The sequence below is a fragment of the Microbacterium sp. B35-04 genome (genome assembly GCF_010634885.1).
In the GTDB taxonomy this organism is placed as follows: Bacteria; Actinomycetota; Actinomycetes; order Actinomycetales; family Microbacteriaceae; genus Microbacterium.
Map to the genome: position 1 here is coordinate 1 of NZ_MWLP01000003.1, position 57,671 is coordinate 57,671.

A 57,671-nucleotide genomic window follows, 5' to 3' on the forward strand; every position below is an offset into this window, starting at 1 on the left:
CGGCAGCAGGTCGGGCGTGAACTGGATGCGGCTGCTGGTGCCCTGCACCGTCGCCGCGAGCGCCTTGGCGAGGCTCGTCTTGCCCGTGCCGGGAGCATCCTCCAGCAGCACATGGCCTTCCGCGAGCATCGCCGACAGCACCAGCGCCACGACCTCGCGCTTGCCCATGAGGGCCTGGTCGACGTTGTCGACCAGTCGTGCGAAGGTGCCCTGGAACCAGGCCGCCTGTTCGGGGGTCATCGTCATCGTGATTCGTTCCTTTTCATGAGTCGTCTTCGCAGCTCTCGCTACTGCCAGGTTCGCCGCTCGCTGTCGCCATAGCCGCCGATCGAGACCCAGACCTGCTCGCCGTCGTCACCGAAGTAGCAGCCCAGCTGCACCGTCCCGTTCGCGGGCAGGTGCCGCGTCGCGCCGCCGGCGAAGGGCGTACCGCCCCACGGACCGGTCGCGTTGCAGGTGACGGAGTAGTCGCCCGCGGGGAAGTTCTCGGTATGCACCAGGAAGTACGCGCACTGCGAGGTGCTGCAGTTGTCCTGTCCCTGTGCGGAGCTTCCCTTCGTGACCCACACCCTGGGCTTCGGTGCGTCCACCGTGGTGGCGGCGTCCGAGGCGATCCCGCTCCACTGGCCGGCGGCATCCTGCGCCCGCGCCTCGATCGTGTGGCGTTCGCTGTAGCCGTAGTTGTTGGTGCGCGAATTGTTCAGCGCCACGTCCTGCCACGCGCCGCCGTCGATGCGGATCTGCATCGCGGTGATGGCGCGACCGTTCTCGGCGGGCGGGCTCCAGCGGAAGGTGATGCTCGTTCCGCTCGCGGTCGCGCTCACGTTCGGGTTGCGGACCGGCCCGTAGGGCTTCACAGTGTTGGAGGGCGCGGACTCGGCGCCCGGTTCGCTGACGCCGTTCACCGTGGCGACGGCCCGGACCCGCACCGAGTAGTTCGTCCCGTTCGTCAGTCCACCGATGACGCCGTTGCCGGCCAGAGCCTGCCAGCCGCCGTTGTTCACGGACGCCTGATAGCTCAGCTCTCCGGGGTTCGCCCCGTTGGACGCTCCAGGCTGGAAGGCCACGGTGAGCGAACTGTCGCCCTCACGTGCGGTCACGTTCGTCGGAGCCCCGGGCGGCGTGAACGCGCGCTGCGGCGCCGAGGTGGCACTGAACTGGCCCCAGCCGGCCTTGTTCTGCGCGCGCACCCGGAACGTGTAGTCGGTGGTCGAGGTGTCCACGACGACGGCCTGGCTCGTCTGCCCCGACGCGACGGGGATGGAGTTGACCAGCGACGATCCGCGGAGGACGTCGAGCTGGTAGCCCGAGACGGCATCACCGTTGTCGGCGGGTGCGTTCCACGTCACCTGCATCTGCGCCTGCGACCCCACGGGCTGGAGGCGCGCGGTCCTCGGTGCGGCCGGCGCGTCGGGCGCCCGGGCCGGGATCTCGCTGACCGACCACGGGCTCCAGCTGGACGGCTCGGGCGCGCGGTTGAGGGCCTGCACGCGCACCTGGTACGCGACGCCGTTCTGCAGGCCGTCCCACACCGTCGAGTTGCCCGTGACATCGGCCTTCTGGCTGACGCCCGACGGAGGCGCCGGCGAGATCTCGAGGTTGTACTTCTCGACCGGGGAGCCGGGCGTCGTCGGGGTGACCCACGATACGGAGAGGCTCCGGTCGCCGAAGACCAGCGACGGTGCGGCCGGTGTGTCCGGACGCGCGTCAGGACGCGCGGTCTCGGACGGCGCCGACGGGTCGGACGGGCCGACGCGGTTCTCGGCCACGACCGTGAAGTTGTACTCGACGTTGTTCGTCAGACCGTCGAGCGTGCACGTCGTCGCAAGGCATTCCTTCTCGTAGTTTCCCGCGGTCGACGAGACGAGGTAGCGCTCGATCTCGGCGCCGTTGTTCGCCGGCGGCGTCCACGACAGCACGACCGTGCGGTCCTGCACGCTCGAGACGGTCGGTGTCCCCGGCGCGTCGGGCTTGCCCTGCACCGTGAGCCGGATGCGGCCCTCCACCTCCCGGTCGGGGTCACCGGTGGCATCCTGCACGCGATAGCGCACGACCATCGTGCCGAAGAACTTGGCGTCGGGAGTGACCTGCACCTGGTCGCCCGCCACGTCGACGTCGCCCTGACCGGTCTCGAGGACCGCGGTGGTCACCTTCAACGGCTCGTCGGGGAACGGGTTCACGTCGTTGCTCAGCACGGGGACCGTGATCGTCTTGCCCTGGTGGGCCTCGTCGATCACGTCGTCGTTGGCCGTGGGCAGTTCGCGTGTCGACGCGATCACGCGGATCGTCACGGTGCCCTCGATGGGCTCGGTGGTCCCGTCGGTGATGCGCACGCGGAGCGTCGCGGCGGTGCCCTTCTTCGTCTCCGCGGCGGCGCTGACGCGCAGCTCGTCGTCGTCGATCGACGCCGTCATCCCGTCCGGCGATCCGCCGATGATCTCGAACTCGAGACGGTCGGCGTCCTCGGGGTCGGGGTCGGTGGTGAGACCGCCCAGGTCGAGAGTGGCCGGGTCCTCGCCGGGTGCGACATCCATCTGCCCGTTGACGAAGGTCGGCTGCTGGTTCTCGGGCGGCAGCACCGTGATCGGCAGGGTCAGCGTCGCCTTGCGGCCTTCGGGATCGTCGGGGCCCGTGCCGTCGGTGACCTCGAACGTGATCGCGTCGGGGCCGAAGAACCCGGGGGCCGAGGTGTAGACGAGGGTGGTCTGGTCCTTGATCAACGAGGACCCGTCGTTGTGCGCGGCCGTGACCTTGGCGGCCTCGGTGATGACGACCTTGCCACCGTCAGCAGACCGGACGTGATCGGCGAGCGGCAGCTCGACGGTCTCGCCGCTCTTCACCTCGACCGGCTCGGTGGAGACGAGCGTCGGCGGCAGCGACGAGAGCGCGGGGATGTGGATGAACGCGGATGCCGCGTTGCCGTCGCGGTCGGTGATCGTGTAGGTGGCGAGGCGGTCGGCGTCGCCGAGGGTGACGCGCACCCTGCCGTCCGAGAGCACTCGCGAGTCGGAGTCGGCGACCGACAGCTCGAGGTCGTCGACGGTGCCGTCCGGGTCCTCGTCGTTGGCGAGCACCTCGAGGTCGACGACGCCCTCTTCGACATCCGCCGCGCGGACGTAGTCGTCGCGTGCGATCGGCTTCTGCAGCGGCACGTCGTCGGCGACCGTGATCTGCAGCACGGCCTTCGCCTCGGCGCCGCGGGCGTCACGGATCGTGTACTGCAGCGACGTCTCGACCGGCTCCGACGGAGAGGTCACGACGACGCGGTTGCCTTCGACCTTCGCCTCGAGGCCTGCGACATCAGGCAGGATGAGCCCGTTCTTGACGATGCCGAACTCATCGCCGTCGGGGTCGGAGTCATTGGCGAGCACGGGCACGGCGACCGAGCGGTCGGGCCGCATGATGACGGAGTCCTTGACCGCGTAGGGCGCCTGGTTCACGCCTTCGGCCGGGGCGATGCCGATGCGGATCGTCGCCGTGGCCTCCGCGCCGAGCCTGTCGCGCACGCGATAGGTGAAGGTGTCGACGCCGGCGGTGTCGTCGAAGGCCTCGTAGACGAGATAGTCGGAGCCGGTCTCGGTGATGCGGCCCTTGCTCGGCGAGGACGCCAGGCCGACCAGCTCGACCGAGTCGCCGTCGGCGTCGATGCCGTCCAGCGGCACAGCGATGCGCACCCGCGTGCCGCCGAGAACGCGGGCGGTGAGGTCGCGCGGGCGGGGAGCGGCGTTGGTCTCTTCGTTGACCGGCAGCACTTGGATGGTGATGTAGCCGGCGTCCTTCTGCCCGGTGCTGTCGACGACCTCGTAGGTGGCGTAGACGGTGCCGGGCTCGTCCGATGCCCGGAAGCGCACCGTGTCCTGCGAGACGAAGACCTCGCCGTCCTCGGGCTCGACCAGCGGAGGAACGAGGTCGGGGGCGACGTGGATGGCGTCGCCGTTGGGGTGGTAGTCGTTGTCGAGCACGGGGATCGTCACGACGTCGCCGGCGCGCACGACCACCTGGTCGTCGTTCGCGACCGGAGGCCGCAGCTGCGCGGGAGCGGGGATCGGGATGACGATGACATCGCCTTCGACCGACTGCGAGCCGTTGGAGATGCGGTACGTGATGCGCACCTGCTCCGAGAGCGCGGCCTGGTCGCTGATGCGGAGCGTCTCATGGTTCAGCACCGCGACCGCGATGCCGGAGTTGGGCTCCACTGTGACGGACTGCACCACCAGGATGCCGCCGGACGGATCCGAGTCGTTGGTCAGAGCATTGACCAGCACCTCGCCGCCGCTCGGCAGCAGCGCCACGTCGCGCACCGCCACCGGCGGCAGGTCCGTCTCCCCCTCGGGGATCACGTCGACCCGCACGATGCCCGGCACACCTGCGGCGCCCGCGGCCACCATGTACTGCACGTAGTACGTAGCCGGCGTCGCGGAGCGGAAGGTGAACGTCTTGTTGGCGTAGTCCGGAACGATGTCGGCGCCCGAGACGGGATCGACGCGGGCGAGGCGCAGCGGCTCGCGACCGGCGCCCACATCGTTGACGAGCGGTGACACGGTCGCCGTCTGCCCGGTCCGGACCGCGATGTAGTCCGCGTTGGTCACGGGGTCGATCGAGCCGACGGGCCGCACGTCGAAGCGGATCGAGCCGACCGTGACGTCGGTGCCGTCGGAGACCGAGATCTCGACATCCTTGCGGCCCTGCGTCCCGCCCACCGCGCGGTAGGTGATGCGCCCGTCCGAGGTGTAGTCGGCCTCGTCGCCCTCCGCGGGTGTCACCGCGCCGAGGAAGACGTCGTCGCCGTCCGGGTCGATCCAGTCGGGCAGCACGTTGTAGGTGATGGTGCCGCCGGCTTCGATGGCGACGGTCGTCACACGTTTCTGGGTCGGCGGCGCGTTGACGTCCCAGCCGTGCACCGAGAGCGAGACGCGCGCGGTGTCGGTGCCACCGCGGCCGTCGGACACCTCATAACTGAAGGATGCCGACCCCGAGGCGTCCTCGGGGACCGCGATCTGCAGCGCACGGCCATTGTCGATCGACTGGACCTCGCCGATCGACGGCCCACCCTCGAGCACCCGCGTCGTCAGCACGTCCCCGTCGGGATCGCTGTCGTTGTCGAGCAGAGGGAGGATCGTGGTGCGACCCGGACGGACGCCGAGGTCGTCGTCATTGGCGTCGGGCGGCGTGTTGATCTCGGAGCGCTCCGGGAGGACCGTCTCGGTCGTCTCCTCGGTGGTCTTCTCGTCCTCTTCGGTCTCACCCTCGGGAGGGGTCAGCTCGTCCCAGTTGTCGACGCGCTGCAGATCTTCGGCCGCCATCCACGTGGCGCCGCCGACGATGTCGTTGAGCACCACGACGTCGCGGTTGACGCGGAATTGCAACAGCGAGGTCGGCTCGACGCCGTCGATGTCGGCATCCAGATCGCCGGCGTCGCCCGCACAGTCGCGCACGAAGCGGCCGGAACCGCTCCAGGCGGCGTAGGCGCAGCCGTCGAGCCACACCGGATACGCCGGCGCGCCATCGCCGCCGGCCTTCACCGTCGTGGGCTCGGAGCCGTCGAAGGGCACACGCACGAGTGCGGACGCCGTCGACACCGAGACGGCGTCGGCGGCAGCGGAGGGCTGCTGCAGCACGGCATCGCGCCCGCCGTCGATCTCGGTCTCCCGACCGTCCGCGATGACGGTGCCGTCGGAGGTGTCGAGCACCACGGCCTTGTCGCCGACCGAGGTGATCGACAGCTTGGACTTCTCGTCGACACCGGGCAAGGCGGCGCGCGCCGCCTCTTCGGGGGCGTCGTCGACGCCCATCCGGATCGTGACCGATTCCGCGGTCTCGACGGACGCGCCGTGGACGATGCCGTCGACGCCGATCGCGACATCCGCCCCCTCGCCGAGGTTCGTCGTCGGATCGGCGCCCTCGATCTGGAACGATCCGATGCTCTCGGCGGCCAGCACCCACAGATCGCCCGACGCGCGGTCGAGGATGGCGGCGGTCGTGCCACCCAGCACGACCTTCGCGTCGCCGGGCAGGCTGGCAGCCCCCGACAACGCGACCATCCCCGGGTCGATCGCGCTCACCGCGGAGCCGGCGTTGTCGACGAGGAGGACCGTGGCCCCCGACTGGAGGATGTCGTAGTCGTCGCTCGTCGTGCGCAGACCGCCGTCGAGCACCTGCGATTCGTGGTTGAAGTGGCCGACCATGAGGCTCGAGCGCTTCGTCACCCAGACACCGCCGTCATGGAGGTCGACCTCGGTGGTGGGGACACCCTGATAGACGAACGCGAGCGTCGTGAGCGTGACCGCAGCCGCCGTCACCGCACCCGCCGAAGCGAGCGCACGCGGACGAGCGCGCAGCCATGCGGAAGACCTCATCGAACCTCGGCCTCCTCCGGGGTGTCGTGCGTCTCTACGTGGCGCCGAGACCGGACGTGGGGCGTCCGGCGCTCACCGAAGACATCAGGGAACGGTCCAGCCTAACCCGACACAGGGAACGCGATTGGACGGGAAGTGTCAACTACGACGATGGTAATCCGCCTGATCAGAGCCGATCGATGGGGACAAACACCCATCGACCGGCGCTCCGGGAATCCGACGGCATCGTACGTGCGCAGCGCGCTACCACGTCGTGGCTTCGGCATTGCCGGAGCCGCCCGGTCCGCTGTAGCTGACCCACTTCGAGCCCGCGTAGCCCGAGTAGCAGCTCAGCCGCACGCTGTCGTTCGCGCCGACCTGGTACTGGTTGCTGCTCCATCGCCCCTCGGAGTCGTTGCAGCTCAGCGTGTAGGTACCCGGCACCCAGTTCTCGACGTTGAAGACGAAGTACGAGCACGAGGCCGAACCGCAGCCCTCCATACCCTGCGCGCTGGAGCCTCGGCTCGTCCACGCGCGCGGCTGCGGCGGATCCACCGTCCGCGCCGAGTCGGAAACGACGGCACTCCACTGATTGGCGGCATCCTGCGCGCGCGCCTCGACGCGGTGCGTCTCGGCGTACCCGTAGGTGGCCGACGTCGAGCCGTTGTTCGCGACGTTCTGCCAGTTTCCACCGTCGATGCGGATCTGCATCTGGGTGATGGCGCGACCGTTCGCGCTGGGAGCGTTCCACTGGTACGTGATGCTCCGGCCGCTTGCCGTGGCCGAGACCGTCGGGTTGCGCACCGGCCCGTACGGGATCACGGCGTTCGACGGAGCCGACGCCGCACCCGGCTCCTGGACGCCCCCGACGGTGGCGACGGCGCGCACGCGCACCGTGTAGCTCGTGCCGTTCGACAGGTTGCCGATGACGTTGTTGCCCGGCATCGCCGCCCAGCCGGCGTTGTTGAGCGAGTACTGGTAGCTCAGTTCGCCCGCGCTCGCGCCATTGCCGGCCGCTGCCCCGTACGACACCGTGATCGAGCTGTTGCCGTTCGGTGTCGAGGCCGACACGTTCGGCGGCGCTCCGGGAGGCGTGAACCCGCGCTGCGGGGCCGATGCGGCGCTGAACGCCCCCCAGCCCGCCTTGTTCTGCGCCATCACCCGGAACGTGTAGTCCGTCGTCGAGGTGTTGACGACGACCGCCTGGCTGGTATCGCTCGCCGAGACGGGGATCGTGCGCACGACGCTGGACCCCTGCATCACATCGAGCTGGTAGCCGTCGATCGCGTCGCCGTTGTCGGCCGGCTTGTTCCACGAGACGCGGATCTGCGCCTGCGCGCCGACCGGTTCGAGGCGAGCGGTCGTCGGGGTACCCGGCGCATCGGGCGCACGGGCCGGGATCTCGGTGACCGACCACGGGCTCGGGCTCGACGGGTCGGGTGCGAGGTTGTGCGCCTGCACGCGCACCTGGTACGCGACGCCGTTCTGCAGGCCGTCCCACACGATCGAGTTGCCGACGACCTCGGTCTTCTGCGAGATGCCCGACGGCGGTGCCGGCGAGATCTCGAGCGTGTAGTGCTGGACGGGCGAACCGGGCGTCGACGGCGTGACCCATGCGACGTTCAGGCTCTTGTCGCCGAAGGTCAGCGTCGGTGCAGCCGGGGTGTCGGGCCGCGCGTCGGGGCGCGCCTCTTCCGACGGTGCCGACGGGTCGGACGGACCCACGCGGTTCTCGGCCACGACCGTGAAGTTGTACTTCACGTTGTTCGTCAGGCCGTCGAGCGTGCACGTCGTCGCCAGGCATTCCTTCTCGTAGTTGCCCGCGGTCGACGAGACGAGGTAGCGCTCGATCTCGGCGCCGTTGTTGGCCGGCGGCGTCCACGACAGCACGACCGTGCGGTCCTGCACGCTCGAGACGGTCGGCGTGCCGGGTGCGTCGGGCTTGCCCTGCACCGTGAGGCGGATGCGGCCGTCGACCTCGCGGTCGGGGTCGCCCGTGGCATCCTGCACGCGATAGCGCACGACCATCGTGCCGAAGAACTTGGCGTCGGGGGTGACCCTGACCTCGTCACCCGCGACCTCCACGTCGCCCTGCCCCGTCTCGAGGATCGCCGTGGTGACCTTCAGCGCCTTGTCGGGGAACGGGTTCACGTCGTTGCCGAGCACCGGCACCGCGACGGTCTTGCCCTGGTGCGCCTCGGGGACGATGTCGTCGTTGGCCATGGGGAGGTCGCGCGTGGAGGCGATCACGCGGACGGTGACGGCCCCCTCGATGGGCTCGGTCGTGCCGTCGTGGATGCGCAGGCGGATCGTCGCGGCGGTGCCCTTTTCCGTCTCCGTCGCCGCCCGCACGCGCAGCTCGTCGCCCTCGATCGACGCCGTCATGCCGTCGGGCGATCCGCCGACGATCGTGTACTCGATGCCGTCGGCGTCCTCAGGATCGGGATCGGTGGTGAGCCCGCCGAGGTCGAGTGCCGTGGCATCCTCGCCGGGCGCGACATCCATCTGCCCGTTGACGAAGGTCGGCTGCTGGTTCTCGGGCGGCAGCACCGTGATCGGCAGGGTCAGCGTGGCTTTGCGCCCTTCGGGATCGTCGGGGCCGGTGCCGTCGGTGACCTCGAAGGTGATGGCATCGGGGCCGAAGTACCCGGCGGCCGACGTGTACACCAGCGTCGTCTGGTCCTTGATGAGCGACGAGCCGTCGTTGTGCGCGGCCGTGACCTTGGCGGCCTCGGTGATGACGACCTTGCCGCCGCCCGCCGCGCGGACGTGATCGGCGAGCGGCAGCTCGACGGTCTCGCCGCTCTTCACCTCGACCGGCTCGGTCGACAGCAGGGTCGGCGGCAGCGACGACAGCGCCGGAACGTGGATGAAGGCGGATGCCTCGTTCCCGTCGCGGTCGGTGAGCGTGTAGGTCAGGAGGCGGTCGGTGTCGTCGAGCGTGATCCGCACCGTGCCGTCCGCGAGCACGCGCGACGTCGGGTCGGCCACGGTGAGGTCGAGGTCTTCGACCGTGCCGTCGGGATCCTCGTCGTTGGCGAGCACCTCGAGGTCGACGACGCCCTCTTCGACATCGGCGGCGCGGACGTAGTCGTCACGCGCGATCGGCTTCTGCAGCGGCACGTCGTCGGCGACCGTGATCTGCAGCACGGCCTTCGCCTCGGCACCGCGGGCGTCGCGGATGGTGTAGCGCAGCGACGTCTCGACGGGCTCGGAGGGCGACGTCACGACGACGCGGTTGCCCTGGACCTTCGCCGTCAGGCCGGCGACATCGGGCAGGATCAGCCCGTTCTTGACGATGCCGTACTCGTCGCCGTCGGGGTCGGAGTCGTTCGCGAGCACCGGCACGGCGACCGAGCGGTCGGGTCGCATGATGACGGAGTCCTTGACCGCATAGGGCGCCTGGTTCACGCCCTCGGGCGGCGCGATGCCGATCCGGATCGTCGCGGTCGCCTCAGCACCGAGGCGGTCGCGCACGCGATACGTGAACGTGTCCACGCCGGCGGTGTCGTCGAAGGCCTCGTAGACGAGGGAGTCCGAACCCGTCTCGACGACGCGGCCCTTGCCGGGCGACGACGCGATTCCGACGAGCTCCACGGAGTCGCCGTCGTCGTCGATGCCGTCCAGCGGCACCGCGATGTTCACACGGCTGCCGGCGAGCACCCGGGCGGTGAGGTCGCGCGGTCGCGGAGCCGCATTGGTCTCGGCGTTCACCGGGATCACCTGAATGGTGATGTAGCCGGCATCCTTCTGCCCGGTGCTGTCGACGGCCTCATAGGTCGCGTAGACGGTGCCGGGCTCGTCGGAGGCCCGGAAGCGCACGGTGTCCTGCGAGACGAAGACCTCGCCGTCCTCGGGATCGGTGAGCGGCGGCACGAGGTCGGGGGCGACGTGGATCGTGTCGCCGTTGGGGTGGTAGTCGTTGTCGAGCACGGGGATCGTCACGACGTCGCCGGCGCGCACGACCACCTGGTCGTCGTTCGCGACCGGCGGCCGCAACTGCGCGGGCGCCGGAATGGGGATGACGATGACATCGCCCTCGGCCGACTGCGAGCCGTTGGAGATGCGGTACGAGATGCGCACCTGCTCCGAGAGCGCGCCCTGGTCGCTGATGCGCAGCGTCTCGTGGTTGAGCACGGCGACCGCGATCCCGGAGTTCGGCTCGACGGTCACTGACTGCACGACGAGGATGCCGCCGGAGGGGTCGGAGTCGTTCGTCAGCACGTTGACGAGCACTTCGCCGCCGCTCGGCAGGAGCGCGACGTCGCGCACGGCGACCGGCGGCAGATCGGTCTCGCCCTCGGGGATCACGTCGACGCGCACGATGCCGGGGATGCCGGCGGCACCTGCGGCCACCATGTACTGGACGTAGTAGGTGCCGGGCGTCGCGGAGCGGAACGAGAAGGTCTTGCTGGAGTAGTCGGGGACGATGTCGGCCCCGGACACCGGGTCGACGCGTGCCAGGCGCAGCGGCTCGCGGCCCGCACCGACGTCGTTGGCCAGCGGCGAGACGGTCGCGGTCTGACCGGTGCGCACTGCGATGTAATCCGCGTTCGTGACCGGGTCGATCGAGCCGACGGGTCGCACGTCGAACCGCACGGCGCCGACGGTCACGTCCGAGCCGTCCGAGACCGTGATCTCGACGTCCTTGCGACCCTGGGTGCCGCCGACCGCCCGATAGGTGATGCGCCCGTCCGACGTGAAGTCGGCCTCGTCGCCCTCGGCCGGCACGACGGAGCTGAGGAACACGTCGTCGCCGTCGGGGTCGATCCAGTCGGGCAGGACGTTGTACGTGATCGTGCCGCCGGCCTCGACGGCCACCGTCGTGACGCGCGTCTGCGTCGGCGGCGCGTTCACATCCCAGCCGCGCACCGAGAGCGACACCTTCGCGGTGTCGGTGCCACCGCGGCCATCGGCGACCTCATAGCTGAACGACGTCGTGCCCTGCGCGTCCTCGGGCACCGCGATCTGCAGCGCACGGCCGTTCTCGATCGACTGCACGTCGCCGACCGACGGACCACCGTCGAGCACCCGCGTCGTCAGCACGTCGCCGTCGGGATCGCTGTCGTTGTCGAGCAGGGGAAGGATGGTGGTGCGGCCCGGGCGGACGCCGAGGTCGTCGTCGTTGGCGTCGGGCGGGGTGTTGATCTCGGAGCGCTCGGGCAGGACCGTCTCGGTCGTCTCCTCCGTGGTCTGCTCGTCGTCCTCGGTCTCGCCCTCGGGAGGAGTGATCTCGTCCCAGTTGTCGACCCGCTGCAGATCTTCTGCAGCCATCCAGGTGGCCCCGCCGATGATGTCGTTGAGCACCACGACGTCACGGTTCACGCGGAACTTCAGCAGCGACGTCGGCTCGATGCCGTCGATGTCGACGGCGAGGTCGTCGCGCTCGCCCGCGCAGTCCCGCACGAACCGGCCCGAGCCGGTCCACGCGGCGTAGCCGCAGCCGTCGAGCCAGACGGGCTCGGCGGGTGCGCCCTCGGACCCGGCCTTCACCGTCGTCGGCTCGGAGCTGTCGAACGGCAGGCGCACGAACGCCGACTCCGTCGAGAGCGAGACCGCGTCGGACGCGGCGGAGGGCTGCTGCAGTGCGGCGTTGCGACCGCCGTCGACAACCGTCGCGCGGCCGTCGACGATGACGGTGCCGGTGGCGGCGTCGAGCACGACCGGCTTGTCGCCGACCGCCGTGATCGACAGCTCCGCCTTGTCATCCACGTCGGGCAGGCCGCTGCGGGCCGGGTCCTCGGGGGTACCGTCGGCGCCGGTGCGGACCGTGACCAGCTCGGCGCTCTCAGACGAGACCGCGTAGACGACGCCGTCGACGCCGACCGCGACATCCGCGCCCTTTCCGACATTCACGACCGGGTCGGCGCCCTCGATCTGAAACGTCCCCACGCTCTGGCTCTGGACGACCCACAGGTCGCCCGACGCGCGATCGAGGATGGCGACGGTCTCGCCGCCGAGGGCCACATCGGCGTCGCCCGGCAGGGCCGCGGCGCCCGACATCGCGACCATTCCCGGGTCGATGACGCCCACCGTGGAGCCGGCATCGTCGACCATGAGCACCGTCGACCCCGACTGGAGGATGTCGTAATCGTCGCTGGTGGTGCGCAGGCCCCCGTCGAGCACCTGCGACTCGTGGTTGAAGTGGCCAACGAGGAGGCTCGACTGCTTGGTGACCCAGACACCGCCGTCGTGCAGGTCGACCTCGGTGGTGGGCACGCCCTGATAGACGAACGCGAGCGTCGTGATGGTGACGGCGGCAGCCGTGACGGCGCCGGCCGATGCGAGGGTGCGAGGGCGCGCGCGAAGCCAGGTGAAAGACCTCATCGAACCTCGGCCACCTCCGGGGTGTCGTGCGTCTGTACGTGGCGTCGGGACCTGACGTGGGGCGTCGGGCGCTCACAAAAGACATTGGGGGACGGTTCAGCCTAACCCGCCGCAGGGAGTGCTATTGGACGGGGAGTGCCAACATCCGAATCGTAATCGGCCTGATCAGAGCGCAGCGATGGGGACAAACACCCATCCACGGGCGAGTCCGCACGAGCGAGCGCTTCGGGCGCGGCCGGGCGTACCCGGCCGCGCGCGATCACGCGCCGGTCGCGGCGACCGCCGACGCGCCGACGTACTCACGCAGGTGCTGGGCAGTGAGCGTGTCGGCGCTCGCGACGAGGTCCGCCGGAGTCCCCTCGAACACGATCGCGCCGCCGTCGTGGCCGGCACCCGGCCCGATGTCGATGATCCAGTCGGCGTGGGCCATGACGGCCTGGTGGTGCTCGATCACGATCACGCTGTTGCCCGCCTCCACGAGGCGGTCCAGCATCCCGAGCATGTTCTCGACGTCGGCGAGGTGCAGGCCGGTGGTCGGCTCGTCGAGCACGTAGATCGCGCCCTTCTTCGACATGGAGATCGCCAGCTTGAGGCGCTGGCGCTCACCTCCCGACAGGGTGTTCAGCGCCTGACCGAGCGTGAGATACCCGAGGCCCACGTCGATCATGCGCACCAGGATCGTGTGGGCGGGCCCCTTGGCGAAGAACGCCGCCGCCTCGGACGCCGACATCGCGAGCACCTCCGCGATGTTCTTGCCCTCCAGCGTGTACTCGAGCACCTCGTCGCTGAAGCCCGACCCCTCGCACAGCTCGCACAGCGTCTCGACGGTCTGCGTGAAGCCGAGGTTCGTGATGATCACGCCGAGGCCGCGGCACGCCGGGCACGCACCCTCGGAGTTGGCGCTGAACAGCGCCGGCTTCACGCCGTTGGCCTTCGCGAAGGCCGATCGGACGGTGTCGAGGATGCCGGTGTACGTGGCGGGACTCGAGCGCCGGTTGCCCTTGATCGGCGACTGGTCGACCTCCACCACGTCGTCGAAGGCCGGGACGTTGCCGTGGATGAGCGAGGACTTGCCGGATCCCGCCACGCCGGTGACGACGGTCAGGATGCCGAGGGGCACATCCACGTCGACGTTCTTCAGGTTGTGCTGGGTGGCGCCGCGGATCCCGAGCGCGCCCTTCGGAGCGCGGGTCGACGGCTTCAGCCGCGCGCGGTCGTCGAGGTGGCGGCCCGTGATGGTGCCCGACGCGCGCAGGCCCGCGACATCCCCCTCGTACTGCACCTCGCCGCCCGCGCGACCGGCACCCGGCCCGAGGTCGACGACGTGGTCGGCGATCTCGATCACCTCGGGCTTGTGCTCGACCACGAGCACGGTGTTGCCCTTGTCGCGCAGCAGCTTCAGCAGCCGGTTCATGCGCTCGATGTCGTGCGGATGCAGTCCGGCCGTCGGCTCGTCGAAGACATAGCTGATGTCGGTGAGCGGCGAACCGAGGTGGCGGATCATCTTGGTGCGCTGCGCCTCGCCGCCCGAGAGCGTGCCCGACGAACGGTCCAGCGACAGGTAGCCGAGACCGATGTCGATGAACGACGCGATCGCCTGCCGCAGCCCGCTCATCAGCGGCGCGACGGACGGGTCGTCCACCGTGTGGAGCCAGGCCGCGAGATCCGTGATCTGCATGGCCGCGGCATCCGCGATGCTGATCCCCTTGATCTTGGACGACCGGGCGCCCTCGTTCAGCCGCGAGCCGCCGCAGTCGGGGCACGGCATGAACTTCACCGCCCGGTCGACGAACGCGCGGACATGCGGCTGCAGCGAGTCGCGGTCCTTCTGGAGGAACGACTTGGTGATCTTCGGCACGAGACCCTCGTAGGTCATGTTGATGCCGTTGATCTTGACCTTCGTCGGCTCCTTGTAGAGGAAGTCCTCGCGCTCCTGGTCGGTGTAGTCCTGGATGGGCTTGGCCGGGTCGACGAATCCGGACTCGGTGAACCCCTTCACCATCCAGCCGTCGACGTTGTAGCCCGGCACCGTCATCGCACCCTCGGCGAGCGACTTCGTCTTGTCGTACAGCTCGTCGAGGTCGACGTCGCTCACCTCGCCGAGGCCCTCGCAGCGCGGGCACATGCCGCCGGTGATCTCGAACGAGCGGCGCTCCTTGACCTTCTTGCCGCCCTTCTCCATCGTCACGGCCCCCGCGCCCGACACCGACGGGATGTTGAACGAGAAAGCCTGCGGCGAGCCGACGTGCGGCTGCCCGATGCGGCTGAACAGCAGGCGCAGCATCGCGTGGGCGTCCGTCGCGGTGCCGACAGTCGAGCGCGCGTTGGAGCCCATGCGCTCCTGGTCGACGATGATCGCAGGGCTGACGTTCTCGAGCGCATCGACGTCGGGACGACTCAGTTGCCCCATGAACTGCTGCACGAACGTCGGGTACGTCTCATTGATGAGCCGCTGCGACTCGTTCGCGATGGTACCGAACACCAGCGACGACTTGCCCGAGCCGCTTACCCCCGTGAAGACCGTGAGCCGGCGCTTCGGGATCTCGACCGACACGTTCTTCAGGTTGTTCTGACGCGCGCCGACAACGCGGATGACCTCGTGCGAATCGGCGACGTGCGAAGGGGGGTTCTCTGCCATGCCCACAGTCTGCCCGGCGATGCGGACACCGCGCTTCCTGAATCCTGCTCGGTCCCGGTTGGGACCCCGGCCGGCCCCGGCCCCGGCATTCCCGGCTCCGACACGCCGGGGCCCGCCGGAGCATGTCCCACTTTCGCGCGTGTGCAGCACGTTTTGCGGTCCGAACTGGGACACGACGGGCGGAAAGTGGGACGCGCAACGCCGTCATCGCCCGCGCGACGGGTCAGGCGGGGCGTCAGGCCGCGCTTGCGGCGGGCTCGGGCCGAGCATGTCCCACTTTCGCGCGTATGCGGCCTGTCTTGCGCACTTAAGTGGGACACGACGGGCGGAAAGTGGGACGCGCAACGCCGTCGTGGCCGGTGCGACGGGTCCGGCGGGGCGTCAGGCCGCGCTCGCGGCGGGCTCGGGCCGAGCATGTCCCACTTTCGCGCGTGTGCAGCACGTTTTGCGGTCCGAACTGGGACACGACGGACGAAAAGCGGGACGCGCAAAGCCGTCATCGCCCGCGCGACGGGTCAGGCGGCGTCTGCCTCGGCGGGCGCGGTCGGCGCGGCGGGCTCGACCGCGAAGTTGTCGCGGAAGACGCTGCTCGGGTCGTACGCCGCCTTGATCGCCTGCAGCCGGGCGAGCGTCGCGGGCGGGAAGGCCTCGGCGATCCGCTCCGGCCGCTCCGACGAATCGAAGCTGAGATACGACCCCCGGACGTGCGCAGCCAGCGTCCGCCACTGGGCGTCGAGGCGGTCCGGGTGGGAGCCGAGGGCCGCCACGGAGAAGTTCGCCGACCGGTTGGCGTACGCCGTCGCGTCTTCGGCGACGTCGGCCACCGCCCCGCCGACCGCGCGCAGCTGGAAGAAGGGCACGGCGCCGGATTCCAGCATACGTGCCGCCGCCGCGGCGAAGTCCGGCGTGACGTGCTCGATGAGACCCGAGCGTGAGTGCGGCTCGCCGGCGCCGTGCTGCGGACCGAGATCGGCGTTCGCCATGATCTGCGCGTACGTCGTCAGCTGCACCGACTGCTGCACGAGCGGCGCGAGCTCGGCGAACGGCTGCAGGCGGGCGATGATCGTGTCGGGGTCGTCGGAATCGACGACGCCATACAGCTGCACGACCCACTCCAGCGGCTGCCGGCGGCCAGGTTGCGGCTGGCCGGGCCGGGGGCCGCCAGTCAGCAGAAAGAGGGTGAGGTCGCGGGGCGACGCCTCGACGATGCGGCCGTAGCCCTCGAGGAACGCCGCCACGTCGTCGACCTGGAACGCGAGCTGCGCGTAGCCCACCTGGCCCACCTCGTCGACCTCGAACTCGAACGCCGTGACGACGCCCACGTTGGCGCCGGCCCCGCGGACCGCCCAGAACAGGTCGGGGTGGGTCGAGGCATCCGTCCGGACGATCGAGCCGTCGGCGAGCACCACCTCGGCCGCGCGCAGGTGGTCGATGGTGAGGCCGTGCTCCCGCGCCAGCAGGCCGATGCCGCCCGCCGTAGCGAGCCCGCCGACGCCCACGCCGCCGTAGTCGCCGGAGGTGAGCGCCCAGCCGTGCTCGCCGAGCACGGCGGCGACCCGCGCCCAGCGGGCGCCGGGGCCGATCCGCACGAGCCGGCGATCGGCGTCGAGCACCTCGATCTCGTCGAGGCTGCGGAGGTCGATCACGATGCCGCCGTCGTTGGTGCTGCGGCCGCTGATGCCGTGGCCACCGCTGCGGACCGAGAGCGGGAGCTCGGGATGCCGCCGCGCGAAGCCGATGGCCTCTGCGACCTGCTCGGCCGACGCGGGCTGCAGCACGATCCCCGGCGCGCCGCCGCGCATGTAGGTCGCGCGCACGTCGCCGTACTCGAAGTCGCCGGGCTCGATCGCACGCAGGCCGGCCGGCACGTCGTCGTAGGCGATGCCGTCGCGGCGCGCGGCGAGCGCCGCGGACGTGCGGGCCGGTGCGGAGGAGACGCCGCGGGTGCCCCGTTCGGCCTCGACGAGGTCGCGGACCGCGGGCGCGACCTCTTCGCCGAAGCGCTGCAGGAGGTTCGGGTCGTCGCCGGCGAGGATGAACGTGCCGATGCCGTCCTCGAGCGCGAGCTGCGCGAGGCGCTCGGCGAACTCGCCCGGGTCGGCGGCGAGCTGCCCGACGTTGAGCAGGCGGCGGATCTCGCGCGGGTCGCGGCCGACGGACTGCGCCGCCTCGTCGATCGCCGCGTTGCCCTTGGCGAGGTCGCCCGGCTGCATGTAGCCGAGCGACGGCAGCCAGCCGTCGCCCTTGCGGCCGGTGAGCGAGAGCATGCGCGGCTTGTACGCGCCGATGTGGATCGGGACCTCGTGCGCGGGCCGCGGACCCCGCTTCGCACCGTGCGCCCGGTGGTACCGGCCGTCGGTGAACACGCCGCCGCGCTGGTCGGTGCGCCACAGCTCGCGGATGAGGTCGATCGCCTCTTCGAGCGCCGTGACCGCCTGGCCGGGCGTCAGGCGCGTGCCGCCCATGGCCTCGATCGCGTCCCAGAACCCTCCGGCGCCGAGCGCGAGGTCGAAACGGCCGCCCGAGAGCAGGTCGATGCTGGCCGCGGCCCGCGCCACGACCGCGGGCGGGCGCAGCGGCACGTTGAGCACGTTCGGTGCGATCCGGATGGAGTCGGTGCGCGCCGCGACGAACGACATGAGTGTCCACGTGTCGAGGAACGCGGGCTGATAAGGGTGGTCCTGGAAGGTGACGAGATCGAGACCGGATGCCTCGGCCACCTGCGCCAGCAGCACCGGGGCCTCCGGGGTCGCGGCCGCCGGGGTGATGAATGCGCCGAATTCGAGCGGGTGTCCGTAGTCCACGGTCTATGCGAACGCATACGCGCGGCCGATTGTTCCTCGCACTGCCGGCACCTCGGAGTCATGGTCGCGGTGCGCGCGGGCGCGGCTCTCCGCCAGCCCCGTGCTCGACGGCCCGGTGCTCCACGGCTTAGTCTTCGCCCGCCCGGCGCTCCGTCCGGCGGTGCACGGTGCCCGCGCTGCCGTCGATCGTGACGATCTCGCCGTCGCGCAGGGTGCCGGTGGCGCCGACGGCTGCGACGACCGCCGGGACCCCGTACTCCCGCGCGATGATCGCGGGGTGCGACAGGGCTCCCCCGGCGTCGGCCACGAGGCCTCCGATCATCGGGAAGATCACCGACCACGACGGCCGCGTGCCCGGGCAGACGACGATGTCGCCCGGCTCGATGCGGTGGAAGTCGGCCTCGGCGTGCACGACGCGCACCGGCCCGGTCACGTGCCCCGGCGACGCGGGCACGCCGCGCAGCACGCCGTCGTCGCCCTCGGAGAGCGCGGTGATGCCGGGCATGATGAGCTCGCCCATGAGCATCTCGGCCTCGGTCGGAGTGCGCTCCGCCCGCGTGAGCCACGTGAACCTCGGCGCCGGCCCCGGATCCTCGCCGTAGCTGATCGGTCCGGGGTGCGCGATGGCCCACGCGCGTTCGCCGCGGGCACGCCGCGCCTGCGCGCGCACGTCGTCGAGAGGATGCTTCGAGCCGAGCGCCGCCGCGGCTTCTTCGGCCGTGAGATGGAAGACGTCGTCGGGGGCATCGAGGGTTTCCCGCGCGGCGAGACGGCGGCCGGCCTCGAGCGCGGCATACCGCACGAGTGCGAGCGGCGCGTCGGCCGTGAGGAACACGTTGTCGTCGCGCAGCCCGTAGACCCGCTCGGCGCCGGCGAGCAGCCGGTCGAACTCGGCGAGCCGCGAACGCCCACCTGGGGAGCCGGACAGCTGAGTGCGCGCGCGGTCGGCGACCTCGCGACGCGCGTCCGCCCGCGCGATGTCACCGTCGACCGAGCCCGCCTCCGCGGCAGCGGCCAGCAGCGCGTTCAGCAGGTGCGGGGACTCGGCGAGGGTGGGCTCGCCCACCTCGATGTCGAGCGCGCGGCAGCCGTAGTAGCGGAGGAACCGCTCGTACGCGTCGGCGCGATCCGGGCTGTCCGGGGGCATCGCCGCGATCGCCGCGAGCGCGCGCCCGGGGTCGGATGCGACGGCGGCCAGCCCCGACAGCATGTCGAGCGTCTGCTCCGGCGCCCAGCCGAGGCGGGCGCGGCAGAACTCGACGAGATGGAAGATCCCCAGCCCGTAGGGCATCGCAACGCGGAAGTGCAGTTGGATGCTGCGGCGCATGGTCTCCGCCCGGGCACGCAGCTCCGCAGCGAGAGCGTCATCGTCCAGACCGCCGAGGTCCACATCTTGCGACGCCAGGATGCCGGTCCGCAGGTCGTCGCGCAGGTGATCCTCCCACTCGGCCAGCAGGCGGGAGGCGGCATCCGACCTCATCGCGTGCCGCGCCACCCGCAACCGGGCCCTGCCCTCGCGCGATGTGCGGACGAGCGTGGAGACGAGCCACCCCGGCAGTGTCGGCGGAGCCTTGCCCGGTGCGGGCGGCGGAGCGCCGACGGGGACGATGGTGAGGTAGTGCCAGCCGCCGATACGCGCGCCCGCGAACGTCGCGAGCAGACCCCACTCCAGGTTCAGCGGACCCACCGCCGCGCCTTCGTCGACGACGCTCGACGTCATCCGCGTACGGGGAAGGCGGCCGTGCGTGGGGTCACGCACCCAATACCCGGGCGGCACGACGATCTCCACCGGAATCTGCTCCGCGAGCGCCGTCACGGGGCGCGACTGCACGAGCCACACCGCGCCGTCCTCGACGGCCCACTCGACGTCCTGGGGACCGCCGCGGGCCTGCTCGGCGAGGAGTGACAGCCGGATCACCTCGCGGAGCGGGGTGGCGTCGAGAGGTGCGCCGTCGAGGTCGAGCGTGTCGGTGGACACCGCGCCCTCGTCGCCACGGTCGAACCGCTGCACCCAGGGCGTCGTAGCCCCCGCCACCAGTGCGGCGCCCAGCCCCGCGACCGCGTTCACGACGACCGCGGGCGCACCGGTCAGAGGGTCGACGGTGAACGTGACGCCCGCGGCATCCGCCATCACCATCTGCTGCACGATCACCGCACCGGACTCGCCGATCGAGCCGAGCACCGTGTCGACGGCGGCGGTCATGGCGTCGACGTCGCCGGCGGGAACGCTCAGCACCGTCTCGTACGCGCCCGCCCCCGACGAGACGGCACCGTCCTCTCCTTCAGCGGACGACCGCACCGCGACCGTGTCCCACGCGTGCACCCGGGCGATGGCGACCGCAGCGCTCGCGATCGAGGGAGCGGCCGCGCGGGGTGCCGCGTCGAAGACGACGCCGGGGGGCACGGGCAAGCCGGCGGCGAGCAGCGCGGCCAGGCCCTCCGCCTTGCCGCCGTGGCGCGGGAGTGCGGCCGTGAGAGGGATCGCTTCGATGGTTCTCATATCGCCATGCTCCGCTCGAGGACCGGCAGCCGGCATCCGTTGCGGTACGTACTTTTCACGACGCAGCCCCCCTTCACGACGCGGCCTGGCCATCCGCGCCCGCCGCCCACCGCTGCACCAGCGCGAGCCGCGACTCGACGCCCAGCCGGCGGTAGACATGCTGCAGGTGGGTCTCGACGGTGCGTTCGCTGAGGAAGAGCCGCCGCGCGATCTCGGCGTTCGACAGACCCGCCACGACCAGATCGACGACCTCGGACTCGCGGCGGGTGAGCTCCCCCGCGCCGCCCCGGCGGCCACCGATCCGCACGCCGATGGTGCGCGCGAGCCGGCGCGCGCGATCGCCCCAGTCGTCGAGGCCCTGCGTGTCGAAATACGGCACCAGTTCGAGCACCGCGTCACGTGCCGAGGCTTCACCGCGCTCCGCGGCGAGCTCGGCCCATTCCAGCCGGGTCTCGGCGGCGAGCCCGGCGAATCCGAGGCCGGCGAGGGTGGTCGCACTGTCGTCGAGCGCCTCGATCGCGTCTCGGCGACCGCGGGTGGGCACGAGGCGCAGCGCCCGCACGCGTTGCGCGAGGGCGGCGGCGGGCGGGCTCGTCGCCAGCCTCTCGAGCTCGGCGAGGGCGAGATCGAGGACCGCGTCGTCGCCGTGCTGGAGCGCCAGCCGCGCCGACAGCATGGGCAGCAGCAGGCGCGACGGCCCTTCGGTCCGCTCCATGCGGAACTCGAACGACGGCGGCATCGATCCGCCGTCGCGCAGGGCCAGCTGCGCGCGGGCGAGCTGCACGATGGTCGCGAGCAGCAGATTGCCCTCGAGGGGGAAGATGCGTCCGGCCTCGGCGACGAGCGATCGCGCCCGCGCGACGTCGCCGCGCATCGCGCTCAGCAGCGCCACCCACGCCGCGCACCGCACCAGCCCGCGCGGCACCGGCGCCGCGCGGGTCATCGTCAGGGCGCGCTCGGCGTTCTCGGTCGCGGCGATGAGATCGCCCCGCATCGTGGCGACGGCGGCGCGCTGAACGACGACGGATGCCTCGACCGCACGCGGCACGCGTCCGTCGAACGGCGTCGCGGCATAGCGCTGGGCGGCCTCGAGATCGCCCCGCAGCGTGCACAGCCGGATGAGTTCGCGCAGCAGCGCGCCGGCCAGCTCCGGCGCGGCGTCGCCTGCTACTGCGAACCCCTGAGCCGCCTGGTTCTCAGCAAGCTCCAGGTCTCCGGCGATCGATGCCCGCACCGAGCGGCCGAGCGCCGCGGCTCCGCGCCCGGTGGGCGTCGCGTCGTCGCCGTCGAATCCGACGAGGACCGCGCACACGGCATCGGTCTCGACGAGATCGTCGCCACGGTCGGCCAGGAACAGGTGCCGCACCGCCATCGCCGCACGATGATCGGGGGTGTCGTAGACGCCCACTGTCAGCGGGGTGGCGGCGGGCGTGCCGCGATCCGCCCTGAGGTAGATGCGATACAGGTGGAGCTCGTCCCGCTGCGCAGGCGTGGCGACGTCGGCGAGGCGCTCGGCGCGGCGCAGGAGCACCTCCGCCTCCTCGAGCGGACCTGCGAAATACCGCGCCACCGCATGGGCGAACAGCGTCTCGAACGCGCGTACCCGGTCAGCCGGCGTGCCGCCGTCGACCGCCGACTCTGCGAGGGCGGCGGCGACCTCGAGGTCGGCGACGGCTCCATCGGGATCGGATGCCGCCAGCCGGCGTTCGGCCGACGCCCTCAGCACCGCGATCGAGAAGTCGCGGGGCAGCCGGTCGGCGACGAGTCGCACGTGCTCGGCCGTCTCGCGGGGATCGACGCCGGGGAGGCCGGCGAGCGCCTCGGCGTACGCGGCGCGCAGGCCCGCAGCGCGGGCGGCCCCGGCGTGCGCTGCGACGACGACCGTGCAGACGGGCACCGCTGAGCGCACCCGCACGCCGTCGATCTCGATGAGTCCGGCGTCGACGAGCCCCGCGAGCACATCGTCGAACCCGTCGATCTGCAGCACCTGCTCGATCGCCGCGATCCGCGGAGCGGGGCCGCCGATCGCGATGACCTCGCACATGGCCCGAGCATCCGGCGGAAGGTCGGCGAGCAGGTCCTCCACGACCGCGCTCACGGCCGTCGGCACCGGATCCCCCGCCGGCGGGCGCCCGGCGCCGCCCGGCCCCGGCACTCCGCCCGGCACGGCAGGCCGGCCGCCCTTCGCATCGGGCGCCGACATGGCGCCCGACCAGACGCCGAGCAGCCTCAGACGCCCGCCGCACGCGCGCGCCGCATCGATGTCGCGCGCACCGACCGCGGCGAGCGCATCCTCCGGCGGCAGCGGCTCGACGTCGACGACGGCGGCGGGGTCCCCGCGCACGGCGTCGCGCACGAGACCCGCCGCCGAGCCGAGGGGGCGCCGCCCCGACACCACGACGACCCGCGTCGCGGCTGCCTCGCGCAGGCGTTCCACCTCGGCCCGCGGCATCCGCTGCACATCGTCGATCCACCAGATCGAGGCTGGGCCCATGCGCCCAGAGGCTCCGGGCGGCGCGCCAGCGGCGAGTGGAGGGGCAGCGGAGACGGCGTCTGGGGAGGACGTGGGGACCGTCTCCGGCAGCGCCGCCGATGCCGCGTCGACCCTCGCCCGCAGCGGCCGCAGCGCCTCATCGACCACCGCGGTCGTGCCGACACCGGCCGGACCGCTCGCGACGATCGTGCCGCCGCCCGCGCCGAGGGCGCGATCCACCGCAGCGGCGACCCGCTTGATCACCGCGTCGCGTCCCAGAAGCTGCGGCATGCCAGTCCCCCTGGCCTCGCCGCCACAGTAGCGCCTCCACCGCTGCGGCGCACCGGGTCGCGTGGCCTCGCCGCCGCAGCGCCCCGGGTCGACGAAGCCTCACTCCGGCGCGTTGCCGGCGTGGCCGCCGTCGGCGAGGGGCGTCCGCACCCCCTCGTAGGCGATGTGCATCACCATGCCCAGGGCGGCGTGGTCGAGGTTGTGGCAGTGGTCCATCCAGATGCCGGGGTTGTCGGCGACGAAGGCGACCTCCCACACCTCGCCGGGGCCGACATCGAAGGTGTCCAGCCACAGCGGCGACGCCGGCGCCACCCCGTCGACCGACAGCACGCGCACCGTGTGCCCGTGCGGGTGCATCGGGTGGGTCTCGAAGCCACGGTTCACCACCGTCACGCGTACCACGTCGCCCTCGGCGACGACCGTCGGCGCGATGTGCGGGTAGACGGCGCCGTTCACGGTGTAGGCGTACTGGGGCACGCCGTGCACGAGCCGCGGCAGCCGGTCCAGCACGTGCACGTCTTCGACGTCGAAGACCGTCCCCACGCCCTCTCCAGACGCCGTCCCCGCTGCCCCTCCACTCGCCGCTGGCGCGTCGAGCGGAGCCTCCGGCTGCGGGGGCGCAGGCGGGTCGCCCGGAGCCTCTGGGCGCGTGGGCCCAGCCTCGGCACGCGCGATCGCCTCCGCCGCTGCCGTGTCAGGCGGCGTCGACGCCGTCACCTCGGTCAGCGGGTCGAACGTGCGGACCGGCTCGACCTCGGGCAGGTCGCCACGGGCCGCATCGCCGCCGGGCGCATCACCGCCGGCCGCGTCGCCGCCGGCCGGGTCGCCGCCGGCCGCGCTGTCGTCGAGCACGACAACGGCGGCGCGGGATGCCTCAGCCCTCACCGCGACAGCGCCGGCACCCATCGTCAGCCCCACGTCGACCCGACCGCCCGCGGGCACCTCGATCGCCGAGTCCGAGAGCTCGCCCGTCTCGACCTCCGAGCCGTCGATCGCCACGACGTGGAACGGCGCACCCGAGACCGTGAACCGCTGCGCCAGCTGGTCGGTGTTGACCAGACGCACCCGCACAGTGTCGCCCGGCCGGGCGTCGATGCGCTGCTCCTCGGTGTCGGACCCGAACACGACGGCGTCTCCATAGGTGTGCAATGGCAGCACGATGTCGATGTCGTCGACCTGTCCACCCGGCGGCTGCACGACGAGCGTGCCGAACAGCCCTCGGGTCACCCCGATCGAGCCGAGCTGATGGGTGTGGTACCAGTACGTCCCCGGGCGGGTGAGCGGGAACGTCGTGACGTGCGACCCGCCCGGGGCGACGGCATCCTGGGTCACTCCCGCCACCCCGTCGGCCGCAGCAGGCACCGGATAGCCGTGCCAGTGCACCGTCGCGCCGTCGGCGATGTCGCGGTTGTCCAGCCGCACCTCGAGCACGTCGCCCACCGTGGCGGACACCGCCGGACCGCCGAGCTCGCCGAAGGTCCACGCGTCGAGCCGGCCGCCGGAGGGCACTGTCACCTCCTGCTGCTGCGCGACGAGCGCCACCTCGATGCGGGGGGCGGATGCCGACACCCGGCCGGTGAGCGCGGTGACCAGCACCTCCTGCGCGGCGCCCGTGGGCGCTCCCGCCGGCGCCGCCGGCAGTTCAGGCGCCGCGGGCAGGTCGGGCGCCGCGGGCTCGTCGGGCGCCGCCGGCCCGGCCGCCTCTGGCGCTGAGGCGCCCGGTGGTACCGGCGCGGCGCCGGGCACGGGCTGGGGATGCGGGGCACCGGTGTGGCCGTGCGCCTGGAAGCCTCCGTCGGCGAGCCCTCCGTGACCCGTCGCGCCGGTCCAGCCGACGAGCGCGAGGGCGAGCACACCCGCAGCCCCCGCGGCGAGCGCGGCCGCCGCCGGGCGGCGGCCGCGGCGGAGTCCGACCAGCGCCCAGCAGACGGCTCCGGCGATCACGGCGACGACCACCCCGATCGCCGCCCAGGTCGCGACCGGCGCCCCCAGCACGATCGAGAAGACCAGTTCGGCACCCGCCGCGAGCGCGGCGCCGCCGGCGAGCGCCCGGGCGACCTGCCATCGCAGCACGAACGCGACGACGGCGGCGACCTCCATCGGAATCGACAGGGCGAGCCCCCAGAGCCGGTCCTGGACGAAGAACGCGGATGCCGTCGCCAGCGCGGCGGCGATGAGCAGGCGTCCGATCAGCAGGGCTGCACCGGTGGCGACGAGGGCCCAGGTGACGGGGCGGGAGGGGCTGTCCGCCCGCTCCCGCCCGGCTCCTCCGCCCCCCGTCGCGAGGGTGCCCCAGACGACGGCCGCCCCGACGGCCGCTGCGCCGTACAGCAGTTGCAGGACCGCGGCCGACATGTTCTTCGCCTATCGCGACGGCGCACCGACCGCGTCGCCGGGGCTCGGCTCGGGCACCTGCGGTGCGGCCGTCCCCGGTTCTGCGGCTGTCGCCTCGGCCTCGGCATCCGTGGTCTCCGACCGGAACGCCCGCTTGTACGCCCTCTTGGCGACCACGAACGAGAACCACAGGATCAGCAGCCCGTTGAGCGGGTGGAGGCTGACCAGCAGCGTCGCACCGAGCGGCGGGTTCGCGTGGTCGGGGCCGATGTTGAAGATGAGGCCGGTGACGATGAAGATCAGCGTCTGCATGATGAGGAGGCCGACCAGCAGGACCGACAGCCAGATCGTGCTCTTGCCGGCCTTCGTCACGGCGGCCAGGATCACCGTGAGCAGGATGAGCGCGGGGAGCACGATGCGCCCGTTCCAGCCGTGGATGGCGAAGAGCTCATCCTCCGGGTCGCTGAAGACCCCCACCCCGGCGAGGTACAGCTGCATCGCGACGGCCGCGACGAGCAGGATGGTCACGACCGAGAACGCGACCCTGAGTGCCTTGCGCATGACATCCCTCCGTTCCGTCGTCCGCGGTGGGCGACGATCGTTGCTCTGTCCTGGCGACGTTACGGAGCCGCGCCGCGGCGCGGATCCGCGCCAGCACGTACATTCCCGCGCAGGATCGCGGCGTCCGACCGACGCGCCAGGGGCAGGCGAGGGGATCTCAGTGGGTGCGCCAGCAGCCGTCGACGTGATCGTCGACCATGCCGGCGGATTGCATCAGCGCGTACATCGTCGTGGGTCCGACGAAGCGGAAGCCGCGCTTTCGCAGCGCCTTGCTGAGCGCGTCCGATGCAGGGGTCGTCGCCGGCACCTCCGCGAACGACGACGGGCGGCGATGGGATGCCGGTGCGAAAGACCACATGAGGGCATCCAGCTCGCCCGGCTCGAGTTCGAGCACCAGGCGCGCGTTGGAGATCGTCGCCTCGATCTTGGCGCGATTGCGGATGATGCCGGCATCCGTCATCAAGCGCGCGATGTCGTCGTCGCGGAACGCCGCCACGACCTCGGGCTCGAAGCCGGCGAACACCTCGCGGAACCGCGGGCGCTTGCGCAGGATCGTGATCCAGGACAGTCCGGCCTGGAAGCCCTCGAGACTGAGCTTCTCGAAGAGTGCGCGGTCGCCGTGCAGCGGCACGCCCCACTCCTCGTCGTGGTAGCGGGCGTACTCGGGGTCGTCGCCGACCCACGCGCAGCGCGCGCGGCCATCGGATCCGAGGCGGACATCGGTGCTCACCGAGCCAGACTATGCGGGGCCGCCGACGCCCTTGCGACCCGGGGCACGGCACTCGAGTCGTCCTCGAACCTTCATGTCGAGGTCACACGTTCGGTCGCCGGGAGCCCCCGCCGTCGCTTACCTTGGAATGTCGGGCCTGTGCGGTCCACGCAGGGAGGAAACGCCATGAAGATCGTCGCTTCGTCGGACTGGCGGGACGCCATCCCCTTCGACACCCTCGTGCTAGTGGCCGACGTCGTTCCGGGCGAGCCGACGCGGTGCTTCACGTGCGGCGCCGACTCCGAGCCGCGCGAGCGCAGCGAGCTCTGGGCGTACAAGCACCGGCACCCGAAGAACCACGACGGCTACGTGCGCTTCTACTGCGCCGAGCACCGGCCCGAGATCCAGCTGCCTCCGTCGGCGCCGTCGCTGGCCCCCGTCCGCGGGTCGGGGCGCGCGGCCGCGCGTCCCGCCGCGGAGCGCCGCGTCGCGAAGCCGACCATCCCGGACCGCCTGCGCGCGATGTGCCCGAACTGCTTCGTCGAGGTGTCAGCGACGGGCGAGTGCGGCATGTGCGGCTGGGCCGCCTGACCGCAGAGCTGTCCGGATCGCCCCACTCGGTGAGGCGATCCGGACATCGTTAGCGTTCCGTGACCATCCCGGCGGGGACGGCCCCGCTCACTTCTTCTTGAGCGACTTCTCCGACACCGGGGCCTCGCCCGACGCGGCGAGCGCGCGGTAGTACTCGCGGGCCTCGTCCTGCCGGCGGCGCTCGGCACCCGACGCGATCGGCGCTCGCACATGCTCCGGTGCGAAGCCGTAGGCGTCGACGAGATCCTGCGCGTGCGGCCGCAACCGCGCCGCGAGGCGGTCGATGTAGCGGGAGACGGATGCCGCCCGCTGCGCCGAGAGCCGCCCGCTGATGAGGTACCACGCGAGGTGCTTCTCGATCAGGTGCAGGCCGAAGAGGTCGCGCAGCCACGTCAGCACCTGCTTGGTCCCCTCGTCGGAGACACGGTTCACGCCGTCGGTGAAGGCCTCCCACTGCAGCAGCTCGGCGTGGGCGCGAGCCGCCTCGATGAGCTCGGCCTGGTGGCTGTTGAAGAGCGCCGCCGCCTCGGCGGGCGACAGCTTGGTCGCCGGGCGCAGCGCCGCCGCGACATCGGCCACCATCCGCTGCACGCGGCCGGCGAGCAGCTCGTGCTGCTGGTCTTCGCGCAGGCCCAACTCGACCGAGCGCGCCGTCGAGCCGAGGTCGGCGACGGACTGGCCGAGCTGGCGAAGGCCCGCGCCGTGGAACAGCTTGCCCGCGGTCTGCGCGACGGCGAAGCGGGCGAGGGCCGCGGCATCCTTCCCCTTGAACTGCTTGGCGTAGTCCGACAGAAGCCGCTTGCCGACGAGCTGGAGCAGGACGTTGTTGTCGCCCTCGAAGGTGACGTAGACGTCGAGGTCCTGGTGCAGGCCCACCATGCGGTTCTCAGCGAGGAAGCCGGAGCCGCCGCAGGCCTCGCGCGCCTCCTGAATCGTGCTGAGCGCGTTCCAGGTGCTGAGGGGCTTCAGCGCCGCGGCGAGGGTCTCGAGGTCTTCGCGCTCTTCGGAGGTGTCGGTGCGGCCCGAGAAGACGCCGTCGAACTTCTTCAGCAGCTCGTCGTGGCTGAAGAACTGCGCGTAGTTCTGGGCGAGCAGGGGCAGCAGGCGCCGCTGGTGCTTGCCGTAGTCGAGCAGCACCACCTCTTCGGTGCCGGTGCCCGAGTCGAACTGGCGGCGCTGGTTCGCGTAGGTGAGCGCGATGTGCAGCGCGAGCGCGGTGCCTGTGGTGGCGGCGCCGTCGAGCGACACGCGACCCTGCACCAGCGCGCCGAGCATCGTGAAGAAGCGCCGCCCCGGGCTCGGGATGTCGGAGGTGTACGAGCCGTCCGCGGCGACCTGGCCGTAGCGGTCGAGCATGTTGAAGCGCGGCACGCGCACGTGGTCGAACGCGAGACGCCCGTTGTCGATGCCGTTGAGGCCGCCCTTGACGCCGTCGTCCTCGCTGATGATGCCGGGCAGCATGTTGCCCTCGTCGTCGCGGATCGGCACGAAGAAGCAGTGCACGCCGTAGTTGACGCCGCCGGTGATGAGCTGCGCGAAGACCGTCGCCGCCTTGCCGTGGAGCGCCGCGTTGCCGAGGTAGTCCTTGTACGCGCCGCGGAACGGCGTGTGGATCACGAACTCCTCGGTCTCGGGCTCGTAGGTCGCGGTCGTGCCGATGGCTGCGACATCCGATCCGTGCCCGGTCTCGGTCATCGCGAACGCTCCCGGGATCGAGAGGTCGAGGATGCCCGGCAGCCACTCTTCGTGATGCTTCTCTGTGCCGAGCTGGAACACCGCCGAGCCGAACAGGCCCCACTGCACGCCCGACTTGATCTGCAGGCTCGGGTCGGCCAGCACGAGTTCCTGGAAGCCGGCGAGGTTCGCGCCGTTGTCGTTGCGGCCGCCGTACTGCTCCGGCATCGCGCGCTGCGAGCCGCCGTGCTCGACGAGCAGGTGCAGCTGCGTGAGCACGCGCTCGCGGTGCTCGGCCATCGACTGGCCCTCGACGCGCCAGAACGCGGGGTCCTTGATCATCTCGCGGGCCTCACGGCGGGTGTCGCCCCACGTGCCGAGCAGCAGGTCGGTGACCGCGGCGATGTCGATGCGCGGATCGGATGCCTCGGCCGCCGTGTGCGGCGCGGTCGGGGCGCCGCCGGCGGGCGTGCGCTTGCTGGTGGCGGGCTTCTTGGTGCGGACGGCGGCGTCGGCCATGTGCATCACCTCTCGGTGCAATGGACAGAAGGAAGGTCACCTCGACCGTAGGACCCCCACAACCTCGCCTCAAAGCGACTGTTGAATGTCCACAACGCCAAGCCGAGACGGGTCGCGGGCGGGTTGTGCGAGACGCACAGGCGGGCGCCCGCAACGCGAGGCGCCCGCCTGGTTCGGTGGTGTCAGTTGGTGCGGGTGTGCGGGTTGGTCGTGTCGCCGTTCGTGCTTCCGAACGGGTTGGTGGTCTCGCCGTTGGTGCTTCCGTACGGGTTGGTGGTGTCGCCGTTCGTCTTGCCGAACGGGTTGATGACGGACCCGTTGGTCATGCCGTGGGGGTCGGTGGTGTACTCGCGAGGAGCCGCTGAGGCGGCGAGGGGCGCGCTGAGCAGCGCGACGAGGGAGCCGGCGGCGATGCCGGCGATCATCTTCTTCTTCATCGAGACAGTCCTTCGGTTGAGGGGAAGGTGCCGCTTCGGCACCCCCCCGCACGCTAGCGTGACGTTTCCGCGGCGCGGGAGGTTTATCCCCAGGCCGGCCATGGAATGCGCCGGACGATGGCGCGGTGTCGGCCGGTCGATCCACAATGGAGCCGATGACCTACCCGCGCGTGACGCTCGCAGCTTGGGGTCCGGACGACCTGCCACTCCTCGAGCGCGCCAATACACCAGAGATGACCGCGTACCTCGGAGGACCCGAGACGCCGGCGCAGCTCGAGGAGCGGCAGGCGCGCTACCTGCGGCTGGCGCAGGCAGGCGAGGCCGCGATGTACCGGATCGAGCTCGACGGCACGCCCGTCGGCGGCATCGGGTACTGGCAGGTCGAGCACGAGGGCGCGCCGGCGTGGGAGACCGGATGGAACGTGTTCCCGCAGTGGCAGGGACGGGGAATCGCCGGAGCGGCACTGCGGCTCGTCATCCGGCTCGTCGTCGCGCGCAGCGAGCGCACTCTGCTCGTCGCCTACCCGGGAGTCGACAATCCCGGCTCGAACGCGCTGTGCCGCACCGCGGGATTCGCGCATCGCGGATCGGCGAGCATGCCGTGGCGCGGCGGCGAGCTCGCCTTCAACATCTGGGTGCTCGACATGGCGCCGCTCGACCTCGACGGACGCGCACCCGACCTCGACGAGCGGTTCGACGAAGGCGTGCTCGACGAGAAGGTGTGGTGGCCGTACTACCTCGCGCACTGGTCGACGCGCGACCGCGCCGCGGCGAAGTACTCAGTCGCTCCCGAAGGGGTCGAACTGCGCATCGACGCGGACACGCCCGCGTGGTCGCCGGAGTTCGACGGCGGAAACCGCGTGTCTCACTTGCAGACCGGCCAGTTCTCGGGACCAGTGGGCGGTTCGACCGGGCAGCACCGCTTCCGCGACGGGCTCGTCGTGCGCGAGCCGCAGCCCGAGCGTCGGCTGCACCTCCCGCGGTTCGGAGTGGTCGAGGCGCGGATGGCCGCCGTGCGCCACCCGGACGCGATGGTGGCCTTCTGGCCGATCGGCTTCGAAGACCGCCCCGACGACTGCGGCGAGATCTGCATCGCCGAGATCTTCGGGTCCGAGATCGACGACACCGGCGGGTGGGTCGGTATCGGCGTGAAGGCCCAGCACGACCCGCGCCTGCGGCACGACTTCGAGAAGGTCCGCGTCGACGGCGACCTCACCGCGATGCACGACTACGCCGTCGAGTGGACGCCCGACGAGGTGCGGTTCTTCATCGACCACCGCTGGGTCAAGACCGTGCGCCAGACGATCGACTACCCGATGCAGCTCATGCTCGACGTCTACGAGTTCCCCCGCGCCGACGGCACGCGCGACACCGACGCACTCCCGCACGTGCTGCGGGTCGAGCGCGTGCGCACGTTCCCGCCGGCGTAACGTCCACCGCCGGCCGCCCGGTGCCCGGTGCCCGGTCGGGTATGCAGGGTCCTCAGCTGAGGACCCGGGCCGGGCCGGGCCGGGTATGCCGGTTCCTCAAATGAGGAACAGAGCCGGGATGAGGACCGACACGCGGATGCCGCTCCGCAACTCGGCACAGATCCTCAACTGAGGAACACTTCCGCCGTCAGAAGAGCCCGACGATGCGGCCGTCCTCGTCGACGTCGATCGTGTTGGCGGCGGGCACGGCCGGAAGGCCGGGCATCGTCATGATGTCGCCGCAGATCATCACGACGAACCGCGCGCCCGCGGCGAGGCGCACCTCGCGGATGTCGACGACGTGGCCGGTCGGCGCGCCGCGCAGCTTCGGGTCTGTCGAGAACGAGTACTGCGTCTTGGCGACGCACACCGGATAGCCGCCGTAGCCCTCGTCCTGCAGGCGCTTGATCTGCGCGCGCACGGCGGTCGACGCCGTCACCTCCGATGCGCCGTAGATGCGCGTCGCGATCGCGCTCATCTTGTGCCACAGCGTCGCGTCGTCGGGGTAGGTGAACCGGAGGGCGTCGGCGGGCTCGGCGCACAGCCGCACCACCTCGCGCGCGAGAGCCTCCGCCCCCGCACCGCCCTCGGCGAAGTGCCTCGCGACCACGGCCGTGACCCCGACCGCCTCCGACGCGGCGACGAGCGCCGCGATCTCGGCATCCGTGTCTTCGGCGCGATGGTTGATCGCGACCACAGCGGCGATCCCCCACGTCTCGCGCACGGTCGTGAGGTGCCGCACGAGGTTGGCGGTGCCGCGTTCGAGAGCGGCGACGTTCTCGTGCGGGAGGTCGGCGACGTCCACACCGCCGTGGTACTTCATCGCGCGCACGGTCGCGACCACGACGGCGACGTCCGGCCGGAGTCCGGTGGTGCGGCACAGGATGTCGACGAACTTCTCCGCGCCGAGATCGGCGCCGAATCCCGCCTCGGTGACGACGTAGTCGGCCATCCGCAGCGCGGAGTCGGTCGCGAGATACGAGTTGCAGCCGTGCGCGATGTTCGCGAAAGGTCCGCCGTGCACGAACGCCGGCGTGTGCTCGAGGGTCTGCACCAGGTTCGGTGCGAGGGCGTCGCGCAGGATCGCCGCCATCGCGCCGTGGGCCTGCAGGTCGCGCGCTCGGACGGGCCAGCGGTCGCGCGTATAGGCGACGACGATCTCGCCGAGGCGCTCTTTGAGGTCGGCGAGGTCGGTCGCGAGGCAGAAGATCGCCATCACCTCGCTGGCCACGACGATGTCGAAGCCGTCCTCCCGGGGATACCCGTTGGACGGACCGCCGAGCCCGATCACGGCGTCGCGCAGCGCGCGGTCGTTGACGTCGAGCACACGCCGCCAGGACACGCGGCGCACGTCGATGCCGAGCGCGTTGCCGTGGTGCACGTGGTTGTCGATGAGCGCCGCGAGCAGGTTCGTCGCGATCCCGATCGCCGAGAAGTCGCCGGTGAAGTGCAGGTTGATGTCTTCCATCGGCACGACCTGGGCGTACCCGCCGCCGGCGGCACCGCCCTTCATCCCGAACACCGGACCGAGGGCGGGCTCGCGCAGGCAGATCATGGCGCGTTCGCCGATGCGGGTGAGCGCGTCGCCCAGCCCGACCGTCGTGGTGGTCTTGCCCTCGCCGGCGGGCGTCGGCGACACCGCGGTCATCAGCACGAGCCGGCCGCGGGGTTTGCCGCACAGTGTCCGCAGGTGCCGCAGCGACACTTTCGCCTTGTACCGGCCGTACGGCTCCAGTTCTTCGTCGGGGATGCCGAGCCCCGCGGCGATCCGGCCGATCGGCCAGAGGTCGGCCTGCTGGGCGATCTCGATGTTGCTCGTGGCCACGCGCCGCTCCCGTCGCGGGCGCCGTCGCCCGCCGATGTCAGCCTAGGCGCGACCCCGCCCGTCGTCGCGGATGCGCACCGCGGGAGGCTGGTGCTGCTGCGGACCGCTCTCTACCGTGGAGCCATGGCGACAGCGGAGGTGCGCAGGGCCACAGTCGACGACGCCGAGCGCGTGGCCGCACTGCTGCATGACTTCAACACGGAGTTCGACACCGAGTCTCCCGGGCCGGTCGTACTGGCAGAACGCCTACGCGGCCTGCTGGCCGGGAAGCAGACGTTCGCGCTGCTGAGCGGGGACCCCGCGGTCGGGATCGCGCTCGTGACGCTGCGCCCCAACGTCTGGTACGAGGGGCCGGTGGCCCTGCTCGACGAGATGTACGTCGCGCCGCAGGCGCGCGGCGCCGGAATCGGCGGAGCGATCGTCGACCGCCTGATCGCGGACTGCCTCCGCGACGGCGTGTCGGCGATCGAGATCAACGTGGACGAAGGGGACGTCGACGCGCAGCGCTTCTACGCGCGCCACGGCTTCCACGGCTCCGACCCGGACACCGACGAGCGCGCGCTCTACTACTTCCAGGAGTTGTGACAGGCCGGCGCGACCCTGAGCGTGCCGTACACGGATGCCGCGCCGCGGCGTGCGGCGCGGCATCCGTGTCAGCGGGTCAGAGTGACAGCCCGTGGCCGAAGCGAAACAGCGGGTCGGCGGTGTCGAACGGGACGTCGGGACGGGATGCCTCGACCGCCGCCATCGACGACGGGATGTCGAACGGCAGTTTGCCCTGCGCGGGTGCCGCGCCGCTCAGCACGTCGAGCAGCGCCGCGCCGCTCGCACCCCAGTTGCCGACCACCGCGTGCGCGGTCTCGACGACGGGGCCGAGGAGCGCGGGGCGGTCGAGGAACACGTCGACCACCGTGGGCACCGCCGCGGCGATCTCGGCGATGCGGGCGAGCACATCGGCGGGGAACTCGAGCGAGCCGGCGTGGAAGAAGTTCTCGAACGTCGTCTCGCGCTGCTCGAACGGCGCCTGCAGGCGCAGGATCGCAACATCCGCCTCGGCGGGCGACGCGACGATCTCGCCGTACGCCGCCGCGATCGCGGGCGCGATGCCCTCGACGTAGAGCTTCGCCCCGCGCGCGAACGGCAGCACCGTGCGATTGGACAGCACCGTGCGGTTGGACAGCACCGTGCGGTTCGACAGCACGGTGATCGACGCGCGCTGCGCGGCGTCGCCTTCGGCGCGGAACTGCGCCGAACCGACGATCGTGTCCGCCGCTTCGGCGTCGACGTACGCGTTCTCGAACAGGCCGAGGGCGAACTTCTCGCGCAGCAGGCGACGCGCCGACACGTCGAGGCGCTCCTCCGCGATGCGGCCGTCGGCGACGAGCTCGAGCAGCAGCTCGGGGCACGCCTCGCCGCCGAACTGGTCGGCTCCGGCATCCAGGATCTTCTCCATGCGCTCCGCCGGCGTGAGGTGCTCGACGCCCCACGCCCGGGCCGGGAACGGCTGGCCGAAGATCGCGGCGTCGTTCACGAGGCCCCAGTCGGTGCACACGATGCCGTCGAAGCCGTAGCGCTCGCGCAGCAGCCCGGTGAGCACCGACTTGTTGAAGCCGAAGCCGACCTCCTCGTACTCGGTGCCGACCGGCATGCCGTAGTACGGCATGACCTGGCGGACGCCCGCCTCGAACGCCGCCTCGAACGGCTTGAGGTGCAGCTCGAACTGCCCGCCCGGGTAGACCTGCTCGCGCCCGTAGGCGAAGTGCGGGTCTTCGCCGTCCTTCTGCGGGCCGCCGCCGGGGAAGTGCTTGACCATGGCCGACACCGCACCGGGACCGAACGACTCGCCGTTCTGGAACCCGCGGATGTACGCGGCGCCGAGCTCGCCCGACAGCTCCGCGTCCTCGCCGAAGGTCTGCAGTGCCCGCGACCAGCGGGGCTCGGTCGCGAGGTCGACCTGCGGGTGCAGCGCTACGCGGATGCCGACCGCGGTGTACTCCTGGCGCGCGATGTCGCCGAACCGCTCGACGAGCGCCGCGTCGCGCGTCGCGGCGAGGCCGAGAGCGTCGGGCCACTGCGAGAACGGGCCCGCGAGCATCGCCGCGCCGGGATTCTCGGTGAACGAGTGGCGCGGATCGGTCGAGATCGTCACGGGAATGCCGAGGCGGGTGGATGCCGCGAGCTCCTGCAGCTTGTTGTGCCAGCGGGCGATCGCACCTGCGGTCGGCGCGACACCGAGCAGGTTGAAGTGGGTCATGCGCTTCTCGACCACGTACTCGCGGTTCGACGGCAGCCCGAACACCGGGTCGGCCTCGGCGAGCTCGCCGTCCTCGCCCATGGTGATCATGGTCTGGAAGAAGAGGCCCGCCTTCTCCTCCACGGTCATCGCGGCGAGCAGCAGCTCGACGCGCTCGTCGACGGGCAGGCTCGCGTCGAGCCACGGCCGGCTCTCAGCGGATGCCTCGGCCGAGGCTGGGCCCACGCGCCCGGAGGCTCCGGGCGACGCGCCAGCAGCGCCTGGAGGGGGCGTGGGGACCGTGATCGTTGTGTCAGTCACTTCACTCCCTTGATGCGGTAGACGAGGATCGCGCCGGCGAGGGCGACGAGCGCGCCGAAGAGGTAATACGTGGTGTAGCCGCCGAGCGAGGTGGTGGCGCCGATCGCGATGATTCCGGGCGCGATGGCGGGGGCGATCGACTGCGGCAGCGCGTTGGCGATGTTGAGCACGCCGAGGTCCTTCGCGGTGTCGTCGGGGTTCGGCAGCACCTCGGTCGCGAGGGCGAGGTCGACCGACAGGAACGAGCCGGCGCCGAGGCCGATGATCGCCTGGGCGACGAGGACGACGGCGATGCTCGGCGCGAACGCGAGGGTCACGAGCCCGATCACCATGATGATGCCGGCGAGCGCCACGAACGGGCGGCGCTTGCCGATCTTGTCGGACAGCACGCCGCCGAGCGGGCCGGAGATCGCCATGGCGAGCATGGACGCGAGGTTGGCGACGAGGATCGTGGAGATCGCGGTCTGCTCGTCGAGACCGAACTTCTCGGTGAGGTAGAAGGGCAGGAAGGTCGCGATGCCGGCGTAGCCGAACATCACGAGGAACTTGGTGAGCCAAGTCCAGCCGAAGTCGGGGTGCTTCCGCGGGTTGAAGACGAACGAGCCGAAGAACTGGCCGACGGTGAACTTGTGCGCCGGCTTCTCGTCGAGACGGCGGTCCTTCAGGACGAGGACGAACAGCACCGAGAGCACGGTGGCGATGGCGGCCGGCACCACGAAGCGCGCGAAGTCGTCCGACAGGAAGTTCACCAGGAACGAGCCCGCGAGGATGCCGAGGGGCGTGGTCAGCCCGATGATGCCCGACACCTTGCCGCGGCCGCTGACCGGCACCTGGTCGGGCAGCGTCGCGTTGGCCGCCGCCAGGACCGCGTTCATCGAGGTCTGCACCAGGCACCAGGCGATGAGGACGACCCAGACCGAGTTCGCGACGCCGATGAGGGCGAACCCGCCGAGTCCGACGAGCGTGCCGCCCAGGATCCAGGGCCGACGCATGCCGAAGCGCGACGTCGTGCGGTCGGACAGGCGGCCGGCGAGCGGGTTCGCGATGAGGGCGAACAGCGCGCCGACACCCATGATCAGGCCGAGCTGCGCCGTAGCCTCTTCGGGCGTGGCGGTGATGTGCTGCACCTTGAACGCCATCGACACGAGCACCGGCGTGAGCAGCGCGAGATAGACGCCGAAGTTGACGGCGGCAAGGCCGGGTGTGTAGCCGCGCGGGGTCTTGTCGGGCGTGGTGCCGGGGGCCTTGAAGCCGGTCGTGCCGGCGGCCGCGATCGTCGCGGCGGGCGACAGCTCTGTCATCGGAGTCCTTTCTCGGGTACGACGCGCATCGGCTCCGACGCGCGTCACTGGACGACGATACATGAATCTCGACCGATTGGTAACTGAAACTAGACCGAATGGTAAGTCGGCGTCGATAGGATGAATGCACAACGGCGAGACGCGGAGAGGCGGTGCCACGACGTGACCATCACTGCGGCGCCGGGCGCCATCCGCACCGCGCGCACCGAGCGGACGCGAGCCGCCATCGTGGCCGCGGCGCACGAGGCTTTCGTGACGCGGGGGTACCGCGCCACCTCGCTCCGCGATGTCGCCGCCGCCGCAGGCATCAGCCACCCGGGACTCCTCCGCCATTTCGCGACCAAGGACGAGGTGCTCGCCGCCGTCGTGGATCTCTTCGAGCGCGACAACGAGCGGGAGCTGCTCGAGCGGATGGCAGCGGAAGACCCGGGAACCCTCGCGTACAGCGAAGTCGCACGGCGCAACGAGACCGTGCCCGGGTACCTCGCGCTGTTCGCGGCGCTGACGGGCGAGGCATCCACCCCTCGCCATCCCGCGCACCGGATCATGCGCGACCGCTACGCGCGCCTGCGCGACCAGTCGACCGACGCGATCGAGGAAGCCATCGCTCAAGACACGGTCGCCGCCGACCGCGACCCGGCGGGCGAGGCGGTGCGCGTCGCCGCCGCGTGGGACGGGTTACAGCTGCTGGCACAGTACCTGCCCGATCGCGTCGACATCGTCGGGGCACTGGAGACCCACGAGGGATCACTCGCCCTCCCCGTCGGCTGGCGCGAGCCCGACGGACCTGCCCCGACCGACACCCCGGCCCCGGTGCCGTCCATGCCCACGTTCATGCCGGCCGACACGGAATCGCCGCTGGGCTACCGGGTCGGGCGCGAGCGCCGCGGCCTCATCCTCGACGGCGCGACCGCACTCTTCGCCGAGGAGGGGTACGGGGACACCAGCCTCCGCGACATCGCGGAGCGCGTCGGCGTCTCGAAGTCGACGCTGCTGCACTATTACGGCTCGAAGGAGGAGCTGCTCAGCGCCGTGCTCAGCCACCGCGATCGCCTCATCGAGTCGCGCGACTCGTATGCGCCCGCCGACCGCGCGGCCGACGAGCTGCGAGCCCTCTCTCGCGGCGCGACGGAGAACGCCGCGAAGGCGCCGGGTCTCATCGAGGTGTACGCGGTGCTCTCGTGCGAGGCCGTGCCGGCCGACCACCCGGCGCATGCGTACTTCGAGGAACGCTTCCGCGGGGTCGTCGACCACTTCGCGGCGCTGTTCCGCGCGGCTCAGGAGGACGGCGATCTGCCCGTACACCGCGATCCCGAGTTCGAGGCGGTCTGGCTCACCGCGCTGTGGGACGGGCTGCAGTACCAGTGGCTCTACGACCGCGACGCGGTGGATGTCGCAGCCCACCTCGACGCCCACCTCGACGACGTGCTGCCGCCGGCCTGACGGGGCGGCGCGCGACCCGGGCGTGCGAAAAGACACGGGTGCCTGGGACCAGCACCGCCGACGCCGGCGTGGCAGCGGATGCCCGGGCGAGACGGCCACTTCACCGGCCAGGTGCGGTTCATCACGGCGGGCGGTTGCGAGCTGAGGACCGGCGGCCCAGGTCAGGCGGCGGCGATCACCCCGAGCACGGCCTCGCCGTACGCCTCGCGCTTCTTGGCGCCGATGCCGGAGACGCCGTCGAGGTCGGCGAGGCTGCCGGGGCGGCGCTCGGCGAGGGCGCGCAGCGTGGCGTCGCCGAAGACGATGTAGGCGGGCACACCCAGCTCCTTCGCGACGCCGGCGCGCCAGGCGCGCAGCGCCTCGAACAGGCCGAGGTTCACCGGGTCGAGGTTCTCGGGAGCCGTGCTCTTGCGCACGCGGGCGACCCCGCCCGACCGGCCCATGACGTCGCGGCGCAGCGGCACCGGAGTCTCACCGCGCAGCACGCCGCCGGCAGGCTCACCCAGGGCGAGCGTGCCGTACTCGCCGCGGGCGACCAGGATGCCGCGGGCCAGCAGCTGCCGGATGACACTGCGCCAGTCCTGCTCGCTGAGGTCGGCGCCCAGGCCGTAGGTCGCGAGCTTGTCGTGCCCCTGCTGGCGGACCCGGTCGGTGGACCCACCGCGCAGGATGTCGATCAGGTGACCGGCGCCGAACGCCTGGCCGCGCTCGCGCTGCAGCCGCACGATGGTCGACAGCAGCTTCTGCGCCGGCACGAGGCCGTCCCAGGTCTCGGGTGCTTCCAGGCACGTATCGCAGTTGCCGCACGGGCCGGACGCCTCGCCGAAGTAGTCGAGCAGGTTCTGGCGGCGGCATCCGATCGTCTCGCACAGGGCCAGCATGGCGTCGAGATGCTGCCCGAGACGGGTCTTGAAGGCGCGATCGCCGGGCGACTGGTCGATCATGCGGCGCTGCTGCACGACGTCGCCGAGTCCGTAGGCCATCCAGGCGACGGATGCCTCGCCGTCGCGGCCCGCGCGACCTGTCTCCTGGTAGTACCCCTCGACCGACTTCGGCAGGTCGATGTGCGCGACGAACCGGACGTCCGGCTTGTCGATGCCCATGCCGAACGCGATGGTCGCGACCATGACGACGCCGTCCTCGCGGAGGAACCGGGACTGGTTCGCGGCTCGCGTCTCGGCCGGAAGCCCTGCGTGATACGGCAGCGCGTCGATCCCCTGGGCCGAGAGGAACTCGGCCGTCTGCTCGACCGACTTGCGGCTCAGCGCGTAGACGATGCCGGCCGACCCCACGCCCTGCGACCGGATGAAGGCGACGAGCTGGCGGCGCGGGTCGGACTTCGCCTCGATGCGGTACTGGATGTTGGGCCGGTCGAAGCTCGACACGAAATGCAGCGCGTTCGGCAACTGCAGCCGTTCGGTCATCTCGCGGTGGGTCGCGGGCGTCGCGGTGGCGGTGAGGGCGAGGCGCGGCACGCCGGGGAATCGCTCGGCGAGCGCGCCCAGCGCGAGGTAGTCGGGCCGGAAGTCGTGGCCCCACTGCGACACGCAGTGCGCCTCGTCGATCGCGATGACACTGAGCTTTCCGCGCGCCAGGAACCGCAGCGTGGTCTCGGTGTTCAGCCGCTCGGGCGCGACGTACAGGAGGTCGAGCTCGCCGGCGAGGTACGCGCGTTCGACGGCGGCGCGCTCGGGCGGCGCCTGCGTGGAGTTGAGGTAGGCGGCGCGCACGCCGTTCGCGACGAGCGCGTCGACCTGGTCGTGCATCAGGGCGATCAGCGGGCTCACGACGAGCCCCGTGCCCGGGCGCACCAGTGCCGGCACCTGGTAGCAGACGCTCTTGCCGCCGCCGGTGGGCATGAGCACCACGGCGTCGCCGCCGGAGACGACCTGATCGACGATCGCGGCCTGCTCACCGCGGAATGCGTCGAACCCGTAGACCTCTCGGAGCACGGTGCGCGGGTCGGCACCGGTGAAGTCGCGCCGCGGACCGGCACCGGCGAACGGGTCGAGGTTGGTCGACGACCCTCCCTGCGGGTCGGGCGGCGGCTGCCAGCCGTCCTCCGGGGGCGCCCACGCGTCGTCCGGCGGCGGGGCGTCACCGAACTCGGAAGGCAGGAGGCCGGGCTCCCACGCGAGGTCGGCGTAGGGGTCGCCCTGCGGGATGGTCACCCGTCCCAGCGTAGCCGCGGCATCCGACGCCGTCCTCGCCACGAGAGCTCCGGCGGAGAACCCCGCGGCGTTCCGACCGGCGGCCCGGCTGGGGAGGAGCCGCTCGCCCGGCGGCGTACTCAACCGAGGAGCTCGCCGCGACGCCGGACCGAATCGGCGATCCTCAATTGAGGAACTGAGCCCGGATGCGGAACGAAACGCGCGGCATGTTCCGCATCTCGGCGCAGAGCCTCAGCTGAGGAACGCCCGTCGCTCAGGACCACTTGGCGGCGATGGCGGCGATGACCGTGAGGTTGCGGTTGGTCGCGACGCCGAGCAGCTTCGCCGCCCCGAGCGGATCGACGCTGCCGGCGTCATACCCGGGCCCGAGCAGGGCGTGCGCGACGCGGCCCCGCACCACCATGCCGCCGACCGGCGTGGCGAGCGCTTCGACTCGGGCCACGACGTCGGGGGGCAGCTCCTCCTTGAGCAAATAGACATAGTGCCGCTGGAGCCCCGGGCGTTCGGCGCTGAGCTCCGCCGCCTCGCGCGCGATCGCGGCGATCTCCGCGGTGATGAACACCATGGTCGGCACCTCGAAGCCGCGGTCGGCGGCGAAGGCATCCTCGAGCGCCTTCTCGATCTTCGCCCGCGAACGCATCGCCGTCGTGAACCTCACGTTGCCGGTGTTGATGTGCGTCTCGACATCGGTGAACCCGAGGCTCTCGACAACCCGCCGGATGTCCTCCTTCGCGAACTTCCGCACGGCGCCGAGGTTGATCGCGCGCAGGAACGCCACGTAGGTCGGCATTACGCCATCATCCCGGATGCCCCGCATCGGCGCCGCACCCGTGCTCCAGGGATCCCGTGGAGAGGTGGCGGCGGATCCGTTATCGTCTTCGTCATGCAATGCCTGTGACCCGCCTTCGTCACCATCCCGTCCGTCGCGATCCGCGCGGACATGATCCGGACGCCCCCACGCCCCACTCGTCGCTTCGCGCTGCGCGCAGCTGCGGCAGGGTGAGCCCACAGTCCGGCGTCCTTGAAAGGCACCCCATGCTCTCCTCCACGTCCCTGCCGCTGCGCGGCAAGACCGCCCTCGTCACCGGTGTGTCACGCCGGCGCGGCATCGGCTACGCCGTCGCGACGCAGTTCGCACGGCTGGGCGCCGACGTCTTCCTCCACCACTTTCGCCCGCATGACACGCGCCTCCCTTGGGGCGGCGACGACCTCGACGCCGTGCGCGAGGGTCTGCGCGCCGAGCTCACCCCCGGCGCGCAGCTCGGCGACATCAGTGCCGACCTGCGGGAGGCGGCATCCGTCCCCCTCGTCGTCGACGCGGCGCGGGCCCTCACCGGCCGGCTCGACATCCTGGTGTGCAACCACGCGCAGTCGGGCGACGACGGGTCGATCCTCGACATGACCGCCGAGCGACTGGACGCGTTCTGGCAGACCAATGCCCGTTCGACGATCCTCCTCACCCGCGAGTTCGCCGCGCTGCACGCCGGCGACGCGATCGCCGCCCGGCCCGGTGAGCGCGCGGAGCGTCGCGGCCCGTTCGCCGAGCCGGTCGGGCGGGTGTTCTGGATGACGTCGGGGCAGATCCACGGCCCGATGCGCGGCGAGGTCGCGTACGCGACGAGTAAGGCGGCGCTCGCGGGCATCACGAAGACCGTGGCGGCGGAGCTGCTCGATCTCGGGATCATCCTCAACACGATCGATCCAGGCCCCGTCAACACCGGCTACCTCGACCCGGAGACGACCGACCGGCCGCTCGAGGAGATCGAGGAGTGGATGCGGGCGACCCCGTTCGGCCGCTACGGCGAGCCCGCCGATCCCGCCCGCCTCATCGGCTGGCTGGCGACCCCGGAAGGCTCATGGGTGGTCGGCCAGGTGCTGACCTCGGACGGCGGCTTCGGCCTGGGCTGAGCACCCCGCATCCGGCCCCCGGCATCCGGCAACCGGACCGCGCGGCCGCGGGGGCGTCGCCGGGGCTACAGCCGGACGACCTCGGTCACGCGCACCACGGCGGTGCCGGACTCCTCCGAGGCCGCCAGGTCGACGACGGCGTGGATGCGCCAGTCGTGGTCGCCGGCCGGGTCGTCGATCGTCTGCTCGACGCGCCAGACACCGGATGCCGCGGCATCCGTCTCGTCCACCGTGACGAGTCGCGGCGACCGGGCCGCTCCGCCCGTGAGCATCTCGTCGTGGTCGTCGAAGTAGGCGTCGAGCGCGGCGGGCCAGTCGACGTCGGGGTCGAGCTCGGTGAGCTCGTCGTCACGCTGCAGCGCGGCGAGCTGGATGCGGCGGAACAGCTCGTTGCGCACCAGCACGCCGAACGCGCGCCGGTTCGTGAGCACCGACGGCGGAGCGGGCGGCACGACCGGGGCCGACGGGTCGGCGACGGGGTTCACCAGCGCCTCCCACTCGTCGACGAGGCTCGAGTCGACCTGGCGCACCACCTCGCCGAGCCACGCGACGAGGTCGTGCAGGTCTTCGGTCTGCGCCTCGGCGGGCACCGTCTGGCGGATGGCGCGGTACGCGTCCGACAGGTACCGCAGCACGAGCCCCTCGCTGCGGGACAGCTGGTACAGCGAGATGAGCTCCGAGAACGACAGCGCCCGCTCGAACATGTCCCGCACCACAGACTTGGGCGAGAGCTCGAAGTCGCGGATCCACGGCTGGCTCGACGCGAACACCTCGTATGCCTGCGTCAGCAGCTCCTCGAGCGGCTTCGGGTAGGTGACGTCCTCGAGCAGCGCCATGCGCTCGTCGTACTCGAGGCCGTCCTGCTTCATGCGGGCGACCGCCTCGCCGCGCGCCTTGTACTCCTGCTGCGACAGGATCTGGCGCGGGTCGTCGAGCGTCGCCTCGATGACGCTCACCACGTCGAGCGCGTAGTGGCCGGTGCCGACGCCGCCTGCAGAACTCCACCGATTCGCGTCGATCGAGCCGAGATCGGCCGAATCCCGCTCCAGACCGCCCGAATCCGTGGAGTTCTGCCGGGCAGCCGGCGGATCCTCGGGGTCCAGCAGGCCGATCGCCGCGAGCGCGAACGGCGACAGGGGCTGGTTGAGCGCGAAGTTCGGCTGCAGATCGACGGTGAGACGGATCTGACTCCGGATGCTCCCCACGCCCGCAGCGTCCGGATTCTGGCTGCGGTCGATCTCGACCACCTCGGCGGCCAGCAGCGTGCGGAAGATCGCGATCGCCCGGCGTGCGAGCTCGTAGCGCCGCGGGCGCGGCTCGTGGTTGTCGAAGACGAGCGAGCGCACGTGCTCGAACACGTCGCCGCCGCGGCCGATGACGTTGATGAGCATCGCCGCGGTCAGCGACAGCTGCGGCACGAGCGGCTCGGGCTCTGCCTCGACGAGACGCTCGAACGATCCGAGACCCCAGTTGACGACGCCCGTCGGCGCCTTCTTGCGCACGATCTTCTTGCGCTTCGCGGCGTCGTCTCCGGCCTTGCGGAGTGCCGCCTCATTCTCGATCTCCCACTCGGGTGCCATCACGACGACGGTGCCCGAGGTGTCGTAACCGGCGCGGCCCGCGCGGCCGGAGATCTGGTGGAACTCGCGCGCCGAGAGCTGGCGCATCTTCGTGCCGTCGTACTTCGAGAGCGCCGTGATCATCACCGTGCGGATGGGCACGTTGATGCCGACGCCGAGGGTGTCGGTGCCGCAGATCACGCGCAGCAGTCCGCGCTGCGCGAGCGTCTCGACGAGGCGCCGGTAGCGCGGCAGCATGCCGGCGTGGTGCACGCCGATGCCCGCTCGCACGTACCGCGACAGGATGCGACCGAACGCCGTCGTGAAGCGGAACCCGCCGATCGCCTCGGCGATGGCATCCCGCTGCTCCCGCGACACGATGCGGATCGACGACAGCGCCTGAGCCCGCTCCATCGCGGCGGCCTGCGAGAAATGCACGATGTACACCGGCGCCTCGCCGGTCTGCAGCAGCTCCTCGACCGTCTCGTGCACCGGGGTGCGGGCGTAGGAGAAGTGCAGCGGCACCGGACGGTCGACCCCGGTGATCCGCGAGACGGTCCGACCGGTGCGGCGCTCGAGGTCCTCGGCGATCGCGGTGACGTCGCCGAGCGTCGCCGACATGAGCACGAACTGGGCGCGTGGCAGAAGCAGCAGCGGCACCTGCCACGCCCACCCGCGCTCGGGATCGCCGTAGTAGTGGAACTCGTCCATCACGACCTGGTCGACGCCGGCTCCGGCGCCCTGGCGCAGTGCGATGTTCGCGAGGATCTCGGCGGTGCAGCAGACGATGGGCGCATCCGGATTCACCGACGAGTCGCCGGTGACCATGCCGACGTTCGCCGCGCCGAAGATGTCTACGAGCGCGAAGAACTTCTCGCTGACCAGCGCCTTGATCGGCGCCGTGTAATAAGTGCGTCCGCCGCGCGCCACGCACGCGGCGTGCGCGGCGACGGCCACCAGCGACTTGCCCGTGCCCGTCGGCGTCGACAGGATCACGTGCGAGCCCGACACGATCTCGATGACCGCCTCGTCCTGCGCGGGGTACAGGGCGAAACCCTCATCGGCCGCCCACTCGACGAACGCGTCGTAGAGCGCGTCGGCGTCGGGTGATCCGGATCCGGATGCCGCAGCCGCGGTCGCGATGGTGTCGAGGAGCGTCACCGTCCGAGTCTGCCAGGTCGCGGCATCCGCGCCCGTGTCACGAAGTCCGCCGAAGCGGGCCCGTTCGGGGACGCGGAGACGAGGGACGCCGCCACTCGGGAAGCGGTGGCGGCGCCCGACGACTCAGACGAAGGCGGATGCTGCGGCGCTGCCGCCGCAGCTCGTTCAGCGTCCCAACTGCTCGAGGATGACGTCGGTGTAGGCGGCGTACCCCTCGTACGTCGGGTGGAGGTAGCCCGCCGGGTCGCCGACCGGGTCGGTTCCGAACCACGGATCGCTGGGCACACCCGGCACGAGCTGCACGCCGTGCCCCGCGAAGGCGTCGACCACGTCCACGTAGACGACATCGACACCACCGGCAGCAGCGGTGGCGACGGCGGCCTGGATGGCGGTGTTGAGCGCGTCGGTCGCACCATTCACCGCGGCGACGAGCGCGGCGAGCTGAGCGAACTGCGGTAGGCCCGGCGGCGACTCGAGCAGATACGGGTAGCCGGTGACGACGATCGTCGCGTCCGGCGCGCGTTCGGCGATCGCGCCGATCAGGGACGTGAGCGGAGCGACGATCCCCGGTGCCGAGGTGACGGCGCTCTGGATCGCGGTGAGGCAGGGCGCTGGATCTCCGCCGGCAGCGGCGATCGAGCAGGTCGCGTAGACCTGATCCAGACCGAGGTCGTTCGCGCCGACAGTGAGCGTCACGACAGTCGTCCCGCGGTTCAGCTGCGACAGCTGAGACATGGTGTCCGCGATCGTCGCGCCGCTGCACGCGGCGTTGCGCAGCAGGTTGAACTTGGGCTCCTCATCGAGCTGCGCCGCGTAGCCGCCGTCGGTCCGGACGCATTCGTCCAGCGGGGCGCCACCGCCTTGGCCCGCGGCGATCGAGTCGCCGAGAGCGACGTGCTTGGCGACCATGAGCGGTGAGGCCATGGCGGGCCCGGCCGCACCGGCTGCGAGCATGCCCGCTCCGAGTGCGACGGCCGCGAGCGCGGCCAGTAGACGTCGTTTCATGATTCCCCTTCGATTCCCTGACAGGATCGATTCCCCCGAATCGAACCGCGCACACCGCGGATGATGCCGACGATAGACCTGTGGCATCCGTCCCGCCAGGGGTGCGCGTGCACTCCCGCTGGCGGAATCACGCGGCGGGCCCGTACGTTGAGAGCGACGACGGAAGGATTACTGTGACCGACACTGACGCGCAGCCCCTCGTGACGCGCAATGAAGACGACCGCCGCTACGAGGTGCACGTCGACGGCGTGCTCGCGGGATTCACCGTGTTCCGCGCCGACGCGCGCGGACGCCTGCATTTTCCGCACACCGAGGTCGACCCGGCCTTCCGCGGCCGCGGCCTCGCCCAGGCAGTCGTGGGCGAGGCGATGACGGATGCCGCGCGCCGCGGTGAGACCGTCGTGCCGCATTGCCCTGTGGTGGCGAAGTATCTGCACGAGCACGAGGTTCCCGGGCTCACCGTCGAGTGGCCCGACCAGCCGCACCCCGAGTGAGAACGGCGTCGCCATGACCCGGCTCGACGCCGACGACGCGGTCGCCACCGAATCGGCGGTGGAATGCGCGGGCCCTCGAACACTGCTGATCGAGACGCGCGAGGTGCCGCTCGGCGGGGTGCGCGCGATGTCGGTGCACCGCTCGCTGCCGCAGCGTGATCTGCCGCTCGTGGGCGCGTGGTGCTTCCTCGACCGGTTCGGACCGCAGCAGACGCGCATGCGCGTCGAGCCGCATCCCCACATCGGACTGCAGACCGTCACCTGGCCGTACGAGGGCGAAGTGCGCCACCGCGACTCGGTCGGCAGCGATGTCGTCGTCCGCCGGGGCGCGCTCAACCTCATGACCAGCGGCGCCGGGATCGCTCACTCCGAGTACTCGCTGGGCGAGGATGCCGCTCCCTTGGACGCCCTGCAGCTCTGGGTCGCCCTGCCCGAGGTGCGGCGTCACGGCGGCCCTGCCTTCGAGCAGCACGCGGTGCTCCCCGAGGTGACGCTGCCCGCGGTGGCCGGGACGGCAGGCGCAGCGACCGTCGTGCTCGGCGAACTGGCCGGGGTCGCCTCGCCCGCGACCGTCTATACGCCGATCGTCGGTGCCGAGGTGCGGATCCCCGCCGGCGCGACGGTGCACGTGCCACTGAATCCTGCATGGGAGCACGCCCTGGTCGCGGTGTACGGCGAGGCGGCGATCGCGGGCGAGGAGGGGATCGCCGACGCGGTCGCGCTCGACGCCGCCCACCTCATGTATCTCGGCACCCGCCGCGAGGACGTCGTGATCTCGAGCGCCGCGGGCGCGACGCTCTTCCTCCTCGGCGGCGAGCCGTTCGAGGACGACGTCGTGATGTGGTGGAACTTCGTCGGCCGCTCCCACGAAGAGATCGTCGAGGCGCGAGAGGCCTGGGAGTCCGGAGCCGAGCGCTTCGGTCACGTCGTCGACCACGGCGACGAGCGCATCCCCGCCCCGCCGATGCCCGCCGTCCGGCTCACGCGCCGTCGCCGCCGGCTCTAGCCGACCCGTCCGGGGGTCGCGCCCGCGGCGCCCGCCCGCGCCGCGGCCCCCCAACGCCCGCTTGCGCGGGTCCCGCACACGCAAGAGGCGCCCGGGCCGAAACCCGGGCGCCTCTCCTTGCTGGAACGGTTACGGTACGTCGACCGAGACGACGGTGCGCACCTGCGAGTCGCCGTAGCGGACGACGCCGAGGTAGTTGCCGCTCTCGAGGCCCGACCACGACAGGTTGAACTCCGTCGGGGTCGCCTCGGTCACCGGCAGCGGGCTCGGGGCTGCGGTGAGCGATCCGAGTCCGCCCGGCGTGACGACGGCCGACGTGGCCTGCCAGGTGAACGGCTTCGTGTAGGAGTACACGTGAGCCTCGACGAGGTAGTAGCCCGGAGTCGGCGCGATGAGCTGCACCGCCTCATCGGCCGCGGAGGACGCGGACTGCCAGCGCTCGTAGTACCGCAGGTCGGTCGGGCTGACCACGCGGTAGACCGAGAGGTCGAGGTCCGAGTTGGTGTCGTCGGACGAGTCGAGCGCGAAGCGCGCCAGCTCGGTTCCGGCGGTCACCTGGACCACCTCGTACGAGTACCCCTCGTCCGCGGCGCCGGTCGTCTCGGTGCCGTCGATCAGCACGTCCTCGGCCGCGAGGCCGGCGACGTTCAGCGCCAGTTCGCCGGTCAGACCGGGGGTGATCTCGATGTCGACGCTGCCGTCGGCACCACTGCCCTCGACGTCGGCCGGAGCCGCTGCCGTGACCGGGAACACCGCGATCGGCGACCGCACCTCAGTGGCGCCCGACGTCCAGGTGAGGAACCCGGTGGTCCACTTCTCGACGGCGGCGTCGGTCTTGGTGAGCGACACCGTGAACGACTTGGTCTCGCCCGCTGCGTCGAAGGTCAGCGTGCTGGGCTCGACGGTGACGTCCATGCCCGGAACCTCGGCCGTCGCGGTGAACGTGCCTGCCTGCGTCGAGGTGACCGAGCGGGTCACCGTCTGCGGGCCGGGGAACGTGCCGACGCCGATCGATGCGAGGTTGAGATCGCTCGGGTCGCTCGGGTCGACGTCCTCGAACAGGTCGTCGCCGAGTGCACCCTCGAGGTACGACGCCCAGTCCTCGGCACCGTTGAGGTACAGCAGGCCCGGGTTGAAGTACTTCGTGGGGTCGACGTGACCGGCGCCCTGCGCGAACGGGTCGGTGTTCTCAGAGCCGTCGGCGTTGACCGTGTTGTAGGCGGTCGTCATGAGCGCCGACTTGACCTCGGCGGGCGCGGCCAGCGGCTTCTCGCCGAGGTAGAGCGCACCGAGACCGGCGACCTGCGGCGACGACATCGAGGTGCCCGACTTGAAGCCGAACGTCGGCGCCTCCTGCGGACCGTTGTGGGTCGCCGCGAGGATCGCGACACCGGGAGCCGAGACGTCGGGCTTGATGACGTCCGCGCCGTCGGCGAGCATCGGGCCACGGCTCGAGAAGCCGGCGACCTGCGGGGTGGGCGTCACCTTGCCGGTGACGTTGTCACCGACGAGCGTCGCGGTGGCCCCGGCCGTCTTGCGCACGTAGTCGAGCAGCGCCGTGCGGTACTGCGCGTCGATGTGCACGGTCGGCACCGAGTGGAAGTCGTTGTCGAGCGAGCCCGGCGTCACGTTCACGAGGATCATGCCGGTACCGCCCGCAGCGGCCACTTCCTGCGACTTCTCCACGCGTGCGTTGGTGCCGCGATCGCAGACCACGAACTTGCCGGCGACCTTGGCCGGGTCGAGCGTTCCGAGGAAGCAGAGCGCCGCCTCATTGGGAGCGGCTCCCGCCTTCGCGACGTCGCCCGCGTACACGACCGGACCGGTGAGGCTCTGTCCGAACGGGACGCTCACCGATGCGCCGGCGGCCTGGAAGCCGTTCGGCAGCTGGACGGTGCCCTCGTAGGTCGGGATGGTGGATGCCGCGACCGTGGTGTACCACGGCGAGGCGTGGTCGGCCGTGACGGCACCAGGACCGTCGTTGCCTGCGCTCACCGCGACGAACACGCCGGCGGCGGCCGCGTTGAAGAACGAGATGTCTTCGGGCTGGAGCACGGTCTTGGCCGAGCCGCCGCCGATCGAGTAGTTGATCACGTCGACGCCGTCGGCGACCGCCGTGTCGATCGCGCCGAGCAGGTCGCTCAGGGCGCAGATGTCGTCGGTGGTGACGAGGTCGTCGGGGCCGACGTAGCAGGCCTTGTACGACGCGACCTTGGCCGCGGGCGCGACGCCCGAGACCTCGCCGAAGCCGATGCCCTCGACCGATGCGGCCACGCCGAAGTTGCCGGCCGCGGTGCTGGCGGTGTGCGAACCGTGGCCGTCGCCGTCACGCGGCGACAGGAAGTCGTAGCTGAAGTCGAAACCGGCAGCCGCCGCACCTTCGGCGAAGTACTGCGCGCCGATGAGCTTGGTGTTGTAGAGATCCTTCGTCCAGCCCTGGTCCTCCGCAGCAACACGACGGGCGCGGTACTCGTTGCCGTCGGCCTTGGCGAAGACGACCTGGTCGCGGTTGACATACGGCGCGGCGCCGGCCTTGCCGGTGAGCCTGTCACCCGCGAACAGCGGGTTCTCCGGCGCGATGCCGGTGTCGACCACACCCACGACGACACCCTTGCCGGCCTCGCCGACGCCGCCCACGGCATCCCACACGCCGCCGGTGCCGGCGTCGCCGGAGCCGAGACCGAGGAACTCGGTGGAGGGGACGGCCGCGTTCGGGTGACGGATCTCATCCGGGAACACGCCCAGCACGCTCTTGTCGCCCGAGAGCTTCGCCACCTGAGCGGCGTCGAGGTCGGCGCTGAAGCCGTTGAGCGTCACCTGATACGAGACCGCAGGCGTCACGCCCGCGGTCTCGGCGACAGCCTGCTGCTCCTTCTTGAGGTGCGCCACGTACTTCTGCGAGCTGGCGGAGTGCGCGTCGAGCTGCTTGCCCTTGTCGGGCTTGGTGCGCTGGATGCCGGTTTCGCCGCCTTCGTAGGTCGCCAGGGGCGCATCCTTGAGCATCACGATGTAGCGGCCTGAGGGCGAGTCGATCGGGATGGGGTTCTTCACCTCCCCGGGTACAGCGCCGAAACTTGCTGTGGCAGTGCCCGTGAACAGTGCGGCGAGTGTGACGACCGCGGCTGCTCTTAGGGAGGATCGACCCATCTGTGGCCTCCAGGTTGATTGCTGGGGAGTGCTGCGCCGCTTCGTTGGGGCGCAGCGACCTCAAACGTAACTGTCAGGGGAATCTCAGTAAATGAGAGCTTTGTGAGAAACGTTCCACTTCGTCCCAGTAACCTGGGCAGGTGGCTGCCCGAACCCGGATCTCGACGAGCGTTCTGCTCACCTGCGCCGCCATCGGCGTCGCGACCGGCGTGCTGCAGGCGGGTGCCGGCGCCATCAGCGGATTCGTGTCCGCGGGCGCGCCGATCCTCTACGGCCTGGTGCTCGGCGTGCACGTGCTGCCCGGCGTCGTCGCGCAGGAGCTGCTCCGCCGACCGTGGGTCGCGCTCATCACCCATCTCGTCGCCGCGCTCGTCGCCAGCGCCGTCGTACCGCTGTGGATCGGCCGCTACATCGGCACCGCGCTCCTCATCGGGGCGCTGCAGGAGCTGATCGCCGCCGCCTCCCGCTACCAGCGGTGGGAGCCATGGCGCTTCTTCCTCTCGGCGGTGATCGTCGGTGCGGTCATCGCCGTCGCGATCTGGTTCGCGGCGGACGTCACGCGCTTCCCGCTGTGGGGACAGATCGTCTACGTCGCCCTGTTCATCGTCGGCCCTGTGGCCTGGACGGGGGTGGGCCTCGCGATCGGCGCTGCACTGCGCCGAGCCGGTGTCGCACGCCGCAGCCGCAGCTGAGGCATCCGCTCCGCCCATATACGCGGAACTCGACGGATTGGTGGGCGGCGGGAACCCGGGTAAGTTAGGGAAGGCTAAGTTTCCCTCGACGATCGGATGGCCGTGTCCTCTGCCGTGCCGCTGCTGCGGGTGCGCGAGCTCGGCATCACCCACGACGGCGAGACCACGCCGGCTCCGGCATCCCCCCAGTCCCCTCCACTCGCCGCTGGCGCGTCGAGCGGAGCCTCCGGCCTGGTGGGCCCAGTGTCATTCGATATCGCTCCCGGAGAAGTGGTGCTGCTGCTCGGCCCCAGCGGATCGGGCAAGTCGACGCTGACGCTGGCGTTGAACGGCCTGCTGCCGCAGGCGGTGCCGGCGGACGTCACAGGCTCCGTCGAGGTCGATGGGCTCGACACGCAGACGACTCCGGTGGCGGAGCTCAGCACCCGGGTCGGCATGGTCTTCCAGGACCCCGACGCCCAGCTCGTGACCGGCACGGTGCTCGACGAGGTGGCGTTCGGACCCGAGAATCTGCGGATGCCGGTCGCCGAGGTGCTGGCCCGCGCCGAGGACGCCCTGCGCCGCGTCGGCCTCTGGGAGCGGCGGTCCGAGAACCCCGACCGGCTGTCGGGCGGCGGGCGCCAGCGACTCGCCATCGCGTGCGCGCTCGCGATGGGATCGCCATTGCTCGTGCTCGACGAGCCCACCGCGAACCTCGACCCGGCCGGGATCGAGGAGGTCTACGCCGCACTCGCCGAGCTCGTCGCGGCCGGCGATCGCGCCATCCTGCTGGTCGAGCACAATCTGGACGCGGCCACCGGCTTCGTCGACCGGGTCGTCGTGCTCGATCACGACGGTCACCTGGCAGCGGACGGCAGCATCGACGAGGTGCTGCGCGGGCGCGCCGAAGACCTGCACGCCATGGGCGTGTGGCTGCCGGTGTCGACGATCGCCGCGCTGCGGCTGCGCCGCGCCGGCTTCGCACTCGACCCCCTCCCCCTGACACCGGACGAGCTGCGTGCCGCCCTGGAGGCGGAAGACCCACCCGTGGGCACCGCGCCCCGGTCGTTGAGCGAGCGAGGAACGAGCGAGACGAAACGCGCCGAACCCGCGTCCATCGTCGGTCCGGGGCGTTTCGACTCGCAGGCTCGCTCAACGACCGGTTCCGGTGCTCCTCTCATCACGGTTCGGAACCTCACCCTCCGCCGCGGGCGCAACGAGGTGCTGCACCGCGTCGACCTCGACGTCCCCCGCGGCGCGTTCGCGGCCGTGGTGGGCGCCAACGGCGCCGGCAAGACGAGCCTCATCCAGGCCCTCGCCGGCGTGGTGGCGCCGCCCAAGGGGACGGTGCACGTCGACGGGCTCGACATCGGCCGCGCGGATGCCCGCACCCTGAGCGCCCGGATCGGCTTCGTGTTCCAGAACCCGGAGCACCAGTTCATCGCGCACACCGTGTTCGACGAGATCGCCCACGGTCTCCGCCGGCTGCACCTCCCCGACGACGACGTGCGCACGCGCACCCTCGAGCTGCTCGAGCGGTTCGGGCTCGCCGGCAAGGCAGACAGCCACCCTTTCCTCCTGTCCGGCGGACAGAAGCGGCGACTCTCGGTCGGCACGGCACTGGTCGCCGGTGCGCCGGTGCTCGTGCTCGACGAGCCGACCTTCGGCCAGGATCGGGCCCGTGCCGACGAGCTGCTCTCGCTGCTGTCGGAGCTCAACGCCGAGGGCACCACGATCGTCGTGGTGACGCACGACATGCAGCTGGTGACGGACTACGCCGACCGCACCGTCGTGCTGGCCGACGGCCGGGTGCTCGCCGCGGGGCCCACCGCCGGGATCTTCGCCGACGACGCGCTGATCGCCCGCGCGGGCCTGCGCCCGCCGCCGCTGCGCCGCGCGCTGCAGGGCGTGCAGCGGCATCCTGAGCTCTCCCGTGTCGCGCGCCTCGCCGACCTTCCGGGCGCCGCTCGCCCGGTTGCACCGCACGCCACCGGAGGGGCGGCATGACCGACACCGGCCCGCTCACCGCGGCGACGGCCACGCACTCGTCCGTCGATCCGTACGCGCCGCGGGTCGCGGCATCCGGGATCCGCTTCCTCTACGGGCTCAACCCGCTCGCGAAGCTGGCCGCGCCGCTGCCGGCGATGGCTCTGCTGGTGTTCGTGAGGGATGCCGCAACCCCTGCCGCGTTCCTGCTGCTCGCGTACGCGGTGCTGCTGGTGGGCGTCGACTTCACCCGGCGGCTGGCGGCGGTGCTCTTCCTGGCGCTGCCGGTCAGCGCTGTCGTGATCGGCTTCGGGTTCGCGCTGTGGACCGACGCGTCCCGCGTGGACCAGTCCGTCGTGGTGTGGCAGATCGGCGGCTGGACCATGTACGGCGGCGCGCTGGCCGTCGGCGCAGCCACGGGCCTCCGGCTGTCGGCGATCGTCGCGCTCACGCTCATCGCGGGACTCTCGACCACCGGGCCCGACCTCGTGCGGGCGACCGTGCAGCAGCTGCGCGTGCCGTACCGGATCGGCTACACGGCGCTGGCCGCCTTCCGCTTCGTGCCGCGGTTCGGGCACGAGCTCGACGTCATCCGCCAAGCCCACCGCGTGCGCGGCGCCCACGGCGGCCGGGGCCCGCTGGCAGCGGCCGCGCGGTGGTTCGGGTATGTCGTGCCGCTCATGGCAGGCGCCATCCGTCATGCCGAGCGCGTCGCCCTCGCGATGGACGCCCGCGCGTTCGGCGCGCACCCCGACCGCACCGAGCGGTACATCGTGCCGTGGCGCGGCCGCGACACCGTGTTCATCATCGCGTTCTGGGCGGTCTCGGCTGCACTGTTCACCGCTTTCTTCCCGTGGGGTCTGTCATGACCCTCGCCACCCCTGCCTCTCGCAAGATCCCTGCCGTTCTCGACACCCCCGCCGTCAACAAGGAGCACTGACATGGCCCCGGTCCCCCGACTCGTCAAGCCCGACACCCAGGGCCTCGTCCACCTCCAGGTGCTGCGCACCGAGCGTCTCTCACCGCACTGGATGCGCGTGACGCTGGGCGGGGGCGAGATCGATCGGTTCCGCCCGATGGGGTACGACCAGTGGTTCCGCCTCTTCCTCCCGCTCGGCGGCGACGAGGGCCTCGATCGCCTCCCCGCGAAGGCGAACAAGATGTTCGGGTACCTCAAGTACCTGCGCATCCCCGACGGCGTGCGACCGGTCATGCGCAACTACACGGTGCGCGCCTATCGCCCCGCGACGGCTGACGCCCCCGCCGAGATCGACGTCGACTTCGTGCTGCACGGCTCGGCCGCCGACGGCACGGCGGGTCCGGCGTCGCGGTGGGCGGAGTCCTGCCGCGCGGGCGAGAGCGTCGTCATCATCGACGAGGGCCTGACCTTCAACCCCGACCGCGGCACGGATCGGGTCGTGCTCGTCGCCGACGAGACGGGTCTTCCCGCCGTCGCCGGCATCTGCGCCTCACTGCCGGCGCACGCGACGGGCATCGCGATCGTCGAGGTGCCCTCGTCCGAGGACGCGCTGGACTTCCCCCGGCCCGACGGCCTCACGGTGAAGTGGATCGTGCGCGATCACGACGTCGCGGCGGGAACCCTCGCACTGCAGGCGCTGAAGCAGGCATCGCTTCCGGATGCCCCGTTCCATGCGTACACCGTGGGTGAGCAGGCTCTCGCGACCGAGGGCCGCCGGCACCTCGTCGGCGAGCGCGGCGTCTCGAAGGACCACGTGAGCTTCTGCGGCTACTGGCGCATCGGAACCGCCTCGCCCGCTCCGAAGTCGCAGCGCGCCACGGCGGAGGCCCACTCGTGAGCGGTGCGGACGAAGCGGCAGCCGTCCCGGCCTCGCCGGCCCCCGCACCGACGCGAGGGCGCGCACGGAACCGCGGCCGCGTGACCACCGCGTACCTGCTGACGTGCGCCGCGATCGGCGTCGCCGGCGGCGTGATGCTCTGGGGCGCCGGCTGGATCTCGACGGTGCTGTTCGCGACCGTCCCCTTCATCTCGGTCGCGATCGCCGGCCTATGGCTGCTCCCGGCGACCGTCGCGCTGCGGCTGCTCGAGCGGCCCTTCGCCGGCATCCTCGTCGGCGTCATCTCGGGGCTCGTGGTCTTCCCGTTCCTCGGCGCGGCCGTGTGGTGGGCGTTCTTCGCCGAGCTGGCGTTCCTGGTCGGCCTCTACCGCTTCTGGCGCACCTGGCAGTACTACGCCGGCGCGGTGTTCGTCGGAGTCGTCTACCCGATCTTCGCCGCGGCGTCGTTCAACCTCGCGGCCATGCCGCTCTGGACCCTCGTGACGTTCTTCGCCCTCACGATCGCCAGCTGCGTCGCGGGCGTCGCGCTCGGCATCCTCGTCGCCGACCGCCTGCGCAAAGCCGGCGTCGCGAAGCTCGCCCGCCGCCGCCCGGCCCTCACCCCCTGAGCTCCGCCGCCTTCCGCCCCTGAGCGCTGAGCTCCGCAGTCGCCTTCCGCCCCCGGTGCGCCGCGCGACGGGCGGTTCGTGACGCCGACACCGGCGCGGTGAATGCGGGGATGAACGACGGATGCCGCGGCCGGCACCCTCGCGAGAGGGCCGGGGCCGCGGCATCCGTCGTTCAGAACCGGGTCAGCGCTTGCCGGCGATCTGACGGCCGACGATCTCGCGCATGATCTCGTTCGTGCCGCCGTAGATGCGGTGCACGCGCGCGTCGAGGAACGCGCGGGCGATCGGATACTCGGTGATGTAGCCGTAGCCGCCGTGCAGCTGCACGCAGGTGTCGAGGATCTCCCACTCGCGTTCGGTCGTCCAGAACTTGACCTTCGCCGCCTCTTCGGCCGAGAGCTTGCCGTCCTTGTAGGCCAGGAGCGCCCGGTCGAGGTACGCCCACATCACGTCGACGGTGGTGGCGACATCTGCCAGCTTGAAGCGGGTGTTCTGGAAGTCGATGATCCGCTCGCCGAAGGCCTCACGGCTCTTCGTGTAGTCGACGGTCCAGGCCAGGGCCGCCTGCGAGGCGGCGCCCGCGGCGATGCCGATCGACAGGCGCTCGAGCGGCAGGTTCATCATGAGCTGGATGAAGCCCTGCCCTTCCTTGCCGCTGATGAGGTTCTCTTCGGGCACGAACACGTCGCTGAACGACAGCTCGGCGGTGTCATGGCCGTGCGAGCCCATCTTGTGGAGCTTCTTGCCGTGGTCGAAGCCGTCCATGCCGTTCTCGATGATGAGCAGGCTGAAGGCGTCGGGGCGGTTGCCCTCACCGGTCTTGACGAAGGTGACCACGATGTCGGCGGTCTTGCCGCTCGAGATGAAGGTCTTGGCGCCGTTGACGATGTAGCCGCCCTCGACCCGCTTCGCGGTGGTCTTGATTCCGCGCAGGTCGCTGCCCGCGCCGGGCTCGGTCATCGCGAGCGCCCCGAGGACCTCGCCGGTCGCCATGCGCGGGAGCCACTTCTCCTTCTGCTCCTGCGTGCCCATATGCACGATGTACGGCACGGCGAGGTCGTCCTGGATGCCGAACGCGCCGGCGAGCGATCCCGCGCCGGCGCCGATGACCTCTTCGTTCACGATGGTGCGGAAGCGGTAGTCCTGGAGCATGCCGGCGCCGCCGAACTCTTCGGGCACCGAGAGGCCGATCAGGCCCGACTCGCCGGCCGCGAGCATGGTCCCCCGGTCGATCTCGCCCTCGGCGTCCCAGCGCTCGCGCGCCTCGTTCGTCGCGTAGCGCTTGACGAACTCCTTGACGACGTCGCGGAACGCCTCGTGATCCTCGTCGTAGATGTCGCGCTCCATGGTGCG

Annotated in this window: 33 protein-coding genes; 12 read left to right on the forward strand and 21 right to left on the reverse strand. The window is 71.3% G+C overall.

The genetic code is table 11. The features are described 5' to 3' along the window. From B1729_RS00640 to B1729_RS00685, 10 genes are all read right to left on the reverse strand, one after another. Nucleotides 1-246: MoxR family ATPase (locus B1729_RS00640; RefSeq protein ID WP_204318830.1), on the reverse strand; the 246-nt coding region annotated here is incomplete at its 3' end. A 41-nt stretch (nucleotides 247-287) separates the two neighbouring features. Beyond that, nucleotides 288-6,356: an Ig-like domain-containing protein gene (locus B1729_RS00645; RefSeq protein ID WP_163630132.1), complete on the reverse strand. Its 6,069-nt coding sequence runs from the start codon at nucleotides 6,354-6,356 to the stop codon at nucleotides 288-290. A gap of 243 nt (nucleotides 6,357-6,599) precedes the next feature. After that, on the reverse strand, nucleotides 6,600-12,662 hold the full coding sequence (locus B1729_RS00650) for an Ig-like domain-containing protein (RefSeq protein WP_163630134.1): 6,063 nt from the start codon (nucleotides 12,660-12,662) through the stop codon (nucleotides 6,600-6,602). A gap of 259 nt (nucleotides 12,663-12,921) precedes the next feature. Further along, on the reverse strand, nucleotides 12,922-15,300 hold the full coding sequence (locus B1729_RS00655; RefSeq protein ID WP_163630136.1) for an excinuclease ABC subunit UvrA: 2,379 nt from the start codon (nucleotides 15,298-15,300) through the stop codon (nucleotides 12,922-12,924). 515 nt (nucleotides 15,301-15,815) lie between these two features. Further along, the gene (locus tag B1729_RS00660; protein WP_163630138.1) at nucleotides 15,816-18,104 is read right to left on the reverse strand and encodes an LLM class flavin-dependent oxidoreductase; all 2,289 of its coding nucleotides are present in this window, start codon (nucleotides 18,102-18,104) and stop codon (nucleotides 15,816-15,818) included. Nucleotides 18,105-18,231: 127 nt separating this feature from the next. Further along, on the reverse strand, nucleotides 18,232-20,604 hold the full coding sequence (locus B1729_RS00665) for a PEP/pyruvate-binding domain-containing protein (RefSeq protein ID WP_163630140.1): 2,373 nt from the start codon (nucleotides 20,602-20,604) through the stop codon (nucleotides 18,232-18,234). Nucleotides 20,605-20,677: 73 nt separating this feature from the next. Then, a complete protein-coding gene (locus B1729_RS00670) occupies nucleotides 20,678-23,368 on the reverse strand; it encodes a LuxR C-terminal-related transcriptional regulator (protein ID WP_163630142.1) in 2,691 nt (896 codons plus the stop codon). A gap of 99 nt (nucleotides 23,369-23,467) precedes the next feature. Continuing rightward, nucleotides 23,468-25,723, reverse strand: a complete 2,256-nt coding sequence (locus B1729_RS00675) for a multicopper oxidase family protein (RefSeq protein WP_163630144.1) — start codon at nucleotides 25,721-25,723, stop codon at nucleotides 23,468-23,470. Nucleotides 25,724-25,732: 9 nt separating this feature from the next. Further along, on the reverse strand, nucleotides 25,733-26,263 hold the full coding sequence (locus B1729_RS00680; protein ID WP_163616083.1) for a DUF6220 domain-containing protein: 531 nt from the start codon (nucleotides 26,261-26,263) through the stop codon (nucleotides 25,733-25,735). Between the two features lie 157 nt (nucleotides 26,264-26,420). Then, nucleotides 26,421-26,993 (reverse strand): DNA-3-methyladenine glycosylase I, encoded by a 573-nt coding sequence (locus B1729_RS00685; protein ID WP_163616081.1) that lies wholly within the window; start codon nucleotides 26,991-26,993, stop codon nucleotides 26,421-26,423. A gap of 165 nt (nucleotides 26,994-27,158) precedes the next feature. On the opposite strand from B1729_RS00685, the gene B1729_RS00690 reads away from it, so the two are divergent. Continuing rightward, nucleotides 27,159-27,563 (forward strand): glucose-6-phosphate dehydrogenase, encoded by a 405-nt coding sequence (locus B1729_RS00690; RefSeq protein WP_163616079.1) that lies wholly within the window; start codon nucleotides 27,159-27,161, stop codon nucleotides 27,561-27,563. A gap of 87 nt (nucleotides 27,564-27,650) precedes the next feature. Here B1729_RS00690 and B1729_RS00695 read toward each other — a convergent pair whose 3' ends face one another. Then, nucleotides 27,651-29,756 (reverse strand): acyl-CoA dehydrogenase, encoded by a 2,106-nt coding sequence (locus B1729_RS00695; RefSeq protein ID WP_163616077.1) that lies wholly within the window; start codon nucleotides 29,754-29,756, stop codon nucleotides 27,651-27,653. A 182-nt stretch (nucleotides 29,757-29,938) separates the two neighbouring features. After that, a complete protein-coding gene (locus B1729_RS00700) occupies nucleotides 29,939-30,193 on the reverse strand; it encodes a hypothetical protein (RefSeq protein WP_163616075.1) in 255 nt (84 codons plus the stop codon). Nucleotides 30,194-30,348: 155 nt separating this feature from the next. On the opposite strand from B1729_RS00700, the gene B1729_RS00705 reads away from it, so the two are divergent. Next, on the forward strand, nucleotides 30,349-31,623 hold the full coding sequence (locus B1729_RS00705; RefSeq protein ID WP_163630145.1) for a GNAT family N-acetyltransferase: 1,275 nt from the start codon (nucleotides 30,349-30,351) through the stop codon (nucleotides 31,621-31,623). A 187-nt stretch (nucleotides 31,624-31,810) separates the two neighbouring features. Here the strand turns inward: B1729_RS00705 and B1729_RS00710 are convergent, their stop codons facing one another. Beyond that, complete coding sequence (locus B1729_RS00710; protein ID WP_163630148.1) at nucleotides 31,811-33,487, reverse strand: formate--tetrahydrofolate ligase; 1,677 nt, start codon at nucleotides 33,485-33,487, stop codon at nucleotides 31,811-31,813. A 123-nt stretch (nucleotides 33,488-33,610) separates the two neighbouring features. On the opposite strand from B1729_RS00710, the gene B1729_RS00715 reads away from it, so the two are divergent. Next, entirely contained in the window at nucleotides 33,611-34,072 is a 462-nt protein-coding gene (locus tag B1729_RS00715) for a GNAT family N-acetyltransferase (RefSeq protein WP_163630149.1), read from the forward strand. Nucleotides 34,073-34,148: 76 nt separating this feature from the next. Here B1729_RS00715 and B1729_RS00720 read toward each other — a convergent pair whose 3' ends face one another. Together B1729_RS00720 and B1729_RS00725 are read right to left on the reverse strand one after the other, a co-directional pair. After that, nucleotides 34,149-35,966: a glycoside hydrolase family 3 N-terminal domain-containing protein gene (locus B1729_RS00720; RefSeq protein WP_163630151.1), complete on the reverse strand. Its 1,818-nt coding sequence runs from the start codon at nucleotides 35,964-35,966 to the stop codon at nucleotides 34,149-34,151. A gap of 71 nt (nucleotides 35,967-36,037) precedes the next feature. After that, complete coding sequence (locus B1729_RS00725) at nucleotides 36,038-37,342, reverse strand: MFS transporter (protein WP_163616065.1); 1,305 nt, start codon at nucleotides 37,340-37,342, stop codon at nucleotides 36,038-36,040. A 162-nt stretch (nucleotides 37,343-37,504) separates the two neighbouring features. Here B1729_RS00725 and B1729_RS00730 point away from each other — a divergent pair, with 162 nt between their 5' ends. Further along, nucleotides 37,505-38,785 (forward strand): TetR/AcrR family transcriptional regulator, encoded by a 1,281-nt coding sequence (locus tag B1729_RS00730; protein ID WP_345770798.1) that lies wholly within the window; start codon nucleotides 37,505-37,507, stop codon nucleotides 38,783-38,785. Nucleotides 38,786-38,946: 161 nt separating this feature from the next. On the opposite strand, the gene recQ is transcribed toward B1729_RS00730, so the two are convergent. After that, nucleotides 38,947-40,956, reverse strand: coding sequence for a DNA helicase RecQ (gene recQ / locus B1729_RS00735; protein WP_163630155.1), 2,010 nt, complete (start codon nucleotides 40,954-40,956; stop codon nucleotides 38,947-38,949). 253 nt (nucleotides 40,957-41,209) lie between these two features. Continuing rightward, nucleotides 41,210-41,746, reverse strand: coding sequence for a DUF1697 domain-containing protein (locus B1729_RS00740; RefSeq protein ID WP_163630157.1), 537 nt, complete (start codon nucleotides 41,744-41,746; stop codon nucleotides 41,210-41,212). A 245-nt stretch (nucleotides 41,747-41,991) separates the two neighbouring features. On the opposite strand from B1729_RS00740, the gene B1729_RS00745 reads away from it, so the two are divergent. Next, nucleotides 41,992-42,864 (forward strand): SDR family oxidoreductase, encoded by an 873-nt coding sequence (locus B1729_RS00745; protein WP_163616058.1) that lies wholly within the window; start codon nucleotides 41,992-41,994, stop codon nucleotides 42,862-42,864. Nucleotides 42,865-42,929: 65 nt separating this feature from the next. Here B1729_RS00745 and B1729_RS00750 read toward each other — a convergent pair whose 3' ends face one another. Both B1729_RS00750 and B1729_RS00755 read right to left on the reverse strand, forming a co-directional pair. Beyond that, nucleotides 42,930-45,566 (reverse strand): DEAD/DEAH box helicase, encoded by a 2,637-nt coding sequence (locus B1729_RS00750; protein WP_163630179.1) that lies wholly within the window; start codon nucleotides 45,564-45,566, stop codon nucleotides 42,930-42,932. A 183-nt stretch (nucleotides 45,567-45,749) separates the two neighbouring features. Continuing rightward, a complete protein-coding gene (locus tag B1729_RS00755; RefSeq protein ID WP_163630159.1) occupies nucleotides 45,750-46,589 on the reverse strand; it encodes an SGNH/GDSL hydrolase family protein in 840 nt (279 codons plus the stop codon). A 173-nt stretch (nucleotides 46,590-46,762) separates the two neighbouring features. On the opposite strand from B1729_RS00755, the gene B1729_RS00760 reads away from it, so the two are divergent. Both B1729_RS00760 and B1729_RS00765 read left to right on the forward strand, forming a co-directional pair. Beyond that, entirely contained in the window at nucleotides 46,763-47,083 is a 321-nt protein-coding gene (locus B1729_RS00760; protein ID WP_163616054.1) for a GNAT family N-acetyltransferase, read from the forward strand. Nucleotides 47,084-47,096: 13 nt separating this feature from the next. Continuing rightward, entirely contained in the window at nucleotides 47,097-48,089 is a 993-nt protein-coding gene (locus B1729_RS00765; RefSeq protein ID WP_163616052.1) for a pirin family protein, read from the forward strand. Between the two features lie 129 nt (nucleotides 48,090-48,218). Here the strand turns inward: B1729_RS00765 and B1729_RS00770 are convergent, their stop codons facing one another. Then, nucleotides 48,219-51,140, reverse strand: coding sequence for a S8 family serine peptidase (locus B1729_RS00770; protein ID WP_163630161.1), 2,922 nt, complete (start codon nucleotides 51,138-51,140; stop codon nucleotides 48,219-48,221). Between the two features lie 236 nt (nucleotides 51,141-51,376). Here B1729_RS00770 and B1729_RS00775 point away from each other — a divergent pair, with 236 nt between their 5' ends. The 5 genes from B1729_RS00775 (at nucleotide 51,377) to B1729_RS00795 (ending at nucleotide 56,318) form a co-directional block, all read left to right on the forward strand. Then, on the forward strand, nucleotides 51,377-51,928 hold the full coding sequence (locus tag B1729_RS00775) for an ECF transporter S component (RefSeq protein ID WP_163630163.1): 552 nt from the start codon (nucleotides 51,377-51,379) through the stop codon (nucleotides 51,926-51,928). A gap of 96 nt (nucleotides 51,929-52,024) precedes the next feature. Then, nucleotides 52,025-53,914, forward strand: a complete 1,890-nt coding sequence (locus B1729_RS00780) for an ABC transporter ATP-binding protein (protein ID WP_163630165.1) — start codon at nucleotides 52,025-52,027, stop codon at nucleotides 53,912-53,914. After that, nucleotides 53,911-54,762: an energy-coupling factor transporter transmembrane component T gene (locus B1729_RS00785; protein WP_163616045.1), complete on the forward strand. Its 852-nt coding sequence runs from the start codon at nucleotides 53,911-53,913 to the stop codon at nucleotides 54,760-54,762. The genes B1729_RS00780 and B1729_RS00785 overlap by 4 nt, the downstream gene beginning before the upstream one ends. A gap of 72 nt (nucleotides 54,763-54,834) precedes the next feature. Further along, a complete protein-coding gene (locus B1729_RS00790; protein ID WP_163616043.1) occupies nucleotides 54,835-55,710 on the forward strand; it encodes a siderophore-interacting protein in 876 nt (291 codons plus the stop codon). 80 nt (nucleotides 55,711-55,790) lie between these two features. After that, complete coding sequence (locus B1729_RS00795; RefSeq protein WP_239525567.1) at nucleotides 55,791-56,318, forward strand: ECF transporter S component; 528 nt, start codon at nucleotides 55,791-55,793, stop codon at nucleotides 56,316-56,318. A 183-nt stretch (nucleotides 56,319-56,501) separates the two neighbouring features. On the opposite strand, the gene B1729_RS00800 is transcribed toward B1729_RS00795, so the two are convergent. After that, nucleotides 56,502-57,665, reverse strand: coding sequence for an acyl-CoA dehydrogenase family protein (locus B1729_RS00800; protein ID WP_163630166.1), 1,164 nt, complete (start codon nucleotides 57,663-57,665; stop codon nucleotides 56,502-56,504). Nucleotides 57,666-57,671: the final 6 nt, after the last annotated feature.

Coding starts and splice junctions, on each gene's coding strand:
- B1729_RS00645 (WP_163630132.1), bottom strand. CDS start 6,356: ATGAGGTCTTCCGCATGGCTGCGCGCTCGTCCGCGTGCGCTCGCTTCG.
- B1729_RS00650 (WP_163630134.1), bottom strand. CDS start 12,662: ATGAGGTCTTTCACCTGGCTTCGCGCGCGCCCTCGCACCCTCGCATCG.
- B1729_RS00655 (WP_163630136.1), bottom strand. CDS start 15,300: ATGGCAGAGAACCCCCCTTCGCACGTCGCCGATTCGCACGAGGTCATC.
- B1729_RS00665 (WP_163630140.1), bottom strand. CDS start 20,604: ATGAGAACCATCGAAGCGATCCCTCTCACGGCCGCACTCCCGCGCCAC.
- B1729_RS00670 (WP_163630142.1), bottom strand. CDS start 23,368: ATGCCGCAGCTTCTGGGACGCGACGCGGTGATCAAGCGGGTCGCCGCT.
- B1729_RS00675 (WP_163630144.1), bottom strand. CDS start 25,723: ATGTCGGCCGCGGTCCTGCAACTGCTGTACGGCGCAGCGGCCGTCGGG.
- B1729_RS00680 (WP_163616083.1), bottom strand. CDS start 26,263: ATGCGCAAGGCACTCAGGGTCGCGTTCTCGGTCGTGACCATCCTGCTC.
- B1729_RS00690 (WP_163616079.1), top strand. CDS start 27,159: ATGAAGATCGTCGCTTCGTCGGACTGGCGGGACGCCATCCCCTTCGAC.
- B1729_RS00695 (WP_163616077.1), bottom strand. CDS start 29,756: ATGGCCGACGCCGCCGTCCGCACCAAGAAGCCCGCCACCAGCAAGCGC.
- B1729_RS00700 (WP_163616075.1), bottom strand. CDS start 30,193: ATGAAGAAGAAGATGATCGCCGGCATCGCCGCCGGCTCCCTCGTCGCG.
- B1729_RS00705 (WP_163630145.1), top strand. CDS start 30,349: ATGACCTACCCGCGCGTGACGCTCGCAGCTTGGGGTCCGGACGACCTG.
- B1729_RS00715 (WP_163630149.1), top strand. CDS start 33,611: ATGGCGACAGCGGAGGTGCGCAGGGCCACAGTCGACGACGCCGAGCGC.
- B1729_RS00725 (WP_163616065.1), bottom strand. CDS start 37,342: ATGACAGAGCTGTCGCCCGCCGCGACGATCGCGGCCGCCGGCACGACC.
- B1729_RS00740 (WP_163630157.1), bottom strand. CDS start 41,746: ATGCCGACCTACGTGGCGTTCCTGCGCGCGATCAACCTCGGCGCCGTG.
- B1729_RS00745 (WP_163616058.1), top strand. CDS start 41,992: ATGCTCTCCTCCACGTCCCTGCCGCTGCGCGGCAAGACCGCCCTCGTC.
- B1729_RS00755 (WP_163630159.1), bottom strand. CDS start 46,589: ATGAAACGACGTCTACTGGCCGCGCTCGCGGCCGTCGCACTCGGAGCG.
- B1729_RS00765 (WP_163616052.1), top strand. CDS start 47,097: ATGACCCGGCTCGACGCCGACGACGCGGTCGCCACCGAATCGGCGGTG.
- B1729_RS00780 (WP_163630165.1), top strand. CDS start 52,025: ATGGCCGTGTCCTCTGCCGTGCCGCTGCTGCGGGTGCGCGAGCTCGGC.
- B1729_RS00785 (WP_163616045.1), top strand. CDS start 53,911: ATGACCGACACCGGCCCGCTCACCGCGGCGACGGCCACGCACTCGTCC.
- B1729_RS00790 (WP_163616043.1), top strand. CDS start 54,835: ATGGCCCCGGTCCCCCGACTCGTCAAGCCCGACACCCAGGGCCTCGTC.
- B1729_RS00800 (WP_163630166.1), bottom strand. CDS start 57,665: ATGGAGCGCGACATCTACGACGAGGATCACGAGGCGTTCCGCGACGTC.